The 56,086-nt window shown below is 64.7% G+C and carries 50 protein-coding genes and 3 pseudogenes; 15 read left to right on the top strand and 38 right to left on the bottom strand.

Annotated features, from left to right (window positions below):
- The 4 genes and pseudogenes from MAXJ12_RS39135 to trbE all read right to left on the bottom strand — a co-directional run.
- Positions 1–153: pseudogene (locus MAXJ12_RS39135) on the bottom strand (P-type conjugative transfer protein TrbL); the annotation flags it as partial.
- 4 nt (positions 154–157) lie between these two features.
- A complete protein-coding gene (trbK-alt, locus tag MAXJ12_RS24245; RefSeq protein WP_008838686.1) occupies positions 158–484 on the bottom strand; it encodes a putative entry exclusion protein TrbK-alt in 327 nt (108 codons plus the stop codon).
- A 10-nt stretch (positions 485–494) separates the two neighbouring features.
- Positions 495–1,265, bottom strand: coding sequence for a P-type conjugative transfer protein TrbJ (trbJ, locus tag MAXJ12_RS24250; RefSeq protein ID WP_008838687.1), 771 nt, complete (start codon positions 1,263–1,265; stop codon positions 495–497).
- Complete coding sequence (gene trbE, locus MAXJ12_RS24255; protein ID WP_008838688.1) at positions 1,262–3,700, bottom strand: conjugal transfer protein TrbE; 2,439 nt, start codon at positions 3,698–3,700, stop codon at positions 1,262–1,264. Before trbE ends, trbJ begins: the two co-directional genes overlap by 4 nt.
- A gap of 62 nt (positions 3,701–3,762) precedes the next feature.
- Here trbE and MAXJ12_RS24260 point away from each other — a divergent pair, with 62 nt between their 5' ends.
- Complete coding sequence (locus MAXJ12_RS24260) at positions 3,763–4,077, top strand: NIPSNAP family protein (protein ID WP_008838689.1); 315 nt, start codon at positions 3,763–3,765, stop codon at positions 4,075–4,077.
- A 33-nt stretch (positions 4,078–4,110) separates the two neighbouring features.
- On the opposite strand, the gene MAXJ12_RS24265 is transcribed toward MAXJ12_RS24260, so the two are convergent.
- From MAXJ12_RS24265 to MAXJ12_RS38285, 23 genes and pseudogenes are all read right to left on the bottom strand, one after another.
- Positions 4,111–4,392 carry a VirB3 family type IV secretion system protein gene (locus MAXJ12_RS24265; RefSeq protein ID WP_008838690.1) on the bottom strand — a complete coding sequence of 94 codons (282 nt, stop codon included), beginning with the start codon at positions 4,390–4,392 and terminating at the stop codon, positions 4,111–4,113.
- A complete protein-coding gene (locus tag MAXJ12_RS24270; protein ID WP_008838691.1) occupies positions 4,392–4,724 on the bottom strand; it encodes a TrbC/VirB2 family type IV secretion system protein in 333 nt (110 codons plus the stop codon). Before MAXJ12_RS24270 ends, MAXJ12_RS24265 begins: the two co-directional genes overlap by 1 nt.
- Positions 4,721–5,656 carry a P-type conjugative transfer ATPase TrbB gene (gene trbB, locus MAXJ12_RS24275; RefSeq protein ID WP_008838692.1) on the bottom strand — a complete coding sequence of 312 codons (936 nt, stop codon included), beginning with the start codon at positions 5,654–5,656 and terminating at the stop codon, positions 4,721–4,723. Before trbB ends, MAXJ12_RS24270 begins: the two co-directional genes overlap by 4 nt.
- Before the next feature lie 572 nt (positions 5,657–6,228).
- Complete coding sequence (locus MAXJ12_RS24280) at positions 6,229–7,494, bottom strand: ATP-dependent helicase (RefSeq protein ID WP_085984051.1); 1,266 nt, start codon at positions 7,492–7,494, stop codon at positions 6,229–6,231.
- Entirely contained in the window at positions 7,475–9,304 is a 1,830-nt protein-coding gene (locus MAXJ12_RS24285; RefSeq protein ID WP_008838695.1) for an ATP-dependent nuclease, read from the bottom strand. Before MAXJ12_RS24285 ends, MAXJ12_RS24280 begins: the two co-directional genes overlap by 20 nt.
- Before the next feature lie 332 nt (positions 9,305–9,636).
- Positions 9,637–10,068, bottom strand: a complete 432-nt coding sequence (locus MAXJ12_RS24290; protein ID WP_008838697.1) for a hypothetical protein — start codon at positions 10,066–10,068, stop codon at positions 9,637–9,639.
- A 9-nt stretch (positions 10,069–10,077) separates the two neighbouring features.
- Positions 10,078–12,060, bottom strand: a complete 1,983-nt coding sequence (locus MAXJ12_RS24295) for a conjugal transfer protein TraG (RefSeq protein WP_008838698.1) — start codon at positions 12,058–12,060, stop codon at positions 10,078–10,080.
- Positions 12,061–12,085: 25 nt separating this feature from the next.
- Positions 12,086–13,822, bottom strand: a complete 1,737-nt coding sequence (locus MAXJ12_RS24300; protein WP_008838699.1) for a relaxase/mobilization nuclease domain-containing protein — start codon at positions 13,820–13,822, stop codon at positions 12,086–12,088.
- Between the two features lie 244 nt (positions 13,823–14,066).
- Positions 14,067–14,831 (bottom strand): lytic transglycosylase domain-containing protein, encoded by a 765-nt coding sequence (locus tag MAXJ12_RS24305; RefSeq protein ID WP_008838700.1) that lies wholly within the window; start codon positions 14,829–14,831, stop codon positions 14,067–14,069.
- A 3-nt stretch (positions 14,832–14,834) separates the two neighbouring features.
- Positions 14,835–15,182 (bottom strand): DUF736 domain-containing protein, encoded by a 348-nt coding sequence (locus MAXJ12_RS24310; protein WP_040587730.1) that lies wholly within the window; start codon positions 15,180–15,182, stop codon positions 14,835–14,837.
- A gap of 55 nt (positions 15,183–15,237) precedes the next feature.
- Positions 15,238–15,771: pseudogene (locus tag MAXJ12_RS24315) on the bottom strand (S26 family signal peptidase); the annotation flags it as partial.
- On the bottom strand, positions 15,768–16,286 hold the full coding sequence (locus MAXJ12_RS24320; protein WP_008838703.1) for a DUF2840 domain-containing protein: 519 nt from the start codon (positions 16,284–16,286) through the stop codon (positions 15,768–15,770). The gene MAXJ12_RS24320 and the pseudogene MAXJ12_RS24315, both read right to left, overlap by 4 nt.
- Positions 16,283–16,537, bottom strand: coding sequence for a hypothetical protein (locus MAXJ12_RS24325; protein ID WP_008838704.1), 255 nt, complete (start codon positions 16,535–16,537; stop codon positions 16,283–16,285). Before MAXJ12_RS24325 ends, MAXJ12_RS24320 begins: the two co-directional genes overlap by 4 nt.
- On the bottom strand, positions 16,534–17,172 hold the full coding sequence (parA, locus tag MAXJ12_RS24330) for a ParA family partition ATPase (protein WP_008838705.1): 639 nt from the start codon (positions 17,170–17,172) through the stop codon (positions 16,534–16,536). Before parA ends, MAXJ12_RS24325 begins: the two co-directional genes overlap by 4 nt.
- Before the next feature lie 208 nt (positions 17,173–17,380).
- Entirely contained in the window at positions 17,381–18,268 is an 888-nt protein-coding gene (locus MAXJ12_RS24335) for a replication initiator protein A (RefSeq protein WP_008838706.1), read from the bottom strand.
- Between the two features lie 11 nt (positions 18,269–18,279).
- On the bottom strand, positions 18,280–18,564 hold the full coding sequence (locus MAXJ12_RS24340; protein ID WP_008838707.1) for a helix-turn-helix transcriptional regulator: 285 nt from the start codon (positions 18,562–18,564) through the stop codon (positions 18,280–18,282).
- A 128-nt stretch (positions 18,565–18,692) separates the two neighbouring features.
- The gene (locus tag MAXJ12_RS24345; RefSeq protein ID WP_139044016.1) at positions 18,693–19,103 is read right to left on the bottom strand and encodes a DUF2285 domain-containing protein; all 411 of its coding nucleotides are present in this window, start codon (positions 19,101–19,103) and stop codon (positions 18,693–18,695) included.
- 58 nt (positions 19,104–19,161) lie between these two features.
- Positions 19,162–19,458, bottom strand: a complete 297-nt coding sequence (locus tag MAXJ12_RS35625) for a transcriptional regulator domain-containing protein (RefSeq protein WP_193364373.1) — start codon at positions 19,456–19,458, stop codon at positions 19,162–19,164.
- A gap of 121 nt (positions 19,459–19,579) precedes the next feature.
- Positions 19,580–19,849: a DNA -binding domain-containing protein gene (locus tag MAXJ12_RS24350; RefSeq protein ID WP_008838709.1), complete on the bottom strand. Its 270-nt coding sequence runs from the start codon at positions 19,847–19,849 to the stop codon at positions 19,580–19,582.
- A gap of 115 nt (positions 19,850–19,964) precedes the next feature.
- Positions 19,965–20,207 (bottom strand): helix-turn-helix domain-containing protein, encoded by a 243-nt coding sequence (locus tag MAXJ12_RS24355; RefSeq protein WP_008838710.1) that lies wholly within the window; start codon positions 20,205–20,207, stop codon positions 19,965–19,967.
- 188 nt (positions 20,208–20,395) lie between these two features.
- Positions 20,396–20,722, bottom strand: coding sequence for a DUF736 domain-containing protein (locus tag MAXJ12_RS24360; protein ID WP_008838711.1), 327 nt, complete (start codon positions 20,720–20,722; stop codon positions 20,396–20,398).
- 562 nt (positions 20,723–21,284) lie between these two features.
- Positions 21,285–21,728, bottom strand: a complete 444-nt coding sequence (locus MAXJ12_RS24365; protein WP_008838712.1) for a hypothetical protein — start codon at positions 21,726–21,728, stop codon at positions 21,285–21,287.
- Positions 21,729–21,868: 140 nt separating this feature from the next.
- Complete coding sequence (locus tag MAXJ12_RS38285; RefSeq protein WP_008838713.1) at positions 21,869–22,036, bottom strand: hypothetical protein; 168 nt, start codon at positions 22,034–22,036, stop codon at positions 21,869–21,871.
- Between the two features lie 307 nt (positions 22,037–22,343).
- On the opposite strand from MAXJ12_RS38285, the gene MAXJ12_RS24370 reads away from it, so the two are divergent.
- Positions 22,344–22,925, top strand: coding sequence for a hypothetical protein (locus MAXJ12_RS24370; RefSeq protein WP_202946698.1), 582 nt, complete (start codon positions 22,344–22,346; stop codon positions 22,923–22,925).
- Positions 22,926–22,934: 9 nt separating this feature from the next.
- Here the strand turns inward: MAXJ12_RS24370 and MAXJ12_RS24375 are convergent, their stop codons facing one another.
- The 4 genes from MAXJ12_RS24375 to MAXJ12_RS24390 all read right to left on the bottom strand — a co-directional run bounded on the left by MAXJ12_RS24375 (position 22,935) and on the right by MAXJ12_RS24390 (position 28,503).
- Complete coding sequence (locus MAXJ12_RS24375; protein WP_008838715.1) at positions 22,935–23,858, bottom strand: DUF2493 domain-containing protein; 924 nt, start codon at positions 23,856–23,858, stop codon at positions 22,935–22,937.
- Between the two features lie 305 nt (positions 23,859–24,163).
- Positions 24,164–25,195, bottom strand: a complete 1,032-nt coding sequence (locus MAXJ12_RS24380) for a DUF7146 domain-containing protein (RefSeq protein WP_085984056.1) — start codon at positions 25,193–25,195, stop codon at positions 24,164–24,166.
- Positions 25,196–25,260: 65 nt separating this feature from the next.
- Positions 25,261–27,372: a ParB/RepB/Spo0J family partition protein gene (locus MAXJ12_RS24385; RefSeq protein ID WP_008838717.1), complete on the bottom strand. Its 2,112-nt coding sequence runs from the start codon at positions 27,370–27,372 to the stop codon at positions 25,261–25,263.
- 174 nt (positions 27,373–27,546) lie between these two features.
- Positions 27,547–28,503 carry an ArdC family protein gene (locus MAXJ12_RS24390; protein WP_008838718.1) on the bottom strand — a complete coding sequence of 319 codons (957 nt, stop codon included), beginning with the start codon at positions 28,501–28,503 and terminating at the stop codon, positions 27,547–27,549.
- A gap of 266 nt (positions 28,504–28,769) precedes the next feature.
- Between MAXJ12_RS24390 and MAXJ12_RS24395 the strand changes: the two genes are divergently transcribed.
- The 8 genes from MAXJ12_RS24395 to MAXJ12_RS24430 all read left to right on the top strand — a co-directional run bounded on the left by MAXJ12_RS24395 (position 28,770) and on the right by MAXJ12_RS24430 (position 42,770).
- The gene (locus tag MAXJ12_RS24395) at positions 28,770–29,648 is read left to right on the top strand and encodes a type IV toxin-antitoxin system AbiEi family antitoxin domain-containing protein (protein WP_244421586.1); all 879 of its coding nucleotides are present in this window, start codon (positions 28,770–28,772) and stop codon (positions 29,646–29,648) included.
- Positions 29,649–29,719: 71 nt separating this feature from the next.
- Positions 29,720–30,676 (top strand): nucleotidyl transferase AbiEii/AbiGii toxin family protein, encoded by a 957-nt coding sequence (locus tag MAXJ12_RS24400; RefSeq protein WP_244421581.1) that lies wholly within the window; start codon positions 29,720–29,722, stop codon positions 30,674–30,676.
- 297 nt (positions 30,677–30,973) lie between these two features.
- Complete coding sequence (locus MAXJ12_RS24405) at positions 30,974–32,134, top strand: DNA cytosine methyltransferase (RefSeq protein WP_244421582.1); 1,161 nt, start codon at positions 30,974–30,976, stop codon at positions 32,132–32,134.
- Between the two features lie 10 nt (positions 32,135–32,144).
- On the top strand, positions 32,145–34,673 hold the full coding sequence (locus MAXJ12_RS24410; protein WP_008838722.1) for a hypothetical protein: 2,529 nt from the start codon (positions 32,145–32,147) through the stop codon (positions 34,671–34,673).
- The gene (locus MAXJ12_RS24415; protein ID WP_139044018.1) at positions 34,670–35,536 is read left to right on the top strand and encodes a hypothetical protein; all 867 of its coding nucleotides are present in this window, start codon (positions 34,670–34,672) and stop codon (positions 35,534–35,536) included. Before MAXJ12_RS24410 ends, MAXJ12_RS24415 begins: the two co-directional genes overlap by 4 nt.
- Entirely contained in the window at positions 35,533–41,175 is a 5,643-nt protein-coding gene (locus MAXJ12_RS24420; protein ID WP_008838724.1) for a DEAD/DEAH box helicase, read from the top strand. Before MAXJ12_RS24415 ends, MAXJ12_RS24420 begins: the two co-directional genes overlap by 4 nt.
- Complete coding sequence (locus tag MAXJ12_RS24425) at positions 41,176–42,300, top strand: PD-(D/E)XK nuclease family protein (protein ID WP_008838725.1); 1,125 nt, start codon at positions 41,176–41,178, stop codon at positions 42,298–42,300.
- Positions 42,285–42,770 carry a very short patch repair endonuclease gene (locus MAXJ12_RS24430; RefSeq protein ID WP_085984053.1) on the top strand — a complete coding sequence of 162 codons (486 nt, stop codon included), beginning with the start codon at positions 42,285–42,287 and terminating at the stop codon, positions 42,768–42,770. Before MAXJ12_RS24425 ends, MAXJ12_RS24430 begins: the two co-directional genes overlap by 16 nt.
- Positions 42,771–43,655: 885 nt before the next feature.
- Here the strand turns inward: MAXJ12_RS24430 and MAXJ12_RS24440 are convergent.
- Positions 43,656–44,393, bottom strand: coding sequence for a hypothetical protein (locus MAXJ12_RS24440; RefSeq protein WP_008838729.1), 738 nt, complete (start codon positions 44,391–44,393; stop codon positions 43,656–43,658).
- Positions 44,394–44,429: 36 nt separating this feature from the next.
- On the bottom strand, positions 44,430–44,927 hold the full coding sequence (locus MAXJ12_RS24445) for a hypothetical protein (RefSeq protein WP_040587750.1): 498 nt from the start codon (positions 44,925–44,927) through the stop codon (positions 44,430–44,432).
- A gap of 100 nt (positions 44,928–45,027) precedes the next feature.
- Between MAXJ12_RS24445 and MAXJ12_RS37025 the strand changes: the two genes are divergently transcribed.
- Entirely contained in the window at positions 45,028–45,219 is a 192-nt protein-coding gene (locus MAXJ12_RS37025) for a hypothetical protein (protein WP_008838731.1), read from the top strand.
- Positions 45,220–45,348: 129 nt separating this feature from the next.
- Positions 45,349–45,430: pseudogene (locus MAXJ12_RS40145) on the top strand (Arm DNA-binding domain-containing protein); the annotation flags it as partial.
- A 247-nt stretch (positions 45,431–45,677) separates the two neighbouring features.
- Here MAXJ12_RS40145 and MAXJ12_RS24450 read toward each other — a convergent pair.
- The 3 genes from MAXJ12_RS24450 to MAXJ12_RS24460 all read right to left on the bottom strand — a co-directional run bounded on the left by MAXJ12_RS24450 (position 45,678) and on the right by MAXJ12_RS24460 (position 50,522).
- Positions 45,678–48,797, bottom strand: a complete 3,120-nt coding sequence (locus MAXJ12_RS24450) for an efflux RND transporter permease subunit (protein WP_008838733.1) — start codon at positions 48,795–48,797, stop codon at positions 45,678–45,680.
- 116 nt (positions 48,798–48,913) lie between these two features.
- On the bottom strand, positions 48,914–49,372 hold the full coding sequence (locus tag MAXJ12_RS24455) for a nuclear transport factor 2 family protein (RefSeq protein WP_008838734.1): 459 nt from the start codon (positions 49,370–49,372) through the stop codon (positions 48,914–48,916).
- A gap of 40 nt (positions 49,373–49,412) precedes the next feature.
- Positions 49,413–50,522, bottom strand: coding sequence for an efflux RND transporter periplasmic adaptor subunit (locus tag MAXJ12_RS24460; RefSeq protein ID WP_008838735.1), 1,110 nt, complete (start codon positions 50,520–50,522; stop codon positions 49,413–49,415).
- Between the two features lie 87 nt (positions 50,523–50,609).
- Between MAXJ12_RS24460 and MAXJ12_RS24465 the strand changes: the two genes are divergently transcribed.
- The 3 genes from MAXJ12_RS24465 (at position 50,610) to MAXJ12_RS24475 (ending at position 54,179) form a co-directional block, all read left to right on the top strand.
- Positions 50,610–51,212 (top strand): TetR/AcrR family transcriptional regulator, encoded by a 603-nt coding sequence (locus MAXJ12_RS24465; RefSeq protein ID WP_008838736.1) that lies wholly within the window; start codon positions 50,610–50,612, stop codon positions 51,210–51,212.
- Between the two features lie 93 nt (positions 51,213–51,305).
- Positions 51,306–52,121: an oxidoreductase gene (locus MAXJ12_RS24470; RefSeq protein ID WP_008838737.1), complete on the top strand. Its 816-nt coding sequence runs from the start codon at positions 51,306–51,308 to the stop codon at positions 52,119–52,121.
- Between the two features lie 126 nt (positions 52,122–52,247).
- Positions 52,248–54,179, top strand: a complete 1,932-nt coding sequence (locus MAXJ12_RS24475; RefSeq protein WP_244421584.1) for an adenylate/guanylate cyclase domain-containing protein — start codon at positions 52,248–52,250, stop codon at positions 54,177–54,179.
- A gap of 191 nt (positions 54,180–54,370) precedes the next feature.
- On the opposite strand, the gene MAXJ12_RS24480 is transcribed toward MAXJ12_RS24475, so the two are convergent.
- Both MAXJ12_RS24480 and MAXJ12_RS24485 read right to left on the bottom strand, forming a co-directional pair.
- Complete coding sequence (locus MAXJ12_RS24480) at positions 54,371–55,717, bottom strand: alpha/beta hydrolase (RefSeq protein WP_244421585.1); 1,347 nt, start codon at positions 55,715–55,717, stop codon at positions 54,371–54,373.
- On the bottom strand, positions 55,707–56,027 hold the full coding sequence (locus MAXJ12_RS24485; protein ID WP_008838741.1) for a hypothetical protein: 321 nt from the start codon (positions 56,025–56,027) through the stop codon (positions 55,707–55,709). Before MAXJ12_RS24485 ends, MAXJ12_RS24480 begins: the two co-directional genes overlap by 11 nt.
- Positions 56,028–56,086 lie beyond the last annotated feature (59 nt).

Raw genomic sequence — 56,086 nt, forward strand, 5'->3', positions numbered from 1 at the left:
GCCCCATGACCAGAACAGCGCCGCCAGGGTCACGTCGATCACGATCAGCGTCGTGGCGATGAAGGCCACTTCGCCACTCAGCAGGCCAAAGCCGCTGTCGATATAGCGGGTGAAAACCTCGAGAAAGCGATCGATGACGCCAGTGCCGCCCATATCGTTAGCGCTCCGCCGGTTGAGCGGGGGCTGGCGGCGTCGCAGTCGGCACGTCTGGCACGCGCTCCGCTGGACGCGCTCCGGGTGCGAGGAAGCGATCGCGGTTCTCGGCCCAAGCGCGCAGGCAAGCGGAATCGCGTGGTCCTGCCTCTCCGAGAGACTGGCAGCGGATCAGCTCGTCGCGCAGGGGATCAGTGGATGTCGCAGCGGGCCGGCTCGAGGTCAGGCCCTCGGCCGGCTCCTCCTTCCGGCTCATCTCAATCGCGGTCGCGGTTATCGCGACTGCGACAAAGACGATGGCGCCAATCCGCGCGAGCACCTTGCCATCCATGGCTACGCCCTCAGTTGCCGCTGTTCGGGAACATCCGGGCGTTGCCGGGCTGATAGCCGGAGCCAGGCGTCAGAAACCGCCGGCGCTGCTCGCGGCCCTGTTCCGCGGCCGCGGCGCGCTCCGCCTCGGAGAGGGCGTGTGCCCGGCCGTTGGCCGCGACCACGGCTGTAAGGTCGGCGAGTTGCTGCGCCTGGAGCGCGAGGAGCTGGTTACCGGCCTGGGTCGCCTGAAGCGCCCCGTTCGCGCCTTGGCTCTGTCCGACAAGCGCTGACATCTCTGCGCGGTTGGTATCGATGTTGCCAACCACTCCCGCCTGCACACGCATGGCGTCCTGAAGGCCGCCGACGGTGTTCTGCCAGCGCTCGCGAGCCTGGGCGACGAGCTGCTGATCGGAGGCCGACATTGAGGCGTTGCCGTAGGTGGTCTGGAACGCCTGATCGATGTTCTGGACGTTGTAGGCGATGCGCTGTGCTTCGCCGAGAAGCTGCTGGGTGCGCTGGACCGACTGCTGGAGTTGCTGAAGCGATGAGTGCGGCAGGCTCGTCAGATTGCGAGCCTGATTGATCAGCATCTGTGCTTCGTTCTGGAGCGAGGTGATCTGATTGTTGATCTGCTGAAGCGCTCGCGTCGCCGAGAGGAGGTTCTGGGCATAATTTGTTGGATCGTAGACGATGCGCCCGAACTGGGCGTATGCGGGAGCCGCCAGGAACGGGATCGTGGCGACGGAAACGGAGAGCAGCGCGGCGGCAAGGCGCATGCCGCGCGAAGGGTGCGGGTTCATGTGGACGTCTCCATGTTGTTGAGGTTGGGAATGAGGTCGACGGCCCAATCGAGGCCGCGCTGGCGCAGCCACGCCGCAAGGAAGTCTTCCAGTCCGTGGGCCGTCACGGTCTGCGTGATCGCAGTCTGATCCGTCTTTGACGATGTGGCGCAGAGGGCCAGCGCCACGTCCGACAAGCCGAGCTCGAACAGCCGGTTGCCCCGCCGGGACTGGCAGTAATAGTCGCGTTTGGGCATCGCCCGAGCGAGGATCTCGATCTGCCTGTCATTGAGTCCGAACCGCCGATAAATCGCGGTTATCTGCGGCTCGATGGCGCGCTCGTTCGGCAACAAGATGCGGGTCTGGCAGCTCTCGATGATGGCCGGAGCGATCGCCGAGCCGTCGATGTCGGAGAGCGATTGGGTGGCGAAAATGACGCTGGCGTTCTTCTTGCGAAGCGTCTTCAGCCATTCGCGGAGCTGGCCGGCGAAACCCTCGTCGTCGAGCGCGAGCCAGCCTTCATCGACGATCAGCAGGGTGGATCGACCGTCGAGGCGGTCCTCGATGCGGTGAAAGAGGTAGGCGAGCACGGCCGCCGCGGCGCCGGTCCCGATCAGGCCCTCGGTCTCAAACGCCTGGACAGTGGCTTCGCCCAAATGTTCGGCTTCGGCATCGAGCAGCCGCCCATAGGGGCCGCCGACGCAGAACGGCCGCAGCGCCTGCTTGAGGTCATTCGACTGGAGCAGGACCGACAAGCCCGTCAGGGTGCGCTCGTTGACCGGCGCGGAGGCGAGCGATGAGAGCGCCGACCAGAGATGCTCTTTCACGTCCGGCGTGATGGCGACGCTTTCGCGTCCAAGGATCGCAATCAGCCAGTCGGCCGCCCAGGCGCGCTCCGCGACATCGTCGATCCGGGCGAGCGGTTGAAGCGATACGCTGTCGTCGGCGCCTTCGGTGAGTCCGCCGCCGAGATCGTGCCAGTCGCCGCGCATGGCGAGTGCCGCGGCCCGGATCGAGCCGCCGAAATCGAAGGCGAAGACCTGGGAGCGCTCGTAGCGGCGAAACTGGAGCGCCATCAGCGCCAGCAGCACGGACTTGCCGGCGCCGGTTGGCCCGACGATCAGCGTATGGCCGACATCGCCGACATGGATGGAAAGGCGGAACGGGGTCGAGCCTTCGGTCTTGCCGAAGAGCAGTGGGGGCCCTGCCAGATGCTCGTCCCGTTCCGGTCCCGCCCATACCGCCGACAGCGGGATCATGTGGGCGAGATTCAATGTGCTGATGGGCGGCTGCCGTACATTGGCGTAGACATGCCCAGGCAGGCTGCCGAGCCAGGCATCGACCGCGTTGATGGTCTCGGGCATGGCGGTGAAGTCGCGGCCTTGAATGACCTTCTCGACGAGGCGCAGCTTCTCGGCGGCGATGCGCGGATCCTCGTCCCAGACGGTGATCGTCGCCGTCACATAGGCTTGGCCGGCATAATCGGCGCCGAGCTCCTGCAGCGCCATGTCGGCATCGGCCGCCTTGTTGGCTGCATCGGTATCGACTAGCACCGACGCCTCGTTGGTCATCACCTCCTTTAGGATGGACGCGATCGACTTGCGCTTGGCGAACCATTGGCGCCGGATCTTCGTTAGGAGTTTGGTGGCGTCGGACTTGTCGAGCAGGATGGCCCGGGTCGACCAGCGATACGGAAAAGCCAAGCGGTTCAGCTCGTCGAGGATGCCCGGTGTCGTGGCGCTGGGAAAACCGACGATGGTCAGGATGCGCAGATGCGTATCGCCGAGCCGCGGCTCGAGGCCGCCGGTGAGCGGCTGATCGGCGAGCAGCGCGTCGAGATACATCGGCGTCTCGGGCACGCGGACGCGGTGGCGTTTCGTCGAAACCGTCGAATGCAGGAAAGTTAGCGTCTCGGCGTCATCGAGCCATGCGCATTCCGGCATGAAGGCGTCGATGAGCTGGAGGATGCGGTCGGTGCGATCAACGAAGCCACGCAAGACCTCGTGGGCGTCGACCCCGGCGTGCTCGCGGCCCTCATAAAGCCAAGCCTCGGCGCGGGCGGCATCCTCGGCTGGTGGCAGGTAGAGGAAGGTAAGGAAGTAGCTCGACTCGAAATGCGCGCCGGCTTCCTCGAAGTCCGCCTTGCGTTCGGCGTCGACCAGCGCGGAGGCGCTGTCGGCGAACATGCTGGTGGGATAGGTCGCCGCTTGGTGCCGTTGCGCCTCGACGAAGATCGCCCAGCCGGAGCCAAGACGCCGAAAGGCGTTGTTGAGGCGTCCAGCAACCGCGATCAGCTCGGCCGGCACGGCGCTGTCGAGATCGGGACCGCGGAACCGCGCGGTGCGCTGCAGGCTCCCGTCCTTGTTGAGGACGACGCCTTCACCCACCAGGCCGGCCCAAGGTAGGAAATCAGCGAGCCGGCCATTGCGGTTGCGGTATTCAGCGAGGCTCATCATGACATGAACCACGGGGTACTGGTATGAACTAAATTGGGTGAATCGTCTGGGAGTTTAGAGGAATGATCAGTTGCTACATTCGATATGTCATTGATCCGTACAAGGTCTCCGAATTCGAGGCCTATGCCGCGATGTGGCTTGACTTGTTGCCGCGGTTTGGCGGCACTCTCCATGGATATTTTCTTCCATCCGAAGGTGAGAGCGACATCGCACTCACAATATTTAGCTTTCCAAGCCTTGCCGCCTATGAGCAGTATCGGAAAGACGCCAGCGTCGATCCCGACGTTCAGAAGGCACTCGAGTTCGCAAAAGAAACCCGCTGCTTTGTTCGATACGAACGATCCTTCTTCCGGCCGTTGCTTCCGAAGGGCGCGTAGATTGCTGGGAAGATTGATATTCGCGCACATGGGTTAGACACCGATATGGCCGGGAATGCGCAGGTGGCGGCGCACGACGTCGACGAATTGCGGATCGCGCTTGGCAGCCCAGACAGCCGCGAAGTGGCCGATCGCCCAGAGCCCGAGGCCGACCAGCCAGAGGCGCAGGCCGAGTCCGAGCGCCGCCGCCAGCGTGCCGTTGAGGATCGCAATTGAGCGCGGCGCGCCGCCGAGCAGGATGTGCTCGGTCAGCGCGCGGTGGACCGGGACTGAGAAGCCCGGAACCTCGACTATGGCCTCGGCCGACGTCGCCATCAGACCAGCGCTCCGCCGCCGAACGAAAAGAACGAGAGGAAGAAGCTCGACGCCGCGAAAGCGATCGACAGGCCGAAGACGATCTGGATCAGGCGCCGGAAGCCGCCTGAGGTGTCGCCGAAGGCCAAGGTCAGGCCGGTGACGATGATGATGATCACCGCGATGATCTTGGCGACTGGCCCTTCGATGGATTGGAGGATCGATTGCAACGGCGCCTCCCAGGGCATGGAGGAGCCAGAGGCGTGGGCGGCCGGCGCGAGCGCTAGGGTGAGAAAGGTGACGGAGGCCGCAGTCGCGATATGACGGCGGATGCGCATGGCACGCTGGATCATGACGGATCTCCTGTGGGGTGCTGGCTGGCGGGGATGACGCGGTAGTCGCCATCGGCGCCGAGCCCTTCGACGCGGGCGAGCTCGGCGAGCCGGCGCGAGGCGCCGCGGCCCGAGAGCACGGCCACGAGATCGATCGTCTCAGCGATCAGGGCGCGCGGGACGGTGACCACCGCTTCTTGAATGAGCTGCTCAAGGCGGCGCAGCGCGCCGATGGCAGTGCCGGCGTGGATTGTGCCGATACCGCCGGGATGGCCTGTGCCCCAGGCCTTCAGCAGGTCGAGCGCTTCGGCGCCGCGCACCTCGCCGATGGGGATGCGGTCGGGGCGCAAGCGCAGCGAGGAGCGGACAAGCTCGGAGAGTGAGACGACACCGTCCTTCGTGCGCATCGCTACGAGATTGGGCGCGGCGCATTGCAGCTCGCGGGTGTCCTCGATCAGCACCACACGGTCTGAAGTCGTCGAGACCTCGGCGAGCAGCGCATTCGTGAGGGTGGTCTTGCCGGTGGATGTGCCGCCGGCGACGAGAATGTTGCGGCGCTCGGCAACAGCGACGCGCAGCGCCTCGGCCTGGCCGCCGGCCATGATGCCGGCCGCGACATAGTCATCAAGGGTGAAGACGGCGACGGCGGGCTTGCGGATCGCGAAGGCCGGGGCGGCGACGACGGGCGGCAGCAGCCCCTCGAATCGCTCCCCCGTTTCCGGCAGTTCGGCCGAAACGCGCGGGGCGCCGGGATGGACCTCAGCGCCGACATGGTGGGCGACGAGGCGAACAATGCGCTCGCCGTCGGCCGGCGACAGCCGCTCACCCGTATCGGAAAGGCCCTCGGAAAGCCGGTCGATCCAGAGCCGCCCATCGGGGTTGAGCATCACCTCAACAATCGCGGGGTCTTCCAAAAACCGCGCGATCGCGGGCCCGAGGGCGGTGCGCAGCATGCGTGCGCCGCGAAGGATCGCCTCCGATTGTTGGTGAGTTGCCGCCACGTCGACCCCGTTCTCGTGCGGGCCCGCGATGTGCGGCCCTGGATCGGGGTTGAGTAGAAGAGGCAGAATTCAGGGCATTACAACAACCGAGATTCGGTCGTCGTACTGTGGCGTACAAAAACAGGGAAACGGCGGAAGTGCCGGCGAATGTTCCGGAGGGGATTATTCCGTTTCGCCGGGAAGTCGATCAACGCGCTTATGTCGACTATGGAATTGGCCGCTATCGACCTCATTGCAGTCTAACTGCTCAGCCCGCCGCGACCCGGAACCCGCCATTCGAAAAGCCCTTGGCGTTTCGCTAGACTGGGCGTTTCCAGCAGATCAGGTCTTGGCCAAGGACGGGAGAATGCCGACGTTCCGCGTCCGACTCGATTGCGGCCTTCTGCGAAACTCGCGACTGTCCGATGCACCACGGCTGTTGCCGCGTCTGCCGTGAATGAATTCGGCGGGAGGTATAAAAGTGGCAAGTGCGCGATCACAAGCGTTGCTGGATCGGAGAGCTTCAGGCGTCTCGCATGCAGCATTTAGGCCGCGTTGAACACGAATGGTGCTTGCTGAAGCAGGTTGTCGCCGCGGACAAGCACCTTGCAACTGATGCGCGCGCGCGTGATGCCGTTGTAGAGAAGTCTGGCTTTCAGCTGATCGCTACCTGGTACGCCGTGCGGCCAGAGAATGACGACGTGATCGAACTGGCGGTTCTTTGCCTGGTGAATGCCGAGGAGCGGAATACCGCGACCGCGATCGCTCGTGTAAGCGCGGAAGCTTGCCGCCTTCCGCTCGACGAGGCCTCGAAGTTCTGCCGCGGTCCAAAGCGTTTTCCCCTGCCGGCTCATCGAATGGAGCGCTGCAGAGATGACTTGAGGTGTCCATCGCGGCGGATTTTCCAGTTGTGCAAATCGCTCTGCAATCTGTGCGGGGCTTAGTAGGTCGGCAACTCCTACGACCGCCATCACGGCGGCAATCTCGTCCGAGGCGCGCGGCTCGAGGGCTAATCTTATCGGCGGAATGTTGTAGTTCGGAGACTGCAACCCTTCGCTGAGCCTTTGCGCAATCGCATCCGCCCAGTCGCGACCAGCTGGAGGAAAAAGCACGGCGCGCGTTCCTTGCGCTTGATGGATTGCTGCTCCAATCCGGAACGGAGCAAGATTGGGAAAGAAATAGTCTATCCTCAAACCCGGCCCGTTCACCGGCGCCGCTAGCTGCCGCAAGTTCGCGCCTGCGTTCAGCAAGCCAGCTACCGCCGTTCGATGGATGTGGTTGAGCTGGGTGATCTCCCCGCCCTGGAACCACTCCAGGAACGGACCCGTGTCCACTTCCTCGTCGAGGCATTGAAATTCGTCCGCCGCTACAAAGACGGATGCATGGGGTGCAAGTGCGCTGATGATCCGCAATCGCGGCGGAGCGAGTTCCTGCGCTTCATCTACCAGGATGACGGGGTAGGACCGCACCACCCATAGCGCGACTTGCGGGTGTTCGAGCAACTGTCCGCAAGCATTGCACGTCTCGTTGAAATCTCCCGTTGCAAGATCGAGCGCCGCCGCGAGCGAACGCCAGCGCGTCAGGACTTGCAGGGCAAAACTGTCGATCGTCATGGCGACCGACTTCCCGCGCAATTGCGGATTCGACCGTAGCTCCTCGTCGAGACGACGGCGCGAGCCATGCATGAAAGTGAGTGCGAGAACTTTTTGATGCGGCAGCAGCGGCTGCTGCGCCAGCCGCTCTCCCACCGACTCCATGAGTCTGTGGGTCTTTCCAGAGCCTGCCGGTCCTTCAAATCCCCGGAAAGGCATTGTTAAACGTCCATTGTATTGTGACGCCGTTGGCGTGGGCTAGCGGCGCGGCGGAGTTCGCAGGCGGCGGCTTGCCAGTCGCTATCGCAGCCAGAACGGAAAGAACATGCCGCGCGCGACGGCTGCATCCAGCCTTGCCGACAATTGCATCCGCAAGCGTCCCGTGCAGTATCTCGTCGCGCTTGGCTCCGTCTGATTTCAGGTAAGCGGCGAGGTCGCCGATATTCGCGGGCAAGGCGTAGGGAACAAGGTCCGCATGCGCGACGACGGTTGCATCAGCGGCGCATACCCATGCGACAACATCTTCGATCGTCCAGCCATTGGGCCATTGGATGACACGTGGACAAGGTGATGCGCCTCCGGAGAGAGCAGCCTTATAGTTGTTGCCTGCGCCATCACCGTCGACAAGGCACGTGATTGCCGGATGCACCATGGCGAGGTCGCGGTAGGTTTCATCGATGCGTGCGTCCTTGGTCGGGATAACGCCCACCTCGTGTGTGAAGGTCGCGCCTTGCGGGTCGGCCGGAAGCTCCGTCAGATCCGCGATGCGTCCGAACAAGCGCAACCAAGACGCGTCGAATTTGCCTTCGGGAACGAGAACGGCGGGATGCATGACCGCCGAAACCGTCGCCGCGCGCTCGGTCAGAAAGAGCGAGCGCCGCACCGCTGTCGCGTTCTGGTCGATCGGCGATTTCAGCAGCGGATTGGCGGATAGCGCGCCTGTGCGATTGACCATCAGCACGAGTTGGTGGGGATCGGCCACCGATGAGACGGTCGGCGAATGGCTTGTGATGATCGCCTGTGTCGCCATCTTCTTCAGATAATGGAGCAGCTTTCTCTGCTGGGGCGGCGGAACATGCAGTTCCGGTTCTTCGATCAGCATGATGAAGTTATCGCCGCGCGCTTTGCGCAGGCTGCCAAAGCGCGTGAGCAGGACGAGCGTCTGAAGCGAGATGATGCCGTTGCCGTGCCTTCGGCCAGGCAGCGGCGGCCGCCCTGGTTCCTGAAAGTGCGGCATCACGGCATCGAGTACGCCTTCGCTGTCTGTCGTGGTCAAACGAAGACTGAGATCGATCTCGCGGCCGAAGAGGGTCTTGAGGTCGTCATTTACCTCACCGACGAGCGCGGCAAGTTTCTCGTCTTCCTCGAGAGGCTGGTCGGGATTGCGGAGCCTGTTGCGCTCGGCTAGCACCGCCTCCGCTGGGTTGCCGCCCACATACGCGACCGTCTTGCGGAACAGATCGGAACCGAACGACATCATGCGGTCCCAGGTGCGGTTAGCGGGAACGAGGAAGAGACCGAGTTCCTTAATGAGACCTATCGGGAGGGGCACCACCGGCGAGTCATCCGCAAACGGATCGTCGTCATGTGCAGCGTCATAGAAGTATCGCACGGTCTCCGCTTCGAGCGTGGTGTGATCGAAGCACGCGCCGAATGCGATCTGGCAGGCAAGGTCCGTCGCCTGCGCCGTGGCGGCCGGGTGAAGGTCGCCGCTCGCGGGGTCGAACCATTTCTCGACGCCGCGCCCCTGCCGGAACCAGTCATGGTGGTGGGCGGGGTCGTTGGGCGCGAAACCCGAAATCGTGGCGACGATTTTGATTCTCGTTGCCGCGACGGGATCGGAGCCGAAGAAATCATGCTCCGTGAGATGGCGTACCAGACGTTCGCGCCCGAGGAGTAGCGCAAGCGCCTCGACGACAGTTGTCTTGCCCGAATTGTTAGCGCCGATGAGAATAGCGAAATCGCCGAACAGAACCTTTCCGTTCTGGATGCCGCGAAAGCCGTCTATGTCCAGTCTAACTATCTTCATTGTTCCTGCCCCCGGCGAGAACAATAGCATTTGAGGAAGTACCGGCGAAGCCCGAAGATGGAATTGCGCGCGCGCCCCAAGTGCCAAGGGCGGGTGTTCATAGCCGGCTGCGGAGAAACGATCGGCCTTGAAGCCGTTAGGTGTCGCGGCTGCAATGTCCGCTTTGCGATGAAAGCGATGTTTGCCTGAATGTCCGCGACGGAGGCAATTCGGCCTGAAGGTTGTCGACCAGGTGAAAGGCAGCTATCTTCGTGCGGCCGCCCATAGCCCGCCATTCGGCTTCCACCCCAAGCCGGCCACAAAGCGCAAGGCGGCGATGCATTCTGCGATCTCTAATCGTCGTGCGCGGTCTTAATGTCCTCCGAAATCTCCTGCCTGAGCTTCGGCCCGTGCGCGAGTCGCCGGCCGAGTGCGGCGACGAACTGCTCGTAGCGCTCGCCCGCCTTGGCGCGCGCTGCCTGGGCGGCGGGCTCCGGCAGCGCCGGCGTCGTGGTCAGCCAGAAGCGCACGAAGATCGCCAGGGTCTCGACGGCGATGCCGAGGTCGCGCTCGATGCGAATCATACGCCGGTCGAGCTGGTCGAGCCGCCTAGTGATCGCCGCCTCCTGGCGCTCGGCAGCGTCCGGCGAAAGGAAGGACGCGATGCTAGCCTCGGCGACCAGCGACAACGAATGGCCGCGCCGCGTGGCATGCGCCGTAAGCGCCCTCATGACATCGGGATCGAGATAGACGGAGAGCCGCTGCTTCTTTGGCGATTTCGTCATGACGAACTCCTACAGCTCGATGCCGTCACCGGGGTCGAGCGAGGCCTGGCGTGCGATCTGCCGCATCGCGTCCCTCATGCGACTATTGCCGGCGACGTCGCCGTCGGTGTCATCGGTCGGGTCGATCTCGAACTCGTTCTCGATCGGCATCTTCTCGATGGGCTGCACGCGGTTCAGCTCGGGCTGGCGGCGACGTTCGGATTCGGTCGTGTCCTCGTCATTGGGACCAGCTGCTGTAGCCGGAGGCAGGATCTCCGGCGCCGTGGGCAAGGCCAGATTGCTCCAATCGTCGCTCGACAAGCGGTCGGGTCTGGCGAGCGCCGGCGGCGGCAATATCCGCTCTTGGAATCGCCGGTCTTCATAGTAGCGCGCCTTCTTGCCGCGGATTGGCGGCGTCCCCGCGACCATTACGATCTCGTCGGAGGGTGGGAGCTGCATGATCTCGCCGGGGGTGAGCAACTGCCGAGCCGTCTCGGACCGCGAGACCATCATGTGTCCGAGCCAGGGCGAGAGCCGATGTCCGGCATAGTTCTTCATCGCCCGCATTTCGGTCGCGGTGCCGAGCGCGTCCGACACGCGCTTGGCGGTCCGCTCATCATTGGTCGCGAAGCTGACGCGGACATGGCAATTGTCGAGGATCGAATTGTTCGGCCCGTACGCCTTCTCGATCTGGTTCAGCGATTGGGCGATCAGGAAGCTCTTGAGGCCATAGCCGGCCATGAACGCCAGGGCGGACTCGAAGAAGTCGAGCCGGCCGAGCGCCGGAAACTCATCGAGCATGAGCAGCAACCGGTGGCGGCTGCCCTTCGCCTGCAGGTCCTCGGTGAGGCGGCGGCCGATCTGATTGAGGATCAGGCGGATCAGCGGCTTGGTGCGGTTGATGTCCGAGGGTGGCACGACGAGGTAGAGCGTGGTCGGGTGCTTGCCGCCGACGATATCGGCGATGCGCCAGTCGCAGCGCCGCGTGACCTCTGCGACGACGGGATCACGGTAGAGCCCGAGGAAGGACATGGCGGTCGACAGCACGCCCGACCGCTCATTGTCGGACTTGTTCAGCAGCTCGCGCGCCGCGCTGGCGATGACCGGGTGCGGGCCGGCATCACCAAGGTGCGCGGTCTTCATCATCGCTGCTAGCGTCGACTCGATCGGGCGTTTCGGATCAGAGAGGAAGGCCGCGACGCCGGCGAGCGTCTTGTCGGCCTCTGCGTAGAGGACATGGAGGGTCGCGCCGACCAGCAGCGCGTGGCTGGTCTTCTCCCAGTGATTGCGCTTTTCGAGCGAGCCCTCCGGATCGACCAGGATGTCCGCGATGTTCTGGACGTCACGAACCTCCCATTCCCCTTTCCGCACTTCCAGCAGCGGATTGTAGGCGGCTGACCTCGGATTGGTCGGATCGAACAGCAGCACGCGGCCGTGCCGCGACCGGAAGCCCGCCGTCAGCGTCCAGTTCTCGCCCTTGATGTCATGGACGATCGCGGAGCCGGGCCAGGTCAGGAGGGAGGGCACGACCAGGCCCACGCCCTTGCCGGATCGGGTCGGGGCGAAGCACAGCACATGCTCCGGACCATCGTGGCGCAGATAGTCGCGGTCGAGCTTGCCGAGCACGACGCCATCGGCGCCAAGCAGACCGGCCGCGCGAACCTCGTCCTTCCGCGCCCATCTGGCCGAGCCATAGGTTTCGACGTTCTTCGCCTCGCGTGCCCGCCACACCGACATACCGATTGCGACGGCGATCGAGATGAATCCGCCAGCCGCTGCGATGCACGCACCCTCAACGAAGATCGGCGGCGCGTAGGCATCGTAGAAGTACCACCACCAGAAGAAGGCCGGCGGATAGTAGACCGGCCAGCCAGCGATCTCGAACCATGGTGGGCCGAGCTGCGCTTGGAAGCCGAGACGCCACGCGGTCCACTGCGTGGCGGCCCAAGTGGTCATCACAACGATCATGAAAACGGTGAGAATCTGGCCCCAGAGGATTTTCGTCGCCGACATGCGAGGGTCCTTTCTTGACTAAGGGCTACAGGCCGAGGCCGCGTTTGCGGCCGAAGCTCCAGTCGATGCCGCCATCGCCACGAGCGACGCCGGACACATACTGGCCAACGTGCTTTTCGAGCGAGGGCGTCCAGGGTACGAGCTGGAAGCCGAGACCGTCGTCGATCATGGCGAAGCGGCCCGAGGCGAGCGCAATGCGCTGCCGATAGGCGCCGGCGACATATTCGCCGGTTCCGGCCTTGGAGAATGGACGCCCGGTCTCGGTCGCGAGCTTCTCGCCGATCGCGTCGATCTCTCGCTGGCGCAGCGTGTCGATCAGATTACGGGAGAAGATGACGCTGCTGCCGCGGCGCTCAGCCAGGCGATGCTCGATCAGATGCTCGGCGCGGCGGTTCATCGCGTCACGCACCTCGGCGCCGAAGCCGCCGCCGAGCGCGACGGGATCGCGAGCGATCGCCTGCCGGTCAAGCCAGGTCGCGCCGGTCGCGGTGACCTGGGCGGAGATGTCGAGGTCCGAGCGGACGGCAAGCGCGACACGCCGCTGTCCCCGCGCATCGTCGAACTTGCGCAGCTCGACGATCGAGCCCGGTGTGCTATCGCCGGCGGCCTCAAGGTCGGGCAGCTTGATGTGGTGGGTGCGGCCATCGACGCCGTCCACCACGGCATAGGCCGTGCCCTTCAGCTCGTCGTCGAGCCCTCGGTCTACGAGTCGGCCGACGACGGGATCGTTCAGGCTCTCGCCGGCGAGAACGTAACTCGCGGCGCCGCGCTCGATCCCGCGGTCGGTCAGCGCATGGTGCATGCGCTTGATGATGTCGCCGCGTTCGCCGAGCTCGCGCAGCGTTGCCTCGGCTCTGTCGGCGATGACCCACTGGCCCGGGCCGATCTGATCAGCGAGCCCCAGCGACTCCAGCTTGCGCAGCCGGCCAACCTTCAGGGCGTGGAATTCGTCAGGCTGGCGATCGGTGTGCGGCGCGAGATCGACGACGCCGGTTCTATAGGCGTCGCGCGCGAGCTGCCGATCGAGATTAGTCCAGCGGTCGGCATCGATCTGGCGCTCGAGGGTGCGACGGATGTCCTGATCGGTGCGCGGCCCCAGCTCCTGCGTGATGATGTCCCGCGCCCGGTCGCGCATGCCCTCCTTGATATAGTCGCGCGAGATGACGAGGTTCTCGCCGTCGTCCCGCACGCCGCGCACGATCAGGTGGACATGCGGATGCTCGGTGTTCCAGTGGTCGACGGCGACCCAGTCGAGCCGGGTGCCGAGATCCTTCTCCATCTGACTGACCAGCTCAGCTGTGAAGCCCTTCAGGTCGGCCATCTCCAGCGCGTCGTCGGGCGACACAATGAAACGGAAGTGGTGGCGGTCGTCCTCGCAGCGCTCGGCGAACGCCTTGGGATCGGCGTCATCCCCGCCGGGGCCAAACAGTCGGGCCTTCTCGCCGTCACGGGTGACCCCGTCGCGGCGGAGATAATTGAGATGGGTCGCCAGCGGCGCGTTGCGTCCACTCTGGCGCACGACGCGCGCCTTGATGACAGCACCACGCGAGCGGGCGGTCAGCAGCCGGTTGGCCTGAACCGCCGCGCGCTGGCCGCGACCAAAACGAGAGCGGTTTCCGGGACCGATCTTCCCCTTCCGGGATATCGCGCCGCCGGCCTTCTGCGCAGCAGCAAGCGCCTGGGCGATGAAGGGCCGCGCCTGCTGAGCTCTGGTCGAGCGGATGCGGCCGGGCCGGATGCGGAAATCGTCCTCCGCGCTCATGGCCGCAGCCCCGCACATCGCGCAAAGCCGATGAAATCATTGGGAAAGCGCCGCGCGCGCAGGCTGCGCCGCTCAGGCGCACCTCGCGTAAACGCGCCATAAGCCATTGAAAAACCACAACCGCACCAAACCGCACATCGCGGCCCTTTATCCTGCCATCGTGCGGTTGTGGTGCCTGCTCCTCCCACCCCTGACGCCAATTCCACGCCAGAGCCCGACAATGCCGCATGGAGCGCGAAGCGGGTCATCGTGGCTCCCCACTGTCGGTTCGCACCACGAATAACCCCTCGGATTGCGGCGCTGCTGGCGCCAGACCGCGCCCGGACGCCTCCGCAGACGCTGCAGCCGGATTGCCGTCGTGCTGCTGTTGATCTGCACCCGTGCTGCGCCCGGCGCGTGCGATGAAGAGCGGCGCACGGGTCCAGGCAAGCGGATCAGCGACCACCACAGCGACGGGGGCAGCGAGGTCACCGCCGCCGATGATCGGTGCGAGAACGGCGACATAGGCGCGCGTTTCGGCCGGCAACGGGCGGCCGGTCGCGCGATATTCCTCGTAGCGGCCGGGACCGGCATTATAGGCCGCCAGGAAGCCCGGCGAGCCGTAGCGATCGTGCATCTCGCGCAGATAGGCGGCGCCCGCCATGATGTTGTCGCGCGGGTCGAAGGGATCGTTGCCGAGACCATGTCGAGCGCGCAGCTCGGTCCAGGTCCCGGGCATGATCTGCATCAAGCCCATCGCGCCGGCCGACGAGATCGCGCGCACGTCGCCGCGGCTCTCGACGCGCATAACGGCGCGAATCCACGCCTCCGGGATGCCGAACCGGCGCGCTGCGTCGGCGATGTGACCGGCATGGGGATCGTGGGGAGAAGCCCGCTCCATTGGTGCGTCCTGCGCTAGGGCCGGAACGGCCAGCGGCAGCGCGGAAAGTACGCCGGAAAGGAGAAGGAAGGCTGTACGCCGGACGGTGGGAAACCGTCCGACGACAGTGTGATGGCGGCGGGCCGGCATCGCTCAGTCCCGCTCGCCGCGCTTGGGCGGGCGGTTCCAGTGCAGACCCCAGGCCGACTTGTTGTCTGCCGACTGGAACAAATTGGCGCGGATCGGCTGGGAGAAGGTCGGATCATCGAGCTGCAGCGAGACGTAGTCGCCGGCCTTCTCGCCGGTGCGCTTCCAGCCCGCGCCGATCTCAGCGCCGGGTTCGTTGTTCATGCCGTCGAAGGCGTGCACGCGGAAATCCGGCGCATTCTCGGCGTCGGAGGGATCGGCTGGAACGATGATGATGTCCTGGTGCAGGAAGAGTGTTTGCAAATGGCCGATGAAGCCGGAACCGTCGCGCGTGAATTGGCCGATCAGGGACATGATTTCCTCCGTGGATGTGCGGTGAGGTTGGGCATGGGCGCGTCGTCACCGCGTCGGCGCGCCAGACGAAGCGGCCCTCGCCGTCTTCGTCGGTGTAGAGAGGGATGGCCCGACCGATGACGGCCGAGGCTGGAAGCGGTCCGAAGTAGCGACCGTCGAGGCTGTCGCGGACCTGCCAGTTCATCAGGAACAGCTCGCCCTTGGCGACGACGCGGCAGCCCTGCCAGACGGGCAGGAGATTACCCCGACGATCGTGATCGAGCGCGTCGCCGATCGGCACGGCATCGACGGTGATGGCGAGACCGGTCCTGCACACCCGCTGGCCGGGAAGCGCGGCGACGCGCTTCAGCAGCGGCACGCCGCGCGGCAAGTAGCCGCCGTCGACGAGGAAGCTGGCAAGCGGCTCCGGCGCACGCACCGCGACCAGATCGGTGACTTCCGGGGATCGTTCGGGTTCGATCGAGTAGAGACCGACCGGCGTGCTGGCCGACGCATTCCAGATCAGCTTCGGCGTGAAGGAAACGAGCGACAGGATGCCAAGCAACGACACGGCGGCGGTCGTGGCGATCGCGTAGCCGCGCCGAGTCATGCGCCGATCTCCCGGCGTAGGAGGAAGGCGCGATGGCGCTGCCGCGTATAGGCGCGCGGCGTCTCGCCGGCGGCAAGGCGGTTGTGAACGTGTCGCCAGTGATCGGGCGAGGCCTCGGCCGGATCGATGTCGCTGGCCTCGATCGCGTCAATCAGTTGGAGCATGCGCTCCACCTTCGGCCAGCCGTCGACGCGCAGCAGGATGTCGCCGCCAGGTGTTACGGTCGGGATCGTCTGGCAGGCTTCGCCGCGACCGACTGCGCGCAGGATGTCGAGCCGGGAGAGCACGGTGCCGTGCTCGTTCGCGGCCCAGCGCACCAGCGCGAAGACGGAGCCGGGAGGGAAGAAGAGGATGCGACGGCGCCGGTCGAGGACCTGTTCGCGCGCCGGGCGGCCGAAGCGAATCCAGTGCTCGATCTGCTTCACGATCCAGACGAGTTCGACCCGGGTGAGATCGTCGAGCGGCAGCCCGGGGGCGCGGCCGGCGCGCGCGGATCGCGCGGCAAGACCGATCATTGACCTTCTCCTGACGGGGGTGGGAATTCGCGCTCGAACAGCGCGCGCATCATGTCTGCGACCGTCTGGCCGCGCTGGAAGGCCGCGATCTTGATCCGGCCACGCATGTCGGCGGTGACGTCGATCGTCAGCCTGGCCGAGAAGTCCTCAGCGGGGAGGATGCGCTGCACCTGGCGGTCGGGCGCCTTGATCCAGATCTCCGGATCGGCAGGCCGGGATGCGAAGCTGCGCTTGCGGGACCGTTCGCTCATGCGCCGATCCTCGCAACTTCGGCCGTGAGCGCGGCGATCTCGCGCGCGCCTGGGCAATCCGCGTCCTGTTCGGCGGCAAGCCGGCCGGTCTGCACAACATCGGCGAAGATGATGCGTTGGCCGATAGTGGTCGCCAGCAGCGGCGGGTCATGGTCCGCCAGCGTCTCGGCGGTCTCTCGTGCGAGCACAGTGCGGGCCGCGCAGCGGTTCAGCACGAATCGGGCGGCGAGCTGGGGGCGATAGATGTACGCCTCGCGGAGCAAGGTCAGCATCTCGGCCGAGGCCCAGCCGTCGAGCGGCGACGGTTGCACCGGGATCAGCACGAGATCGGCGGCAAGCAGCGCCGAGCGCATGAGGCCGGCGACGCGCGGCGGTCCGTCGATGACGACGTGGTCGGCATCGCGGGCCAGCTCGGGCGCCTCGCGGTGGAGAGTGTCGCGCGCCAGGCCGACGACACCGAACAGGCGCTCCAGCCCCTCCCGGCTGCGCTGCTGCGACCAGTCGAGCGCCGAACCTTGGGGATCGGCGTCGATCAGCGTGACGCGCTTGCCGCCGCGCGCCCATTCGCCGGCGAGATGCAGCGCCAGCGTCGTCTTGCCGACGCCGCCCTTCTGGTTGAGCAGCGCGACGATCATGGCGCGCTCCCGGCGATCGGGGACGCGTCCACAGTGGGCAAAAAGCTGGATTCCGTTAGAAAGATTCCGAAGGAATCTAGGTTAGATAAGTTACGGGGCGCGCAAGTTGCTGATTCAGCGCGCGGAATCGGCGAATCCGGTCCCCGATAGCACGAGAGTCCGGTCCCCGATGGCACGATAATGCCGGTCCCTGAAAGCACGAGGCGATTCACAGCTTATCCCCAGGGCGAGTTGTTGAGCGGCGGCGGCGGCGCGGAATGCCGAGCGCGTCTGGATCGGTGGGTGCGAAGGACAGGATCGGGGGGCCGCCGAGACACTGCTCGATGGTCAGCCGATAGCCGGGCAGCGGCTGGCGGCGGACGATGTCGCGCAGGTCGTAGGCAAAGTGCTTGAGCGGCGAGAGGCTGCCCGACTTGGCGTGCAGATGCGGGAAGTCGAAGCTCCAGCCGAACTCTTGACGGCCGCCGTGCTTGCGCACCAGGCGGTAAAGCCAGCGCTCCAGCCCGCCGGTCAGATCGAAATAATTCCGGTCGATGGTGAGCACCAGCGCGTCGTCGAGGACGGCGCCGTAAAACCAGTCGGGAACGATCAGTTCGAGGCCGAGCGGGCGGCCGCGGTGATCGGCGCGCTCCTTCCATTCGTTGATCCAGGAGAAACGATGCATCCGCCGTTCGGTCGGTTGGCGGATGGAAGTCGCGACCGTGGTTGACTGCAGCCGGTCCAGCGCCGCCTTCAGGCGGTCGTAGTCACGCAGCGACGCGCCGCGACCGATGAAGTTCAGGATTTCATAGGGCGTGGCTGCCATCAGGCGCGATGGCTGCAGGCCAAGATCGCGCGCCTCGACAATCTGCGAGGCCGCCCAGATGAGGACATCCGCGTCCCAGATCGTGGCCATGCCGTGCTCGGCCACGGCCTCGACGCGGATCTTTACCGAGCCCGCCTTGAAGTCGATCGGCGCAAGGCGCTTCGACTTGGCGAGAGAGAAGAAGGGATAGGCCATGAGGTCCTGCGCGTCGCGCGGCGCGAGATCGCCGGGCAGTGCGCGGAACAGATCGAGCTGCTCGCGCTCGTCGCGATGAAGGTGGCGGGACGACATGGCCGACCATCTCAGCGCGGGAAGCGGCCGCCGGCGGTGGCGGGGGAGGCGGTCTGGCGCTTGGCCGGCAGCACGGTGCCGCCGCGCGGATCGGAGGTCGAGGTGACGAGACCGCGGTCCGCCCAGGTCTGGAGGTCGTCGACGGAATAGACGACGCGGCCGCCGAGCTTGCGATAGGTCGGGCCGGTGCCGTAGGTGCGATGCTTTTCGAGGGTGCGCTCGGACAGGCCGAGGAAGCGGGCCGCTTCCTGTGTTCTCAGGTATCGTGGCGGTAAATTGGCGGCTTTTTCGGCCATGATCGAACCTCCGTGGTCTCGCGGGAGGCCGCTGCGAACGAGCGGCGGGTTGCGAGCACGGTGGCGCGAAGACGGCGCCTCGGACGATGTCGAAGTAACAACTCTAATATCGACACCGGAGCGGGTGTTCAGCGATCCCGACGTGGGCGGCGGAGCAGCATGCGATAGCCGCCACGGACGAGCTTCATACCGTCGCGGGCAAGGCGGATGGTGGTTTCCCGGGTCGAACTGCCGACCCAGGTCGCGGCGTCGTTCTCATGATGGGGGAAGAGATGCGCGGCGACGGCGCGATAGGTGGCGCCGGCCTGTCGCGCGTCCACCGCGCGAAGCATCTGGCGCGCGCGCTGACGTCTTTGCGGTGTCATGCGTGGATCGGGTGGCACACGCTTGCCGAACATCGCGTGCCAGAGACGCTCAATAGCGGTCAGGCGATCAAGCGTCAGTTCGTCAAATATGACGAACGCGCCGAGGGGACGGATGTTATCGACGTCGGCGAGGGCGACATCGTAGGGCTCTCCCCGCAGAGCCAGCCGGATCATGGCAGCATCATGATCGGTGATGGCGTGGGCGCGCAGGTCGTCAACGCGGACGCTGATATCACCCGCCGGCCTCGGTCCGGTGGTGAACGGAAGCGTCGCCGGATCGGTTTGCGGGGTCCAGAAGATCGGCTGGATAAGCGCAGAGTTGCCGGGGTCTGCGACGAAATCGCAACCCCCATTGCTCGGCGAACTCCCGCGCGACATTCTCGGTCAGCCGACCGATGGCCACCAGTTCCTGATATGATTTCTTGTATTCGGGATTACGACGCAAGAACTCCCATGCAAGATCGCCGGGTGTCAACTTGTCGATATAGTCGTAGGCGGCTTCAGACCGCCAACTTTCATCCTCGGACATCCTCCACCACCTCTGCGCAATGCTTTTACGACGCGAATATGCGGTGGATACGATTGCCGGTTGAACGGAGCGCGGGAAGAACGAAGTTGGATCAACGTGATGCGGTATTTGCATCACTGCACTAGTGTAGTCTCGATCCCAGAAGCTGGCCGAAACCGTGTTCAGTCATCCATCGCGCCCGCGCGAGGTGGGCGGCATAGACGCGTGATGCACGCTCAGGCTCATCTTTGGCGTTAAGGCCGAACAGGACTTCGGCGACATCCTGCCAGGCCGCACCCTTCGCTTCCGCATCAAGGAGCCGGAGATAGAGCTTGGCATGAGCCTCATCATAGGCCGTCAACGAAGCGCCGCCGGGTGGCTGATCTAGAAAATCGTCCTTGGTCACCTTCATTCCCCTGATGGAATTCTATCCAGTCTGGAGGGGATTGTTAACGCTTTTTAACGACGCCAACGAAGCCAATGTCGAGTGCAAGAAGGGCAGGGCAGCTTCGTTTGTCGCTGAAGCCTCAGCCTTCCTTCTTCGCATGGACCAGCATCACTCCCATGCCTTGGTCGGAGTTGAGGAAGACAACGCCGCTGCGTTCGAAGGCCCGCCTGACTTCGTCCCGCGTTGACTCGTACACTTCGAGACCGCTGGGGGATTCGAGGCGCTTGAGCGCGGTCAATGATACTCGGGCCTTGTCAGCGAGCGTCTCCTGCGTCCAACCCAGCAGCGCGCGTGCGGCCCGCGATTGTCGGGCGGTGATCATGCATGATCACCTCCCACTCAGACCTACGCGCACGCCAGAACTACGACTATTATAGTCGTTCTTAGTGGCCAGCGCCAGCTAGATGCGCCCGTCCCGTCAACGCGTCGTGCTGAAAATCGACCAACTGATTCGGTCGCCCTCAGCGCCAGAAGGCCCCGACCTTCCGGCCGGGGCCTTGCGCGGGAGCCTTAGTCGCCGCGCCGCCCGTTGGGGCGGGACCAGATCAGCGAGAAGCTCTCGCCGTCCTCGTCGTCGAAGAGGTTGGCGTAGATCGGAGCGTTGAAGCTCGGATCGTCCAGCTTGAGGCCCAGATAGTCGCGGCCCTCGTTGGAGCGCTTGGACCAGGCGGCGCCGATCTCGGCGCGGCCGACCAGAACCCGGTGGCTGGGTGCGTTCTCGCCGGCGGCGCGCGTGTCGGGAACGATGCGCACGTTCTTGGCCTGGACGCTGAGGGTGACGATTTCGCCGGTGAACTCGTTCGAGCTGGTCTTCTTGAAGGTGCCGATGGTGGCCATTGTAAGTCTCCGTTTTCCGTACTCGAGCCCGCACCATTGCGGCCTCGATGGCGATCGGCAGGCCGGAGGCGATCGACGGCGCACCCCGAAGGGGCCCGACAGCCAAGGAGGACTTTCTTGTCTCGCGAGGAATGGCGGCGCAGCCGGCAGGGGAAGAAAGTCCGACGCCGCTGTTGCGTCATAGGCGATCGAGGCGCCAGCCGGCCTTCGGCCAGATCAGGCCATTTGAAGAGGCCCGTTTTGGAGCGGTCTTGGGACGGTCAGAGAACGGAGAAGATGTCCGCCGTCCTCGCACCGGCAGACCCGCGCCGCGCTATGCTCACCGGCTTCATCTCCTCCCGCCGGGCTACGCTGCTGAGTTCCGGTCTTCTACCGCCATCACGGAGATCGCCCGGCCTGGCGTCCGGTGTACCGCCGAGGCATGGCTCTGACCTCCAGCGCTCCAATCACGACCGCTTCGCCGGGCCGAGCGTCGATCCGCGCCACACGCGCCCATCGCAACAGCATGAGACGACGACCACAACCACTGCAGCTCTGACCCTCCTCTCGGAGATGCCGAAAGTCAGGTTCTCGCAAGATCCCGGCCGGCTGGGCCCGGGGTCGCCGCCATTCCTACGACTCGCACGAAGGCGGTGATGCCGACTGCGACCGCGCCGATGACGGAGAATGCGATCTGCCATGCATCGGACGGCATGAGGTTCTTCACGATGCCATGGGTCGCATGGAAGCCGGCGATCGCCGCAGGCGCGACGAATGCCACGGCGACGATGAGCTTCAGCCACATTGAACGTGCGAAGGCGATCAGGAGATGGCCAATGGCAAGCGTCGCGGCGGCCGCCACAATGCCGACCAGGATGGCGCCGGGGATGCCGGCCCCGGTGCCGTGCGCCCAAGCGCCCGCGGTCACGCCGACGAAAGCTGGTAGCGCGAAAACGGCCAGCGTGAAGAGCAGCCAGCAAAGCAGGCTGATCGCTGCAAGGGATGCAAGTATCGCGAGGATGATCATGGCGGTGGTCTCCATGAGGACAAGGTCTGACGGTCGCGCCTTCCACCACCACCGCGGCGCACGGGAAATATAGCGTAAGACTGACCGCGTCGGGAGCGGAAATCTGCGCCGATCTCCGCTCGGGCGGTCGGCTTGCCCGATCAGGGGGCGAAGGGATCGATCTCATGGATGATCGCGGCGGTGTCGCCGTCGTACTCGCTGCCAAGCATGACTGAGAGGGTGCCGTCGCCGGCCTGGAAGATGACGACGGTTGCCATCAGCGAGGTGGCGAGGCTGAGTGCGAAGGCGTGGGTGTCGTTGAGGGACATCGATCCGGCTCCTGTTCCGAGCGGAGGACCATCCCCCCGCTGACAGGCGCCCGAAGTGTCGGGCTGGGCACTGCAATCCCCCCGCAGGCCCAGCCGCAGCGGCGGCATGCTCGCATAGCCGACCCTTTACGGGTTGATGGCGTCAAGCGATCAGTCGGACGAAGGATAAGCGCAGGAAGCGGGTGTGGTGCTCGAAGGGATTAACCGATGAGTGTCGATTCAAGTTGACGGGGTACGATGCTAAAGACTTGCCCAGATTCGGCCGTTGTTACGGCAGGCAAGGACAGGGAGATTTGTCGAGCAGATGTTGTTCAAGGCGGCGGCTCTAAACGGGATCAGGAACGGGCGCATCACCTTGGCCTTTCGGCGCTGGAGAAAGCCAACCGTGCATGCAGGTGGAACACTTCGAACTCCGGCGGGGGTGCTTGCCTTCGACGATGTGCGGGAGATCGCTGAATCCGAGATCACGAATGACGACGCAAAGGCCGCGGGCTTCGAAAATCGCGAGACGTTAATCGCCGACCTGCGATCGCGCACCGACGGCGCTACATACAGGATCGCGTTTCACCTCGCTGGCGGAGATCCGCGAGCGGCCTTGCGGGAGATCGAGGACCTGGCTTCCGAGGATGTTGCCGAGTTGGAGAGCGCCCTCGCAAAGCTCGACCGAAGCCGCGGCCATTCCCCTTGGACCATCATGTGTCTACGCCTAGTCGGCGAAGCGGAAGGTCGACCGGCTGGCGAGTTGGCGGAGCGGCTTGGTTTCGAGAAGCAGGTTTTGAAACGGAAGATCCGGCAACTTAAGGAACTCGGCCTTACCGAGAGCTTGCAAGTCGGATACCGTCTTTCGAAGCGCGGCCGGGCTTTGTTGAAACATCTTAGCAGCAGGTGACGGCGGCGCTCATGCGCCGCCGAACTTCCAGACCGGGACGCCGAGCTTTCTTGCCTTGTCGGCGAGGTTGTCGTGAATGCCCGTGCCGGGGAAGTGCATCACGCCCTTGGGCACGATCTGAAGCATTTCGTCGTTGCGCTTGAACGGTGCTGCGCGGCCGTGCCTGGTCCAGTCGGGGGCGAAGCCGATCTGCGGCACGTTGCGGTTCCTCGCCCAGAGCGAGGCGATCTTCTCGGCGCCCTTCGGCGATTTGCCGTGGACCAGCACCATGTCCGGGTGCTTCGCATGAACCTGGTCGAGCTTAGCCCAGATCAGCCGGTGGTTGTCGAAGTCTAGCCCGCCGGTGACGACGATCTTTGCTCCGGGCGGCAGGAGCACCTCCTGATCGGCGCGCTTCTTCGCCATCAGGAAATCGCGGCTGTCGATCATCGCTGAGGTCAGATTGCGATGGTTGACCTTCGATCCGCTGCGCGGGAGCCAAGGCTTGCCGGCCTGGCGCTCGTAATGTTCGGCGGCCTGGTCGCGCATCAGTTCGAAGGCATTTTGGCGCTCGATCAGCGTCATGCCCTCGGCAATCAGGCGCTCCAGCTCGACCGACTTCACCTCGCTGCCGTCCTGTTCCCGCTGCGAACGCCTCTGCGCCTGCTCGTTGTCGTCCAGCTCGCGCGCGATGCGTTCGGTGGCGCGGTGGAAGACGTTGACGGTCGACCAAAGGAGGTCGTCAAGGTCCGGTTCGAGGCGGGTATCCTCCAAGGTGCCGATCAAGGCGTCGAAGATGTCGGCGACGGCGCCCGCGACTTGATTTCCGTCGGGCAAAAACCGCTGGTCGGGCTCATCGGCGAAGGGGCGGTAGCCGTGGAGCTGGAGTTCATTGAGGACATGAGCGGTTGGCGAGGATTCGTGGTGCGGTTCGTCTTCGTCGTGCTTGCGCATGGGATGCTCCGTCGGTTGGACCGCGACCATCGCGGCCTTCATGGCGACGAAGCCCACGGGCCGGACGGCCGGGCACCCGAGCGGAGCGTAGGGCCGGAACGTCAGTGGAGGACGGCGAAGGCCGGCTATTTTGTGTCGCGATGGAAAGGCGCGGCACGCGCCGCCGGAAAATAGCCGGCCGCCGCCATTGCCCGGCTGGCCGGCTTGTGGGCCGATCGCCCTCTCGAAGGCCGAGGCGCGGTCCTCCCAGACGGAACGGTGCACCCACATGAGCACGGCGGAACCGCTGCCATCCTCCTTGCCGGCTATGCCGGTAGCGCCATGAAGCGTGCGACGTCCTGCGGCCTGATCTGCATCCGCGTTTGGCTGCGCAGAGCGTCGAGGCCGAGGGTGCGCAGATCCTCGTTGAAGTCGCCGAGCTGGGGCGAGATGACGATTGCTTCGATCTCGGCCGCGATCGCCCGTTCGACCAGGCTGTCCCGCGCGCCATCGCCGGGGGGATCGTCGTCGCGCAGGATGTAGAGCCGCCGTAGCGTGTCGGGAAACTGGATGGCCGCAAGGTGCGCTGCCGATAGCGCCGCCAGCATCGGCATGTCGGGCAAGACCTGCCTGACCGACAGCACGGTCTCGATGCCTTCGCCGGCCGCCATGACTTCGCCCCCCGCGCCGAAGCGGACCGCGTTGCCGAGAAGGTCGCCCATCGCCCGACGCGGTGTGTCGAGTGGCGCCTTGTCGCGGCTTCGCGGATCGAGCCAGGTGCGATGCGCCCCAGTGATCCGGCCGTCGAGGTCAGTGACGGCTGCGATCATGGCCGGCCATGTTTCGGTCGGCGAATGCTCGTCCGGCTGATAGTAGCAGCGCGGATGGAAGCGCAGATTTCCAGTTCCGCGTAAATCCGTAATGCCGCGTTCCCGGAGATACGATTGCACGAGCGTACCCGTGATCGGCTGCGACATTGCGAACAGGCGCCGGGCGGCTTCGGGTGAGCCACGCGGTGCCGGGTCATGGCGCACTGCCGTCGGTGCCGGCTCGGGCGGCGGCATGCTGAGGAAGGTTCGGGCCTCGTCGGCGACGTCCTTGAAGTCGGCGAGACCGCAGCTCTCCCGGATGACGTCGAGCAGATCGCCGTGCTCACCGGTGGCAGCGTCGGTCCATTTTCCGGCCGGGCCCTTTGGCGAGTCCTTGAGCCGGACGAACATCGAGCGGCCCACAGTGTTACGCACGTCGCCGACAAGCCAGTAGCTTCCCTGGCGGCGGCCGTTCGAAAGATAGTGGCGGCACACTGCCTCGGCCCGGTCGGCGAGGCGGCGCGCGAGGCTATGCGGCGAGTCTGCCATCATGCGCTCCTCAAAAAAGAAGGCCCGCCGTCGCCGGCGGGCCCAGTCGTGCAAGTCGTTGACGTTCACTCGGCCGCGATCGCGTGGGGTACGTCGTCGGCAGGGTCATTCTCCCCCGTCGGCTCCTCATCGGCCATGGCCGTTTCGCCGCCGTTGGCCGCCGTTTCTTCGTCGGCCGGCTCGGCATCGGCGCGATCAGTGGCGATCGCCTCATTCGATGCGTGCCCGGGTGTACGCAGCGGCTCGGGAAGCCAGCCGCTGCCGGCCAGCAGGCGCTCGGCTTCGGACGCCATGTCACCCTTCTTGAGATGGGCGATCCGATCGGCGGCATCCTGCCCCTTCACTTCCGCCACGGCATGGAGGATGCGCGCCTTGGTGACGCGGCCGAGGAAGGAGTTCACAGTCGGCGTCCAGCCCGCGGCGGCCATGTCAAGCCCTACTGCCCCAGCCAGAAGATCGGCGTGCGCGAGCGCCCGCGGCCGCCTGTTCCACGGCTCATGCAGGGCGTTCACCGACAGCCCGACGACATGGGCGAACAGGTCCGCCTGGCTCTGCCCATCAAGTTGCTGGAGAGCATTCCAGAGGTCACCGGAGTCCTTGGGCAGGCGCTTTCCCCAGCTCTCGTGATGGGCGGTGATCGCCACTGCGGACGCACTGTCGTTCAGCCCCGGCGCCTGCGCGCTGAAGCCCACGCTCTTCAGATCAAGCTCGAGGCAGCTGTCCGAGCCATAGTGGTAGAACACCTTGAGCGTCAGAGCGTGAAGCGCCGCAAGGAACGCGACGTCAGGCCGCTCGCCGAGCGCCCTACGCAGACCGAGGGTGCGATACGCGGTCAGCTCTGTCAGCAGACGATCCGAGATCGGCGTCAGGCCATCGTCTTCCTCCGCCTCGGCCGAGGGATTGGACGGTTCGACCGTCTCGTCGCCGTCCGTATCATCGTTCGCCGCGCCGATCTGCTGATCGGATTCGTCGGTCGAGCCCGTGTCCGGAGCGACCGGCTCCTCGTCCTCCGGACGGACATAGCCACGCTCCACACGCAGCCCACCGTCATGCGCGATGCTGATGAACGCGCCCGCACGCGCAATCTCGGCCGGGTCGAAGCTGAGCGGCCTCGCCTCGACCGCTTCGAGGGCGGTTTCGAGCTCGCCGAAGCGCTCATCGATTTCCTCCGGCAGTTCGTCGGCGTCGGAATACTCCTCGGTCAGCCGGTCAAATTCCGCCTGCAAGGCACTGCGTGCCGCCTCTTCTTCGGCCGAGAGCGGCGTGGGCTCGCCACGGACCTGCCGAAATCCGAAGGTGTGGCCATAGGCGAAGTCGGGAGCGACCTCGATCCACTTCCAGCCGTCGGCGGCGATCGCCTGCGCTTCATCACGCAGCTTCTCGGCGACCATCATGTCGACGAGTGCAACATCCTGCAGCCAGCCGCCATCGTCGCCCTGGAAAAGGTCGCGCAGGATCGTGCCGCCTGCCTCGACATAGGCGTCGATGCCAATGAACTGCGCCCGCTTGTCGGAGGCGCGAACGGCGCCTTCGGTGAGCATGCGCCGGATGACATAGGGCTGCTTGTCGTATGAGTGCTGCAGCCGCTCGAACACCAGCTCCTGCCGCTCATGATCGCCCGAGACGGTGAAAGCCATCAGCTGATCGAGCGTCATGCCATCCTCGGCATAGACATCGAGCAGCTTAGGAGACACGGAGGCGAGCTTCAGCCGCTGCCTGACGACATTGACCGAGACGAAGAAGGCGGCGGCGATCTCCTCCTCGGACTGGCCTTTCTCCTTGAGCGCAAGGAAGGCCCGGAACTGATCCAGCGGATGGAGTGGCGCGCGCTGGACGTTTTCGGCAAGCGAGTCCTCCTCGGCGATGCCGCCCTCGCGCACGACGCAGGGCACGGGCGCGGTCTTCGCCAGCCGCTTCTGCTTCACCAGCAGTTCCAGCGCGCGGTAGCGCCGCCCGCCCGCCGGGATCTCGAACATGCCGGTCTCAACGCCGGCTTCGTCCGCAACGGGCCGGACGCTGAGGCCCTGAAGCAGGCCGCGCCGGGCGATGTCCTCGGCGAGCTCCTCGATCGAGACGCCGGCTTTCACTCGCCGGACGTTCGACTGGCTGAGAACGAGCTTGTTGAAGGGAATGTCGCGCGAGGGCGACAGGGTGATCTTCTTCGCAGCAGTAGCCATGATGATGTACTCCGCGACGGGCGGCCGAAAGCCTCTCTCTCGACCTCCAACCCGTCACGAAGCGCAGCGCCGCCCTCTCACTCTGGAGGACGACGCCGCACAAACGCCAATCAGGAGAGCCGTGAAGACGGCGAGCCGGAGAGGCGTCAATCCGGTTCTCCGGCTTTCCGGAAGTCAGGCCGCCGCCCATTCAACAGGTGCTTCGATGTCTTCTCCGGCATCGCGCTCCGGCAAGAAGGCGAGCAGAAAGTCGGCGGCCTTGCTGGCCTGTGACGCCGCGCGGACGATCGCGCGGTTGTCATCGCGCAGGAGCTGGAGCCAGGAGGCGATATAGTCGGCGTGCCGCACCGTCGGCACGATGCCGAGCGAAGCGCAGCAGAAGGCGGCGTTCATCTCAGCGACCAGCTCCTCGAAGGCGTATTTCTTGGAGCCGAAGGATCCGGTGAGATCGCGCGCAAGGCGCGAGCCATGCCCTGTGGCGTGCCCGAGCTCGTGCAGCGCCGTGCGATGCCAGTTGATCGGCTCGAAAAAGGCCTGGGGCGGCGGGACCTGCACATAGTCATGCGCTGGCGAATAGAAGGCGTGATTGCCGCCGATGCGGAAGTCGATGCCGGTCGCCTCGATCAGCGCTTCGACTCTGGGCTCGATCGGGTCCAGCGGCGGTGGCGCCGCCGCCGCGACGCCCTCCGGCAGGTTTTCGCATTGCGCCGTATTGAAGACCGTGAAGCGCTTGAGGAACGGGACCGCCTGAGCTTCTTCACCGGTCTCCCGCGCCCGCTTCTTCTCCTCGTCAGGAATGAACCGGTCGGCGTAAACGACGGTCGTTCCCCGCTCGCCTTTGCGAACGTTGCCGCCGAGCGAAAGGGCCTGGCGGAAGGTGAGCCAGCTCTGGCCGGGAAAGCCGTGCTCGATGACGGCACCCCAGAGGATGAGGACGTTGATCCCGGAATATGGGCGTCGGGTCGCTGCATTGCCGGGCATCGCCAGCGGCGCCTTGGCCGCGGCGGTCCCCCAGGGCTGGACCCAGGGGACGCAGCCCTTCTCGAGCTCGGAGATTATCCTGTTCGTGATTTCGTCATAGAGGCTGGCTTTCTCGGAGCCATGCCGGACGCGTGCGGCTTTCGTGGCCATCGCGGTTCTCCGCGACGGGCGCCGGAGGCCTCTCCTCCAGCTCTCAACCCGTCACGGCAAACCGGGTCCGCACTCTCACTCTTCCCAGGGGCGTTGCGGGGTTTCCCCGCAGAAGGGGTCGGCCGAGACATATGGCTCGGCCGCAGGGGAAGGCCTTCCCTCAAACAGCGGTCTGGTGAAGAGTGGTTTTGGAAAGTGCGGTGGATGGGGCAATATATAGCCCATACGGCGCTTTTTTTCCACTGAGGGGGAACGTGTCCTTGGTCGTGTTGACAAATATGCATCAAAATGGCTATTTCTTGCCCACTTTAACGCAGAATCGTCGACCCGCTATGCAACCTCGCCAGCACAAAACGGCCAGCTTTCTGTCGGCTCATCCGGTGTTCACTCGGGCAGAGTTCGCGGCGGCCCTCGGCCACCCGGCGGGCGGGGCCAATGTTACGAGTCTGCTCCGGCATCACCTGCGGGCCGGCAATATCAAGCGTGTCAGTCGTGAGGTGTTTGCCGCGGTGCCGGCCCACTTGCCGGTCGAGCGGATGGTGATCGACCGCTTCGCTGCAGCGAGCAAGCTGCGACCCGATGGCGTCTTGGGGTTTCACTCAGCCCTTGAGTTGCACGGCATAGCCTATTCCGAGTTCAACGAGGTCCAGGTCATCAGTGCGGGGCGAACCGAACGCGTGGATCTGCCATTTGGCGCCTGCCGCTTCGTCGCGCCGCCGAAGGCATTGGCTGCGGCTGGCAAGGCCGACTACCTGACTACGACCATGGATCGGCAGGGCGTGGCGGTCCGCGTGACGGCGGTTGAACGCACGGTTGTCGATGCCTTGCACCGGCCGGAACTTACTGGCGGCGTTGAGGAGGTTCTGCAATCGCTGGATCTGGTGCGCTATCTCGATCCGACGAAAGTCGCCGACTATGTCGAACTGCTGGACAACCGGTCGCTCGCTTCCGTTTCCGGCTGGTGGCTCGAGAGGCGACGTTCGGCGCTCGGCGTCACGGACGACGTCCTGACGCGCCTTCAGGCCCGGCTTCCGCGGTCGAAGCACTACGCGCTGGGCGCCGAGCCCGGTCATGCTGTGCTCGTCGAGCCGTGGCGCGTGCTTCTGCCGCGGCAGGCTGTAGACGCTGCTTTTGAGGGCGTGTGATGGTCGCATCGCGGGAAACGCTTCAGGACATCGCGGCCGAGCGCCAGCTTCAGCCCGCGACGCTAGAGCGGGTGATCCGGCTGATCGACATTCTCGATGCTTTCGGCGCTGACACGCTGATCGGCCCGCGGGTCGCCTTGAAGGGCGGCACGGCGCTCAACGTCTTCCATTCTGATCTGGATCGCCTCTCGGTCGATATCGACGTCAACTATGTCGGTGCGATCGACAAGGAGCAGATGGACGCGGACCGGCCGGGATTGGAAGACCGGATCGAGCGGCTGATGGAATCGAAAGGCTACACCGCACGACGCGAGCCTTCGGAACATGCGGGTGGCAAATGGATCTACCGCTACGCTTCCGCGCTCGGCGGGGCGGGGACCATCGAAATCGATATCAACTATCTCTACCGCGGTCCCCTTTACGGGGTGGATCGCATGCCGTCGGTGGCAATCGGCTCTTACCAGGCCACGAATGTGCCAGTTCTCGATATCCATGAAATCATCGCCGGTAAGATGGTCGCACTGGTCACGCGGCGCACCGCACGAGATCTGTTCGATGCGCATCGGATCATCGCCATGCCGGGTCTCGACTGGGCGAAGATCAAGGTGGCGACATTGATGATTGGCGCCAGCGCCAAGAGCTTCGACTGGCGCACCGCCTCGCCGGACGGAATCGGATGCGAGGTCGGCGACATCACCGGCAAGCTGACCATGTGCCTGCATAGTCAGTATTTCGAAGCCTTCGGTGGCCCCGCAGCCTGGATCGAGAGCGTCACGGCCGAGTGCCGGGATAACCTCGCGCTGCTGTTTCAGTTCACGGCCGGCGAGAGAGCGTTTCTGGACGGCGTCCTTGATCGGGGTGAGATCGACGCGTCCGCTCTCGATGTGCCTGAGAACGTGTGCGCCGCGATAGAAACCAGTCCGGCCCTGCGGTGGAAAGCACAGAACGTCAAAGCTTGGAAATCCGGGGACGAGTCGCTGGCGCCACGCACGAAACGGGCACGGCGGCGCGAGAGGCAGGCACCATGACTGGTATTCAATGAATCTCCTTCGGAAAACTGATCGCATCGGATCGGAATCACCTTGCTTCGTTGGTGGTGTAAATCAGGCTCGAGCAAACGGGGAACAAGGTGCGGCCCCGGCCCTCGCGCTATTCCTGGCCAAAGTGCGGGCCAGCTTTCTGCGGACGGTAGCTAAGCTGGGCGAGCTTGTTTGTAGTCTTGCCGCTACAATGCACTCAGAACACGAATGGGGAGGGAACGGTATGTATGCGCGGGTCCGTGCAGTGGCGCGAAGTCCTGGCCGCACCCAAAGGAGCGCGGTCTTGTGACAATTAGAGCGATCTCGCTTTTTTGCGGCGCCGGCGGATTTTGCGAGGGTGCGCGGCTGGCCGGCTGGCGAGTGGTGTCGGCGGTGGAGTCAGATCCGCATGCCTGCAGGACACACGCGGCAAACTTCCCAGAGGTGCAGCTGCACGAGGGGGATATTGGCGGCTTCCTGAAGGGGCGAGGCCGCGCGCTTCCGGAGCAGCCGATCGACATTGTTTATGGCGGACCGCCCTGCCAGGGCTTCAGCCAGATCGGCCCCCGCGACCTCTCGGACCCGCGCAATGCTCTCTATAAGGAATTCGTCCGCATATGCCGGACGGTAAAGGCGCGCGCCTTCGTGATGGAGAACGTGCCGAACATGGTCGCGATGAAGAACGGCCATTTCAAATCGAAGATTCTGTCGGCGTTTGCCGCCGCAGGCTATCGCCGGACAGCAATCCTTCCCGTGCTCGCATCCGACTTCGGTGTGCCGCAGGACCGCCGCCGCGTCTTTATATTTGGACTGAGAGATGACCAGAAATTCGAGGGGGACATCGCCGAAGCGGCAGCGGCGCTGCTAAACGGCCAGAAGGCGAGTGCGGTTGTGACGGTGCGCGAGGCCCTCTCGGACCTCCCGCAAAAAGTCTCCGCAGATGACGGCCCGCTCCCATACCCGCGCAAGCCGCGGAACGGCTATTCCGCCTATCAGAAGCTGATGAGGCTGGATTGCGATCAGCCGCTGCTCTCCGCGCAGCAGAAGCGGCGCCGGCTGGAGACGGATGAGCTGTTCAACCATCACACGAAGGGAATCCAGGAGCGGCGCAAGGCCATTCTTGCTGCGCTCAAGCCCGGCGCGAGAGGCGATTCCCTGCCCAAGGAACTCTGGAACGGCACGAGAGGCCATAAATGGCGCCGGCTCGATCCTGACAAGCCGTCCTACACCATTCTCGCGCAAATGCACCGCGACCTGTCCGAGTGGATTCACCCGAGCTACGACCGCTGGATCACCGTCCGCGAGGCCGCCCGGCTCCAGTCTTTTCATGACGGCTTCATATTTCATGGAAGCGAGTGGCAGCAGCTCAAGCAGGTGGGGAACGCTGTCCCTCCGCTGCTGGGCCTGGCTGTCGCGAGAGTAGCGGAAGGCCTGCTGGCGACGAGCCGCGCGCCCGCGAGCGGGTAACCGTCAGCCGATGGCGGAGGGGCTCATTTTTCTGATCATCGGGGCGGTAGCGGCTGTAGGCGGTCCAGCACTCGCGATCTGGCTGTGGGTGCGGCGCAGCCGCCCGGCGGCGCCGGCGCGAGATCATCATGGCTCGAACGATCCCGCAGACGCGCGCTTCGACGCGCCGGCCGGGAGTCCTGGCGATGCTGCCGTGCTCGCCCCGGGAGACGCGACTCTGCCTCCTGACGGCCCGTCGGCGGATCACGAGGAAAAATCTATCCCCGCTGGGCATTCGGATGTCGCGAGATCAGCTCCCAATGCGGTCCGCGCACTGGGAGCCGTCGTGCCGGATGTGCTCGCCGACGTCGTCGTGGAGATGGATAGCGAAGCGGGCGGTGAGCAAGATCCGGAGATTCTCGCGGCGGCGGTGAGTTCAGGGCCGGCGTCCGTTGCGGACGATGGAGCTATCGCGGCGCCTCTTGCGGCGGCAGCGCTCGCTCTCCCGTCGGCGGACGTGACGGCCGAGGAGCTGTTCGCCGGTCCAAGCCCCACCTTGCGTAACGCTGTGGCGCGCGCGCCCGGTCTGCAAGACAGTGCGGCGCCGGCTGAGCTCGCCAGTATCGTCGCGGTGACAGATAGAGATTCGGGTGGTGAACACGAGCCCGAAGATCCGGGTGCAATGGCGAACGCCGAGCCGGCGTCCGTTGCCGAAGACAGAGGTCACGCGGCGCCGCGGCGCGAGGCGGCGGGGCTTGCGGTCCAGCCAGCGGAAGTGACGGCCATGGAGGTGCCCGCCGATCCCAGCCCTGCCGTGGCGGACGCCCTGCCCCCGCCGGCCGCCGGCCCGCAGGACAGTGCGCTGGGTGAAGCGGAGCATGAGGCCCCGGCTGCGTGCTCGGCCGAGGAAGCCCGGCCGCAGGAACCCGCTCCTGAAGGCGAACCTCCGGAACCGGAGGCGTGCAGCGGGTTCGAGCGCGAAGACTGCGACACGATCGAAGAGGATGAAAGGATCGAGGGCGCGGGGTGCGCGGCTGCGGACAGCGACCTGAATGCTGACGCGTCCGCGGTTCGGGCTGATCCGCCGGAGGACGATCAGGGGCTGGGGCCGCAGGCGGAGCCGGAACCGGAGCCGCCGGTCGCCGATCTTCTCACGGATTCGACTTCCGAAGAGGCATTTGGCGACGCCGCGAGCGCGGACGCGCCTATCCGGAGGCGGCAGCGCCGTTCGAACTCCGCTCAGCATCGGGATCGCCGCGGGCAGCGAAGAGCGCTTGCGCCGCAAGCGGCGCCGGCCTCGGAGCGAGCAGCGGCAGCCGAAGCCGCCCTTCGCACCCCGGCGGAAGCGAAGCTGCGGCTGATGCTTCATCCGATACGCCGCACGGCGACGCTTTCCGCGGTTCTCGCCCGTCCTGCCGGCTACCCTGGCCGCATTAGGCTTCTGCTCGGCGAAGGCGCAGAGGTCGGCGCCTACAGCGAGGACCGGTACGACGACGTCGACATCGAGTGGACGGCGGACCTGCTCTCGGCGGAACTCCGGCTCGATTGCGAAGAGGGCTATCAATGGCTTCGCAGCGGCCGGCGGATTCACATCTTCGGCGAGGTGGCCGACGAGCCGGGGATTATGTCGGTTGGGTCTGCGGGCGTGCTATCGCCAAGCACGATCGTCTGCCGGTCCGAAGACGCCGCCGCGGTCCACGCAGCGGCGCAAGCGTGTGGTTCGCCGACGCTGGTGTCGCACGATCACTGGAGCGGGATTCCGGATGGCTGGATGGTGCTCTCGGGCTACCGGCCTGCCCATGCAGCGGCGTCCGGGCTTGCGGCAGGTCTGACGGTCCTGGATCCTGGTGTCGGCTCGGAGATCCGGTTTTCGGAAGGCCTGCGCATCCGCTCGGTATCGTTTGCCGAGGGAGGTCCGCCGAGGATCGAAATCGCGCCGTTTCCAGCGGGGGCGACCGTTACGATCGACGGGCGGCCGGCCGAGCTGGGTGGGGATGGCGCCTGGACTGCCGACGGATGGGACGGGCCGGGTGATCATCTCGTCGACGTCGTGCCCGGACCCTCGGCGGCCTACCGGATCATCGAGGACCCTTGGATCAGGGACGGCTGGGAGGCCTGGGACGCGCATCCGGAGCGCTTCGGCACTTCGCCGCATGCGCCATGGGCCGTCGCGCAAGTCTGTGGCGCCGCGGTGTCAGGCCCCGGCGGAGAATATGTGGTGGCCGCCGATGCGATGCTGTCGGTTGTCTGCCTTGGGCTGCGGCGCGGCGCCGCCGCGCTCCGGGGCCGGCCGGATGCGCCAGTCGCGGTGGGTCTGCTCGCAGAGCCTCCAGCATTCCTCATCTCCGCATCGGGACAGCGCCGGAAGCAGGGGCGGATTGCATGGCTCAGTCCATTACCGGCTGCTTCAGGCACGCGCACGATCGATCCGCAATGGGTCGCCGAGGTGCGAAGCGCCTCCGCGCGGAGGCTTCCGCTCGACGGCGGCGGTGCGCCAGCTGAGGACGCATGGCGGAAGGCGCGAGAGCGGGCCCGCCGCCACAAGAGGCCGCGCTCATGACCGACCGGGCCTTGGAATGGATGTCGTACCGCCGGTCGGGAAAAATAGGCGATCTGCCTGGCGAGCTGATTGGCGCGGGGGGAGAGCGCCGTTTCGTCGACGACGCGGTCACGCTTGGGCATGCCGAATGGACCGTGCCCAATGCCTGGCAGATCGCGCCGCCGGTGCTTGCCGGCCTTCCAAGGGATGGCGAGATTGCGGCGGTCCTTTGCGGCGCCCGGACGCCGAAGCTTCTCGACAGCCTCGCGGCAGCGTGCAGCGCTGCAGGAACGCACCTTAGCTCAGAACGCCACGACGGCCGGCCCGCAACGGTGATGGTCGTGGCCGCGTCTCAGGAGCTTCTGGCCGATGCTGCCGTCCGAGCGGGGATTCCGCTCCAGAACGACGCCGCCCTGCGGATCCTGGCCTGCACGCCGTCAGTCCGCCTGTGGCCGCGCACGCCGTGCCCCATGGTGCAGGGGCGTGTCGAAACCGTCCGCCGCTTCTCCAGATCCAAGATGCACTGGGTGTCGTCGACGTTGGAGGAAGCGGCTGCCGCAAGCGCGGGCTTCTTCCGTATCCAGCGTGACTGGGACTGGGTAAGCCTGATCAAGAGCAGCCCGCAGGATGCCGCGCTGATCGACGACCGTGCCGGACGCATGGCCGCTGCGGCGAAGTGCAAGGTCGTGCGATGGATACCCGATAGCGGGACGCTGTCGCTTCCGGCGCAGCTCTATCCGCCGGGGATCATGGCGCGCGGCATGGCTCTGTGCAGCGGCGGGCTTCCGCGCTTCGACCGCGAAACCAGGCAGATTGCATTTGCTGGCGTCCGGCCAGAACACCTGAGGCTGTTTCTCGCGCTCACGGGGCTGAGACTGATATGACCAATCCGATCCACACATTCGACAGCCTCAAGAGCGCTTATCTCAGGTATTTCGACAGTCCGTTCGATCTGCGCTTCGAGGACCTGGTCCAGGCGCGCCGCCGACTCCTCGACCGCGACGGCGTCCTGTATCGCGAGCCGCTGATCGAACCTCAGCCCGGCTACGTGCTGAGCGGACATGATGTGCGTGCCGCGACCGCCAGTGGCCTTGGCGGAGCCGCGGGCTGGTCCCAGCAGAATATCGACGATCTCGCGGGCGTTGCCGAGGAGGGGCTCTTTCTTCCACGAGGCAGCGCGCCGATCGAGCTTTACCTGCATCAGGAGGCGATGCTCCGCTCGAGTGTCGCCAATCAGTCGGATACGGTGATCCTGACGGGCACCGGCTCAGGCAAGACCGAGTCGATCTACCTTCCTGTCCTCGCCGCCATTGTCCGCGAGTCTGCAGGCTGGCCTGCCATTGCGCCCGCTCCGCGCAATGACTGGTGGTCGATGCCGCCACCGGCCGGCTCTCCTGGAAATCGCGTGTATCACCCGCGAATCTCGCAACGGGCGCACGAGATAGGGAGCCGGCCGCCGGCGATCCGCGCGCTTGTTCTCTATCCGCTCAACGCGCTCGCCGAAGATCAGATGTCACGGCTTCGCCAGGCGCTTGATAGCGACCGGGTGCGCGCGTGGCTGGGCGCCAACCGCCCGGGGCACCGGTTCTGGTTTGGGCGCTATACGGGCTGGACGCCGATCTCCGGAAGTCCGCAGCGGGACAACGCAGAAGCCGAACTGAGAACGGAGCTGCGCCGGCAGAGCTCGCTCGCCCAGCGGGTTGCCGGCACCGACGCACAGCGCTTCTTTCCCCGCTTTGACGGCGGCGAGATGTGGAGCCGGTGGGACATGCAGGATGCTCCGCCCGACATCCTGATCACCAACTACAGCATGCTGAACATCATGCTGATGCGCGATATCGAGGACCAGATATTCGCCGCTACGCGGCGCTGGCTGGAAGATCCAGCCAATGTGTTTCACCTCGTCGTCGACGAGCTTCATACCTACCGCGGAACACCCGGAACGGAGGTGGGATACATCCTCCGGGTTCTGTACGAGCGGCTTGGGCTGAACCCCGACCATCCGCAGCTCCGGATCCTCGCATCGAGCGCCTCGCTCGGCGATGACGATGCGCGCGCTCAGGATTATCTGCGCCAGTTCTTCGGCCGCTCGCGGCCCTTCACGCTCATTCGCGGTGGCGCTGAAGCCCTTGCCCCGGGTTCTGCGCACCGCCTCTCGGCGCTGGCCGGGCCCATCGAGCAGCTTGGGAGCAGCATAGTATCGGCGTCCGAGCCTGACCTGGCGAATGCGGTTGCGGCCTTTGCGGCCACCGCATCGCTGAGCCCGCCAGATGCGGCTCTTTCCGGCGGCCAGCAGCTCGGCGCGGCGCTGATCGAGGCGGGCGCTCCAGAGGCTATTCGGGCGGCTTGCAATGACGGGACCGATGCGAGCCCGACGGTCGTTCCGCAAACGATCGAGGCCCTGGCCGGATCGCTGTTTCCCGGAGAGCCGGGAGACCGCGCTGCGAGCGCTGCAGCCGCCCTGATCATGTCCCTGTCCGCGGCCGAGTCGGCTGCAGGCACGCCCCTTCTGCCGACGCGTGTCCATCTGTTCTTCCGGAATGTTCAGGGCGTGTGGGCCTGCACCAACCCCGCGTGCAGCGGCGCGCATTGGAATGAGGCCAACATACCGGTGGGCCGCTTGTTTGACCGCCCGACGACGACATGCGGATGCGGTTCGCGCGTGTTGGAGATGCTCTATTGCGAGCCGTGCGGCGACATATTCCTTGGCGGCTACCGACGCTCTCTCGGTCAGAACAGCTGGTCCCTGGTGCCCGACGATCCCAACATCGAAAAGGCGCCTGACCACTCGGCGAACGACAGAACCTACGACAACTATGCCGTCTACTGGCCCGCGCAGCTCGCCGACGGCACGCTTCGCCAGCCGCAGCGGGACACATGGACCCAGGAAGGGGTCCAGCGAAAATGGAGAATGGCGCGGTACGACCATCGCACAGGCGAACTTGAGATTGCCCGCCGCAGCGCTGATGCCACGGGATGGATCTATCACGTCGCTGCCTTGCATCAGAACCCGGTGCCTCCTCGCGCGCTCGTTCCGAGCGCGCGTAACGAACGGCCGTCGGTTTGTCCGCATTGCGAGGCCGACTGGAGCCGAATGACCAGTTCTGCGCCGATCCGCACCCAGCGCACAGGCTTTCAAAAGGTCGCGCAGGTGCTTTCGGATTCTCTCCTGCGGGAGATCGCGCCTCCGGAGGTGCAGGCGGGACGTCCGGTCGAAGACCCGCGCCGCAAGCTGGTGCTCTTTTCTGACAGCCGGCAAGACGCCGCGAAACTCGCGGTCGGCGTTGCGAAGTCGCATTGGCTCGACGCCATTCGCCAGGCGCTCGTCGGCGGCATGGAGGACAGCACCAGGGCGGCGATCGCGTTCGAGCTCCAGGTGCAGGGAAGCATCTTGAGTCCGGACGATGCCGCGCTTGCCAGCGTATTTGCAATCGGCCGGCAGCGGGAGGCAAACGCCATCCTCGCGTCGCGCATTCCTGCCATGGCCGCGATGCCGTCGGCGCTAGGCTCGCTGACGATGCAGCAGCTTGCAGACCGGACGCTCGCACATGCGCGGGCCGGGCTCTCGAAGGCAACTGATCTTGAGGAAGATGCGGCCCGGCGCCTGCTGATGACCGGCATGAATCCAGGCGGCGTCGATCGCAGTGTCATGTGGACGAACCTGGACGATCAGCGCGGGGAGTGGCAGCGGCTCTTTGACTGGGCCGTAGTGCCGCCGGTTTACCGTGCGGGCCTGAGCGGCGAGGAGAGCGACCATCGCACGCGCATTCAGACCGCCGCGCGCGAGGCGGTTGCCGAATCCCTTTTCTCCGGCGGCCGGCGAGATCTTGAATCGCTGAAGCTGGGCTGTGTCACCACCGACCGTCTGAGCTATCCGCCAGCAACCCCTGTGTATCAGGAGGCTGCCGATAGCTGCATCAGGATGCTTGGCAAGCGGCGGCGGATCGATACCCATCGTGCAACGGGGGACGACAATCAGCTCCCGAAATATGCTCGGGACTATCTCGAAGCGGTGGCGAACGCCAACGGCATCACGCCGGCCGACTTCGTACAGGATGTCACAGCGCTACTGACCCGCGCCGGAGTGTTCAATCTGGGCATTCTGCTGTTCGGCGGGCTGTTTGTCGCCGATTCCACGACAGCGTATTTTCAGTGCACACGGTGCTCGCGCGTACATCTCCACCGCAGTGGCGGCATCTGCAGCGGCTGCCTCACGCCGCTCGGTCCATCGCGCGTCGCGGGCGTCGACGATGCGGGGCAGGAGATCGATTACTACCGCTGGCTCGCGGTCGATGCCGGCCCAATCTTCCGCCTGAACTGCGCCGAGATGACGGGTCAGACGGACAAGGTGCTCGCGCGCGACCGCCAGCGCCTGTTCCAGAACATTCCGGTCGGCGATGAGGTCGCTCTCACCGACAACATCGATCTGCTGAGCGTCACCACCACGATGGAAGCGGGCGTCGACATCGGGTCCCTGCTGGCTGTGATGATGGCCAACATGCCGCCGATGCGCTTCAACTATCAGCAGCGGGTCGGCCGCGCTGGCCGCCGCGGCGCGGCGCTGTCTCTCGCGCTCACGCTTTGCCGCGGCCGCAGCCACGACGACTATTATTTCCAGCGGCCCGAGCGCATCACTGCCGATCCGCCGCCGCCGCCCTATGTCGACACCAACCGGCTGCAGATTCTCCGCCGCGTCCTTGCCAAGGAGGTGCTCCGCCGGGCGTTTTCCGAACTCGGCCTATTCGCTGGCACCGCCGGCGACAGCGTGCATGGCGAATTCGGAACGGCCACCGCCTGGAATCTGCCGCCGGACAATCTGCCGGCGGGCTATGCGGCTGGAGATGTGGCCAGCGTGGTTTCGCAGTGGATTGGCCGCAATCAGCCGCTCGTCGAAGACATCTGCGATGCTCTGCTCGTGCAGACGCGGCTCGCCGCGACGGCAACCAGCCGGACTGATGCTGTCGCCTGGATTACGAACAGCCTCGTCGGAGAAGTTACGGGCGCCGCGCGGGATCAGGCCCTGGTGCAGGACGGCCTGAGCGAGCGGCTCGCCAACAAGGGCATCCTGCCGATGTTCGGCTTCCCGACGCGCGCGCGGCTGCTTTACCACAAGCAGCCGCAGAACTGGCCGCCCCGCCAAACCGTGGACCGGGATCTCGAGCTGGCGGTCAGCATGTTTGCGCCCGGCGCGGAGACTGTGAAGGAGCGGACGATCCACACGGCGATCGGTATCGGCCACTATATTCGGCAGGGCCCGCTTGCTGTCCAAGACCCGAATCCCTTGGGCCCGCCGGTCGTCGTCGGGCTGTGCGGCAACTGCCAGCACGTCGAGACTGCAAATCCGAACAGTCCTGCCTGTCCCGTCTGTGGAGTGCCGGCAGGGACTGGCGATCGGGACTATCAGGTAATGGATCTTCGGCAGCCAAAGGGCTTCGTGAGCTACTACACCAAGGCCAGGGACTATGACGGCGTTTTCGACTTCGTGCCGCGCGCCGCGCGGCCAAAGGTCGGCCGCCCGCCCTTCGGAATCGGGGTTCACCGCAACTTCGACATTGGCGCCGGCCAGGGCCGGCTTCACGTCATCAACGACAATGCCGGCCGTCTCTTCCACCTGTCGCAGGAGTCCTGGGCTCGCGGAGCCATGGTCGACGTAGGCGCAGCCAACGCCGCGGAAGAAAAGCATGCAGCATCGGTCGGCCGGCGGCCCGGTACACCGATGGTCGCGGCGGGCGCCGTGGTGACGTGCGCGCTCGCGGCGATCAGCGAGACAGACATGATGCTGCTCGGAGTGCGTGACTACGGGCCCGGACGGGCCGCAGATCCTCGCGCTGCGGCAGGACGATCGGCGCTGTATTCGCTGGCCTTCATGCTGAGGCGCGCCGCCGCAGTCTACCTCGACATTCAGGACTATGAACTCAAGGCGGGCATCAGGAGCCAGGAGGATCCCGCCTTGGGATCGGTCGTCGGCCAGATATTCCTGTGCGACACGCTCGAGAACGGCGCCGGCTATGCGACCCACCTAGGCGAGCCGGCGATTAGCGAGCAGCTCCTTCAGATGATCGTTCAGAACTCGCACTGGCAGTTCCACGACCGCCTTGTTGACCAGGCGCATGCGGGGGCCTGCGACACGTCCTGTCCGGACTGCCTGCGCAGCTACAGCAATCTCGCCTATCACAACCTTCTCGACTGGCGGCTTGCGATCGACATGGCCAATCTCGCGCTCGATGCTAACAGCGCGATTTCGCTCTCATCGCCGATGTGGGCGAGGGTCGCCGGCCTCGCGGCGGCAACCCTCGAGGCGGCCCGGCCGGGGTTTACGCGCACGACCTTCGGCGGCCTTCCCGGGCTGACGAACGGACGGGAAGCGATCATCGTGACCCATCCGCTTTGGCTGACGGATCGTGCCGGGGCCGGTCCCGAGGTTGCGGCGGCCTGGGATGATGCCGAACGCGCCCGCGGCCTGCGGGTCGATCCCGCGTGGAGCTTCATCTCGGTATTCGAAGCTTTGCGTCGGCCCGCGTAGATGGACGCGCGGCGTCCCATTGTGCTGACGCCGACGGCGCGAACCAGCCCGACGCTCTGGTCGCATGTGCGCCTCTGTTCTCTCAGGGCGGCTCTAAGCATCAATCCCGATGCGGACAGCTGGGTTCTTCACAGTCCGCGCGCATGGCTGGGCACGGCCTTTCACTGGCTCATGGCAGGGGCGCCCGGGGATTCCAGCGAAGCAGCGAGTCTGTGGGATGGCGCCATCGCGAAGATTCTCGCTGACGCATCGCGTCACCGTCTGGATGCGCGCTTCGCCAATCCCGAGCGGTGGCCAGGCTACTATCTTGTCCGTCAGCGTGCGATTGCGTCGGCGGTCGAGAAGGGTGGACGCCGTTCTGTGGCGCGGCCGCGCGGTCCGCCGGGCGGTTCGCCGCCGACTGGCGGAAGAGAACGCCTGCTCACAGCCCGCTCGGGGCGGCTCGCCGGCCGGCCGGATCAGTTCGACAGCACCGCCGTCACCGAATACAAGTCGTCGCTGCCGGACCCGGTTCGGGCGGACGCCGCCAGCATTGTCGACGGGTACTGGCGGCAGCTTCGGCTCTATTCCGTTCTGATTGGCGAGATGGGCACCTGGCCCGCGACCGCGCGGATCGTGGCAGCTTCGGGCCAGGTGCTTGAGGAGCCCGTCCACAGGCCGGCCTGCGAGGCGGAGGCCGACGCGGCTATTGCCGGGTTAGATGCGATGAACCAAGCGCTCTCGACCGGCTGCGATAGCGCTGCTCTGGCGATTCCTGGCCAAGTCGCGTGCGGGCAGTGCCCTTACGTGGCGATCTGCCCGGCCTTCTGGTCATGGTGCGAAGCGAAGCCATTGCCGGAGCTTCTCGAGCCAGCGGCGCGCGGAACACTTCGATCGGTTGATCCTGGGACGGATGGCGATCTGTACGCGGTGAACGTGATCCTGAGAGACCGCTACGGCGCAGGCGGCGGCCAGTCGTTGGCGCTGAGAAAGTCCGTGCATGGCGACCTCACGGGCCTCCCAAGTGGAAGCACGCTCAGGATCGTGTATGCGAACCTGCGGCCTGACGGGCGGCTGCGAGCGGATGCCTCGACATGCGTCTTCAGCGAGGCGGAAATCCCCGAGCTCCGATGCGGGAGCGTGTAGTGTCGGTCGGGCCTCGAAAACTTGGAAGGATTGCCCCGCGACGCTTGCGGGCGCCGCTAACGCGGTCGGAGATGATGGGGCGTGTCCGGTCGAAGGATACGAAGCCGGAGGTAAGAACCAGGTCTGCGGCACACGCACTCGGCCATCGCTTCCGCATCCATGTTGCGGACCTGCCAGGCAAACCCGATCTCGCCAACAAGGCGCGGCGCTGGGCAATCTTCGTTCATGGCTGCTTCTGGCACTCTCACGAGAACTGCCGTCTGGCATCCAAGCCACGGTCGAACACCGGCTACTGGTCTGACAAGCTGATGCGAAACCAGGAGCGTGACGCGATTCACGTCCAGGCTCTGCGCGATCTTGGCTACCAGGTACTGGTAGTCTGGGAGTGTGAAACTCGCGACGACGCCAAGCTTCGCGAAGTATTGACTGCGTTCCTCGGCGGGTTGTCGCGTCCGAGCGAGAACCGCTGATTTATGCAGTCGGCGGCTTCGTATGCCGCGCGTGAGTTGGACTCGCGCCGATCGGAGCAAGCGCTCGGGAGAAACCCCCCGGCTAAGGCCGCCTGAAGCTTTACCAGCGTGGCCTCGATCGCACTGACATCCAGGACATGGCTGCCCGGGTGGCCATGCTAGTGCTCCCATTGAACTTCGGTGGCTAGGTATTCCGAGAGGACTGACCGCACTCGCAGACCGCCAGCCTGCTGCACCGAATAGCGGTAGATGCGTTCCTGAACGACCACCCACTGGCCTGCCATATCTTCGCCCGTAGCGAGGCGCGTCATCATGCGGCTGCCAACCTCGGGCCATGGAGCGAGGCTTCCCACATCGCTCAGCCCCTCGAAGTCCATCACGCTCGGTCGCGGTCATGCTTTCCAGCGGAAGGAGCCGCACATGGGCGGGGGCTTCGAGCATCGGCTCGCCATACTCGAAATATGCGTGTCCCCGCGCGTTCTTCAGAACGACCCGCTCCATGCGGTCCATATCCGGTTCCCAGAGGATGCGCGTGTCCCCGCCCTGGGTCGCATACTCGGTCCGTGAAGACTCGATCCGCGCTCGCAGCGCGGCGCTGTCGGCGAGAGCACGTGCGGCACTCGCGCTGGGCTGATTCTCCGGATCCGTGGAGCCGGCGAGGACGCAGCTCAGGAATGTCACCACGTACTGTTCGTCCAACGAGAAGCCGGTGTTGCACTCTCTGCAAATAATCACGATCGGCAGGTGATGCGGACGTGGCTTTGCCAGAAGGCTCTTGGACGGAACATGATCCTCGTTCGTTTCGAGGCCCGCGAGCGGCCGCGTGCAGTGGATGCACCATGTCATCTGCCGTTCATCGACAAATTCCTCGATCTTTTGCATCGTTTACCTCACGCGGGATGGATAGAAGGTTGTGATCCAGCGCTGCTTGAGCGTGGCGAAAGCGAGCCGGCTCGGACGGCCCTGCGGCCAGTCGGCTGGAAGGAAGAGGTTGAGCTGTTCGGCAACCTGGATGGCGAGGCGGCCCATTTCGGAGACGACGGCCTCCAAGGTCGTCGCCTCCATGAACGGGCCGATGACCGCGTCGCCGTCGCGTTGCGGGCGCATCATGAAGGCGGACTTCATCGTGGGATGTCCGGCGAGCTCGGAGAACATCTCGTACATCGCGAAGCGCTTCTTGTCGGTGAAGCCGTCGCGGGCGTCGAGGGCCTCGCGGACCTTCACCGGCCCGAAGTCCTTTAGGCGCGCCTTCTTGTCGGCGAAGCGCCAGCGCTCGATCAGGGTCCGGTCGCCGACGAAATAGTCGATCAGAAAGACCGTCTCCAGCACGTCACGCAGGATGAGCGCGCTGTTTTGGCTGTAGCCCGATAGAGCAAGCTTCACGCTCGCGCCGAAGGCATTGAAGGTGCGCATGCCGAGGAGCTGGACGACCTTGAGGTCCTCGTCGGCGGTATCAAACTGGCGCAGGACATCTGCGAGATCCATGGCCGCTTCGGTGATGGCTAGGTGCAGCCGCAGGCGCTCGTCGCCGGCGATGAGGCCGATCGCCTTGCCGCGCAGGAATTCTTCGCCGGCATGAAGGCTGGCGAGGTTTGGCGGGATGGCGTTGTTGGTGTCGGGCATGGAAAGCTCCGGCTGTCGTGGCGTGCGTCGGCGCTCCTATCCGTCGGCGAGCGCGCCGTGCCGTTCCAGCACCTTCATGAGCACATCGTTCGCGGCGCTGAAATTGCCGAGCTGGCCTTGCAGCTTGTACTGCCACTTCACCCCGTGGAAGAGGTTGTTGCGGTAGCGGAAGACGATGATGAGGACGGCCGCGACGCGGCTGCACGCGTCGTTGTCGCTGCGGTCGATCACGGCGCGCACCAGGGCCTCGCGGTCGGGATTCCTGAAATGCAGATGGTCGAAGTGATAGGTGAAGGCGCCATTGGCGTAATAGCGCTGCCGGAAATAGGCGAGTTCGGCGTCGAAGGCGTCAGCGTCAAGCATCCCCGCGTTCTGCCAAGCCTCGACCGCGTCGCAGATCGCCTTGACGTTGCCCTGGGTGTTGAGGACGCGGGACTCGAACAGGCTCCAGAGTAGCGCGAAGTCAGTAATCGCGGCCTGCTCGTCTTTGGCGAGATGATTGAATCCGGGCGCGTTCGCCTGCAGCCATGCCATGCTCTTGGTCATGGCCGGTCTTATCGTAATATTGCAGGGTCGTGTAGAGACTGCGCGCGGAGCAGGTGACCGCAGCCACCATGAGTCGCATGGAGCGCGCATGGCGACCCGCAATGGCATTGACCCACGATGCATGATATGCCGCCCCGCGACGGTACTTTTTTGTGGCGAGTTGGAGATACCGCCGGACGCCACGGACGTTGGCATCGAGCAATTGACGTCGATAGCTGGCGACATCGCAAAAATATTTTCCGGCGATTTTTCCTTTGAAAACAAAAGCGTAGCTTTTTGACGGCCTACGGGTCGGCTTTTGCCCGTCATTCGACAGGATTTTCTCATGCTGTTCAATGACTTATGGCGGAGTTAAACAATCGAGTGGGAATGATTCAAGTCTATCCGAGCGTATCCGAAATTACGCCGTGAGGACCGGTCACCCGCGATAGAGAAGCAGCGCGAGAAGCGCCGCTTGAAAGAAGCGAAGAGCTTTGGCGAGTTCGGAGGCGATGTCGGCCACCGACGTCTTGTAGCCGATGAGGCGAAAGCACTCCGCCACTTCCAGGATGCGCACCTCGTCGGGATCAGTTCGCGTTCGAACCGGACGATTCATAGGTGTCTCCAGACTGATGAATCGGATCTGCCGGGCTCGCCCCGAACGATCATCGGCTAACAGTAAAATCCTGCTGCTGGCCCTGCGTATGTTCAGGCAAGCCAGAGGGCGAAAATTTTGCCCCGTCTTCTCCGACAGCAGGCCTATTCGGCAGCAATTGCTGTGGTCATTTCCAGTTCATCTGTCGAGTCGGATGGCTCCTCATGGATCTCATCCGCAGTAGGCTTGATGCGGAACCACGCGGCATACAGCGCGGGAAGGAAGAGCAGGATCAGCGCCGTGCCGACCGCCGTGCCGCCGATCAGCGTATAGGCCATAGAACCCCAGAAGACGGAGTGCGTGAGGGGGATGAAGGCCAGTACGGCGGCAAGTGCGGTGAGGACCACCGGCCTCGTGCGTTGCACCGTGGCCTCGATGACGGCGTGATAATCGTCCAGGCCGGCAGCACGGTTCTCCTTGATTTGTTCGGTCAGGATCAGCGTGTTGCGCATCAGGATGCCGGCCAGTCCTATCATGCCCAGAATGGCGTTGAATCCGAAGGGCTGGTTGAAGGTGAGCAGCATCGGCACGACTCCGACAAGGCCAAGCGGCGCCGTCAGCATAACCATGGACATCGTCGAGAAGGATCGCACCTGCAGCATAATGACGATCAGCATGGCGGCTATCATGGCCGGGAAGATTTTGGTCAGCGCGGTGTTGGCCTTTTCGGCCTCCTCGATCGATCCGCCCAGTTCGATGCGATAGCCGGCCGGAAGGGATGCGATCAGCGGCTGAAGAGCCTTCATGATCTCCTTGGAAACCTCTGGAGGCTGGGTCGCCTCGTTGATGTCCGAGCGGATGGTGATGAGGGGCGTGCGATCGCGGCGCTTCAGAATCGGCTCTTCCAGACGGATTTCGGAATGGCCGATCTGGTCGAGCGGAATCGAGCGGCCATTCCGGCTCATCAGTGAGAAATCCGCCAGACGCGCAGGATCCAGCCGCTCGCCGCCGGCGCTGCGTGCCACGATGGGGACATCGCGGATATCCTCGCGAACCTGAGTGACGGGAATGCCGGTAAGGAGGAATTGCAGTTGCTGGCCCACCTCCGCCGACGACAGGCCGATGAGGTTCAGACGATCCTGATCCGGGACAAAGCGAAGCACAGGCGTGCGATTGCCCCAGTCGCGGTTGGCCTGCCGCACGTCGGGCACGTCCCGCATGATGTCGAGGGCCTTCTCGGAAATGCTGTAGAGTTGCGCGGGATCAGGTCCCATGACCCGGAACTCGACCGGGAAAGGCGTGTAAGGCCCGAACACGAGCTGCGTGACGCGCACATAGGCCTCGGGCGCAAGCCCCTGGGACACCGCCTCCCGGAGCCGGTGCTTCAACACTTCACGCGCCTCGGCGTCCGGAGTCAGCACGACGATCTTGGCGAAGGCAGGATCAGGCAGCTCCGGCGCCATCGCGAAGAAGAAGCGGGGAGCGCCCTGACCGACATAGCTGGTGACGATCTTGGCCTCGGGCTGCTCGTCCAGCCAGTGTTCGAGCTTCTCGACCGTGGCAGTCGTCGTCTCGATGCTGGTCCCTTCCGGCAGCCGCACCTCCACCAGCACTTCGGGGCGGTCGGATGTCGGGAAGAACTGCTGCTTGAGGGAGCCCATGCCGACAACGGAGAGCGCGAAGGCAATGCCGACGATACCGCTGGTTACGAACTTGTGGCGCACGGCGAAGGTGATGAGCCGCCGCAGGCGCCGATAGTTCGGCGTGTCGTAAATGGCGTGGGTGCCGCCTTCGACCGGTTTGATCTCGGGCAGCATCTTGACGCCGAGATAGGGCGTGAAGATCACCGCGACGATCCAGGATACGATGAGGGCGAACCCCACGACCCAGAAGATGTTGCCGGCGTATTCGCCGGCCGTCGAGCGTGCGAAGCCTACCGGCAGGAAGCCGGCAATCGTCACGAGCGTTCCTGACAGCATCGGCGCCGCGGTGTGGCTCCACGCATAGGCCGCCGCCTTGATGCGGTCCATGCCCTCTTCCATCTTCACCACCATCACCTCGATGGCGATGATGGCGTCGTCCACGAGAAGACCAAGAGCCAGGATGAGAGCGCCGAGCGTGATGCGGTCGAAGAACCGGCCGGTTTCCAGCATGATGAGGAATACGACGGCGAGCGTCAGGGGTACGGCAGGCGCCACGACGATGCCGACTCGCCAGCCCAGGCTGGCGAGGCTGACCAGCAGCACGACGCCGAGCGCCATCGCGAACTTCATCATGAACTCGTCGACCGCCGAGGTGATGTTGACGGCCTGATCCGTGACCTTGTCGAGCGTCATCCCGAGCGGCAGCGTCTGTGCGATCGCCGCAGTCCGGTTCTCCAGCGCCTTGCCGAGCGCAAGACCATCCCAGCCCCCCTGCATCACAGCCGCGAGCATGATGGTGGGTTCGCCCTGGCGTCGGATGAGATATCTGGGAGGATCTTCATAGCCGCGGCGGACCTCGGCAATGTCGGAGAGCTTCAGCGTCCGCCCGGAAGCGACGATCGGTGTGTCGGCGATCGCCTGGACGCTATCATAAGCGCCGTCGACCCGGATGAAGACCCGCGGCCCCTTTGTATCGATCGAGCCCGCCGGTGTTACGGTGTTCTGCCGCTGCAAGGCGGCGACGATATCAAGTGCCGACACGCCGAGCGTACTCAGCTTGGCAAAGGAAAACTCGACGAATATCTGTTCGGGACGTTCCCCGAGAATATTGATCTTCTTGACGCCGGGCACGTGCAGGAGGTCCTGGCGGATCACCTCAGCCTGCCTCGCCAGCTCACGCATCGGCAGGCCCTTGGCCTTGAGCGCATAAAGGGCGAAGCTCACATCCGAATATTCGTCGTTGACGAAAGGGCCGAAGACGCCGGACGGCAGATTGCGGGCTTCATCCCCGAGCTTCTTGCGGGCCTGATAGAACTCCTCCTGCACGACAGATGGCGGTGTGCTGTCCTTCAGCGTGACCGTCATATACGCGTAACCCGGCCGTGTGGTCGTCTCCACCCGGTCATACCAGGTCAGTTCCTGGAGCCGCTTCTCCAACGGTTCGGCGACGAGATCCTGCATTTCGCGGGCCGTCGCACCCGGCCATGCCGTCGTGACCGTCAGGGTCTTGATGGTGAAGTTGGGGTCCTCCGCCCGTCCAAGCATGAGGAAGGCGTAGGCGCCGGCGGCCACCAGCAGGAGGATGAAGAACAGGGTGACGGCCCGTTCGCGAACGGCGATCGCGGAAAGATTGAAGCTCATCGGTTGGCCACTCCTATTTCCTCTACGTTCGTCCTGCCGCTCGCGCTGTCCCGCAGTAGGTGAGCGCCAAGAGGACTGCGCTTGCCTAGGAAACGGGGCCTCTGACTGCGCTTCTGCTAGCTTGCAATTTGTTCAGCGACAGCTTCTTCGAGGCCAGCTTCCGCTTGGGCGGCAAGGCCGCGGGCCGCTGCTTGTGAATCGTAAAATTCCTCAAGTGCATAGACTCTGCCCCACCGCAGGGTGAACACGTGGAGACCACGGTTGACGTACGACGCGTCGCCGTTGAGCAGCGTTGCGGTGCCATCCCACTGCGCAAAAACCGTGGTATGCCAGGGCCAGCCCGTCACCCAGATGTTGTTGACCGTGATATGGAGAGTGGGCAGGACGCGGCCGAGGCGCTCAAACCAGCGGCGCAGGGCTTCTTTGTCGTGGCGCTTACCACCAAGCGTGTGGACGCCGGAGACGCGGTGATAGACATTCGACGCGACGGCTTTCACCGCCTCATCCCATCGATGGTTGTTGACGTGGTCGAAGGTCTTTCGGATCTCTTTCTTGACAATGTAACTGTATATCATTGGACGTCTCCGACGGTGATCACGGAAAGATTGAAGCTCATCAGTTGGCCCTGCTTTGAGACGCAGTCCTGACGCGAGCGCCCTCCTGCAGGAGATGAGCCCCGAGCGAAACAATCGGATCGCCAGAGTTCATTCCGGAGACCACGGCGGTTTCGCTGGTCACACGAACAAGCCGGACAGACTGAAACCGTACGGTCGAGGTGGCGCTGTCGAAGACCCAAACGCCGGTCTTCTCGCCGTCATCGAGCACGGCTCCCAGCGGCACCTGGACTTCCGGCTGCCGCGCCTTGCTTGCAAGCCGAATGGTTACCGTCGCGCCAAGCGGCGCCCCCGTGGCCTCGCCGTCGAGCACATAGCGGGCCTCATAGGTACGGGTCTGGGCATCGGCGGAGTTCGACAATTGCCGCAGATGTGCCGTATAACGACGCCCGTCGCCCCCATACACACTGGCCTCGGCAGCCGACCCGATTGCCGGCCGGATCGTTTCGGGAAGCGCGACCACCGCTTCGCGGGAGCCGGCCTGGGCGGTCCGGACCACCGGCTGGCCGGCGGAGACGACCTGCCCCGGCTCGCCAAGGGTTTCGACCACCGTTCCATCCGCGTCCGCCAGCAGGACCGCGTAAGTAGCTTCGTTCTCGGCGACCCGGGCTTCGGCTTCGGCGGCGGCAAGTTGCGCCTCGGCCGTATCCAACGCAGCCTTCGCCTGCTCGTAGCGCTGTCGGGGGACCCATCCATCCTTGAGCAAACTGGCGTATCGCCGTTCATCCGGTTCGGTCTGAACGACTATTGCACGCGCTGCGGCGACGGCGTTGCGCTTCGCCGTGAGTGCGAGGCGAAGGTCGGTGTCGTCGATCCGCATCAACGGCTGACCGGCTTTGACATCCTGACCGACGTCCACGAGCCGCTCCACGATCTTGCCGGGGACGCGAAAACCGAGATCGCTCTGCACCCTCGCCCCGATGATGCCGGTGAAGCTCCGTTCTGATGCGGTCACAGGTGCTGCCGTCACCAACTTGACGATCGGCGGTTCCTGCCTCGCGTCGTTCACGGCAGAGGCTTCCCGCGCGGGAATGGCAAGTGTGGCGAATGCGGCCGCCCCTGACGCTGCGGCCAAGACGCTGGCTAACACCACAAGATTCCTCTTTTTCATGCGCGTCGCCTCGTATCAAAAATAGATTGCATTTGCACTCTATATCCGATATAGATTTCATGTGCAATCTAAAAAAGGAGACTGGTTATGCGGGTAAGTCGCATACAGGCCGCGGAGAATCGGGAGACCGTGATCAATGTGGCAAGCCGCTTGTTTCGGGAGCACGGCTTCGACGGCATCGGGCTTAAGGACCTGATGAAAGGCGCCGGGCTGACCCAGGGCGCCTTTTACAAGCAATTCGCGTCAAAGGAGGACTTGGCTGCGCAAGCCGCCAAGCGGGCGATGGAGAGCGCCTCCCGCCGATGGTCGGCCGCTTCCGAGGCCAATCCGCAGGACCCGCTTGCCGCGGTGATCGCGTTCTATCTCAGCATGGATCATCGTGGAGAAAGGATGGACGGCTGCCCCGTCGTGGCGCTCGGCTCAGATGCCGCCAGACAGGGCATCGACGTGAAGGCGTCGTTCGAAGCCGGGATCAAGGCATATCTTGAGGTCCTCGGCAGAATGATTGCCGAGACCGGCGGTGAGGACACCAAGGGAAAGGCTATGGCCATTCTTTCGACGATGGTCGGTGCGCTGACGGTATCGCGCGCCGTCAACGACCCCGATCTCGCTCAAGCCTTTCTGGACGCGGCAGCCCAACAGGTTCGCGCAGCCGTCGCCAATTGCAAAGACGACCAGACATCGGCGTAGGCAGCCAGCGCGCTATTCCGACGCTGGACGAACTGACCGGCGCGAGCACCGGATGGGCCGGTGATTGAAGCCACAAAGAAGGAACCGATTTCCATGAACAAGACCAATCCTGGTGTCGCCCTGGTGACTGGGGCATCCACCGGCATAGGACACGCAACGGCCAAGACCTTGCAGAACGCGGGCTTTCGCGTGTTCGGAACCAGCCGTCGCGCCGTCGCCCAAAGGACCGACGGCGTCACCATGCTGACCTGCGACGTGACCGATGACCGGTCCGTGGCAAAACTGGTCTATGACGTGCTGGCCGAGGCCGGGCGCATCGACCTGCTCGTCAACAATGCCGGCGTCGGGCTGATCGGCGGCGCGGAGGAGTCATCGACCGTCCAGGCTCAGGCGCTGTTTGACGTGAACGTCTTTGGCGTTCTCCGCGTCACCAACGCGGTCCTGCCGGCAATGCGCCGTCAAGGGAAAGGCAGAATCGTCAATTTGAGTTCTGTGCTGGGGTTGATCCCAGCTCCCTACTCCGCGCTCTATGCATCGACCAAACATGCCATCGAGGGTTATTCCGAATCGCTCGACCACGAACTACGCCCTTTCGGAATTCGCGTCGTCTTGGTCGAGCCCGCCTATACCCGCACGTCCTTTGAAGAAAATCTCGCCAGGCCGGATAATTTGCTTGATGTCTATGACGCTGCGCGGGCAGGCATGGATGTGATCATGCGCAAAGCGATAGAAACAGGTGATGCTCCCGAAGTCGTAGCCGAGACCGTCTTGAAAGCAGCGACCGCACCCGTTCCGAGGGGACGCTATGCGGCGGGAAAGATGGCGCGTCAGGTCAGCTTGCTGCGCCGTTTCGTCCCCGCATCCGCATTCGACAAAAGCCTGCGGAAGCAGAACGGGCTGCCGGCCTGACGTCCACATCAGCGACATCGGGGCTGGAAGCATCGGCGCCACATTGATGCGAATACTTCGGGCGCGTGCTCTCCTTAAAGCCGTCACCGGGGTTGCAATGCGGTGGCGTATCGCGACATTGGCTGCATGAGCACGTCCGCACAACCAGTGCGTCTGGTCCGTCCCGAAAAGAAGCGGCGTCGAATACCCATTGCCGTCATCATGGCGTTGAGTTTCGGCACGCTCGTTTTCCTGTCGGTCGGCGGTGTGCTCGCATTGTCGGTCGGCGCCAATTTTCGCAACACGTTCGACCTGCTCGGCGCGCAATCAACGCTGCTTATCGACGCGATGGAGGACTCGCTGCGCGCCGAGATGGGAGACGCCGAGAACGCGGTGGACGGCATCGCGCAGCTCTATGCCCAGGGCGAGTTCCAGATCGACGACGAGGCGATGTCCGCAGCCGTTGCAGGTGCTCTGGCTGCCGCTTGGGGGGTCGAGGCGATGCTGATCTGCACCCCCGACCTGGTCTGCCGCGGCGCCGCGCGCTCCATCGAAAACAACGTTGCAACGGGCGCGATCGAGCATTTTCCGGCCGAGCCCGAGAAGTCGCCCCAAGTCCGCGCCGCCCTCGAGCAACGCCGACGGGTCGGCGGCCAGCAGTGGGGAGCGTTCGTGGCGAACGAGTTCGGCTTATACGCGCATGTCTCCGTGCCGCTGGCACGTGATGGGGTGACGCAGGCCTGGGTGATCGCGGCGGTCAAACTGCAGAAATTATCCGGCATCACGCGGGAGCTGTCATCACGATTTGGCACGCATGCCTTCATTCTCGATGGCGAAGATCGCGTGCTCGCCGACCAAAGGCTGGCCGATCCCGACGCTCTGAAGAACGACGTCCTGCCGCTGACGCCGCTGGCCACGTATGCCGATCCGGTATTGGCTGCATACAACTCGCGCAAGGTAGAGCGGGAGTTCGACACGCGCCACGCCCGCGACATAGAAATCGCCGAGATCCGGATCGACAATCAAGAGGATTCTACCTCATGGGACGGAGAGAACATTTACATAACCATTACCCGCGAGATCACCGGCTACGGCGATAAGCCCTGGACCATCGGCGCGTATTTCGAAAGCAGGCAGATCAGTGACGAGATCGAGCGCGTCATGGGCTCGGCCATGCTTGGACTTGGCGCGATGGCGGTGGCGGTCATCGTCGCAATCCTGCTTGGCAGGCGCCTGTCGCGCCCGATCCAGGCGATCGCCGGCCAGGCCACGCGCGTTGCCGATTTCGATCTCGACGGCGTGACCCCGCTGCCGCGCAGCAGGGTGCTGGAACTGGACAATCAGGCTTCGGCCTTCAATGCAATGCTGATCGGTCTGCGTGCATTCTCGACCTATATTCCGCGCTCGCTGGTGGCCAAGCTTGTGCGCACCGGAGAGGTCGGCATCGCCGAACCGCGCGAAGCCATCGTCACTGTCATGTTCACCGATATCGCCGGTTTCACCACGCTGTCGGAGCGGATGGACGCTGCCGCCACGACCAGGCTCCTCAACCATCATTTTGCAATCCTGTGCCGTGCGGTCGACGCGCATGGCGGCACGGTCGACAAGTTCCTGGGCGACGGCATGCTGGCGTTCTTCGGCGCGCCAGACCGTTTGAAGGGCCATGCCGCCGCGGCCGTCCGCGCCGCCGCGGTGATCCGCGAGGAGCTGGACAAGGACAATCTGGAAGCGACCGCCAAGGGTCTGCCATCTCTTCTTATCCGCATCGGCATCCACACGGGCTCCGTCGTCGTCGGCAATATCGGCGCATCCGACCGCGTCAACTATACGATCGTCGGTGACACTGTGAACGTCAGCCAGCGGCTGCAGGACCTCGGCAAGCAGCTCGAACCGGGCACCACCGCCGCAATCGCCATTTCCGGCAAGACCGCGGCGCGGCTCGATGAAGATTTCGAAACGATCCCGGCGGGCAAGCACAGGCTGCGCGGGCGCGGCGAGGCGACGGAGGTCTTCCGGCTTGGCAACGTCGCGACGTCAGCATCGCCCCGCATGGACGTTCACAGCGCCCAAGCGGGCTGAGGAACATGCCACTTCCATACCGCTGATCGACGACGACAGCTTCGACATGACCGGATCGCAGTTCGGCGTGATGCTGTTTCCCGACATGCCGAAGGGCGTCAGCGAGACGGTACGCGTGGTGCTCCGGGAGCGGCTGCTAATTTCATAATTCCCTCCAGAAGTTGCTTTTTGTTTTCCCCCGGGTCCGCACGCTAACGGTCACATATCTTAGTCGAGGTGGTTTTCGCGGAAGCGCAATCAACGCTGACCGGGCTGCCCTGTGCTGACCCGCCGGGCACGGTTGCGCCCAGCGCACCCACGTGGCTGGCAAAGTTGTCCCGCGTGTCCTGGTCGATCACCGCGACAGGGGCGGCAATGGCTAGCCCGGCCGCGGTGCCGGCTGCGTGCGCCACTCCCGCGGTCGCGGTGACGATGTGGTCGCCAAGGCCCAGCCGATTGTCGCTCAACGCCTGTCCGCTCGAGAGGCGGGTACCGATGAGCTGGACGATCTCGGGCGACTCGGCGAACTTGCTGTGATGAAGATCATCGCCAGCCTTGATCTTGGTAAGGTCGATGACAGATATGTTGTTGGCCGCGAGCTCGGTCTTGTAGGGCTCCTGCTCCGGATCGATCGAGCCCAGCCGGGCCACATCGCCCCAGACGCGCCGCGATACCGCTAACGCCCGATCGTCACGCGAGACAAAGAGTGTGAATTGTGGGCGCGGAGCTCCCATGTCGGCGATCTGCGAGCGGAAGACGTCGACGTCGACGTCGGGCGCGGCAAGCATGACGTTCTTGAATTTGGGCGGGAGCCTGCCGTTGCGGATTGCCATTTGCCGAAGAGACTCCAGCGCCAGCCAGTTCCCCATCGAATGCGCCAGTACGGAGACCTCTTTGACATTGGGGTCGCGCCCCAAATACTGAAACAGATTTTCCAGGGCATTACGCGTGTAGTTGGTGCTTTCGCGGTCGTACCCATAGGCAAGAAGACTGCCCCGCGAGGGCCAGGTGACCAGCACGGGAACGCTGTGCGTTCCCGAATCGTGGACAATCTGCGCGAAACGGTAGACCGAGTCCTCGAACCGGTTGTTGAAGCCGTGGATGAAGACAAGGACGCTGCGGTCCTGGCTCTTCGCGACAGAGGTGTTGAACCAGCTTTCGGCTGTACCTTGGGAAACTTGCTCCGCCCGCAGAACCGCAAAATCGGTCGCGGGATCCGAAGGCAGTTTTTTTGGCCAGGCGACCTCGCCGACTTTGCGGACATTGTCAGGCGGGATCGACACGGTGATCTCCGCAAAGGCTGGCGTCATGCCGCGCTCCCCGCCGAACATCTCGCCGGGTTTCGAGGCCCGGCCGCGCGTTGTGGCGACCAGCATTTCGACCCTGCTGGTGGACGGGGAGGTGTCGGCTACTGGCGACAGGACACCGGTCGGGCGGCTTGCGCATCCCTCCAGAAAAGCGAGCAGGGCAGCGGCCGCCAAAATTCCTTGGCCGCGTCCCGCAATGGAAGCCGAACCAACGCGATCGAGAGAGCTTCGGGAGCGGCCGCTAGTCGACATAGACGACGACGTATCTTGACCCGGAGGACTGATAGTAGGTCCCGCCGCATCGCCAAACCAATGTGCCGTAGACAGTTACCCGTGCGCAGCCCGCAGGCAGCGCGCTGATGTAGATTGCCGACCGCCGAACAGTCCGACGGGTCGTGCGGCGGGCCACGCCGGCCACGCTCCCCGGAGTGGCGGGGTGACCTATCCGAGCATCGGCTTCCGGTAGCAGCGAATGGTTGGTCACGACCGCCGCCGGGTCGACCTGGAGGAAAGTCACCAGGAACAGGGCAAGGACCATGCCTTTGCGAAGCGCAAGTCTCATCGCCGTCACTCCTTGGCCAGGTCGATTTCGCCGGTTGCGTCGGCGGTAAGGGCGCCGAG

Source organism: Mesorhizobium alhagi CCNWXJ12-2 (assembly GCF_000236565.1).
GTDB lineage: Bacteria > Pseudomonadota > Alphaproteobacteria > Rhizobiales > Rhizobiaceae > Allomesorhizobium > Allomesorhizobium alhagi.

What these genes read in the sequence shown, in the direction of transcription:
- trbK-alt (WP_008838686.1), bottom strand. Translation starts at nt 484, where the DNA reads ATGGATGGCAAGGTGCTCGCGCGGATTGGCGCCATCGTCTTTGTCGCA.
- trbJ (WP_008838687.1), bottom strand. Translation starts at nt 1,265, where the DNA reads ATGAACCCGCACCCTTCGCGCGGCATGCGCCTTGCCGCCGCGCTGCTC.
- trbE (WP_008838688.1), bottom strand. Translation starts at nt 3,700, where the DNA reads ATGATGAGCCTCGCTGAATACCGCAACCGCAATGGCCGGCTCGCTGAT.
- MAXJ12_RS24260 (WP_008838689.1), top strand. Translation starts at nt 3,763, where the DNA reads ATGATCAGTTGCTACATTCGATATGTCATTGATCCGTACAAGGTCTCC.
- MAXJ12_RS24265 (WP_008838690.1), bottom strand. Translation starts at nt 4,392, where the DNA reads ATGGCGACGTCGGCCGAGGCCATAGTCGAGGTTCCGGGCTTCTCAGTC.
- MAXJ12_RS24270 (WP_008838691.1), bottom strand. Translation starts at nt 4,724, where the DNA reads ATGATCCAGCGTGCCATGCGCATCCGCCGTCATATCGCGACTGCGGCC.
- trbB (WP_008838692.1), bottom strand. Translation starts at nt 5,656, where the DNA reads ATGCTGCGCACCGCCCTCGGGCCCGCGATCGCGCGGTTTTTGGAAGAC.
- MAXJ12_RS24280 (WP_085984051.1), bottom strand. Translation starts at nt 7,494, where the DNA reads ATGCCTTTCCGGGGATTTGAAGGACCGGCAGGCTCTGGAAAGACCCAC.
- MAXJ12_RS24285 (WP_008838695.1), bottom strand. Translation starts at nt 9,304, where the DNA reads ATGAAGATAGTTAGACTGGACATAGACGGCTTTCGCGGCATCCAGAAC.
- MAXJ12_RS24290 (WP_008838697.1), bottom strand. Translation starts at nt 10,068, where the DNA reads ATGACGAAATCGCCAAAGAAGCAGCGGCTCTCCGTCTATCTCGATCCC.
- MAXJ12_RS24295 (WP_008838698.1), bottom strand. Translation starts at nt 12,060, where the DNA reads ATGTCGGCGACGAAAATCCTCTGGGGCCAGATTCTCACCGTTTTCATG.
- MAXJ12_RS24300 (WP_008838699.1), bottom strand. Translation starts at nt 13,822, where the DNA reads ATGAGCGCGGAGGACGATTTCCGCATCCGGCCCGGCCGCATCCGCTCG.
- MAXJ12_RS24305 (WP_008838700.1), bottom strand. Translation starts at nt 14,831, where the DNA reads ATGCCGGCCCGCCGCCATCACACTGTCGTCGGACGGTTTCCCACCGTC.
- MAXJ12_RS24310 (WP_040587730.1), bottom strand. Translation starts at nt 15,182, where the DNA reads ATGTCCCTGATCGGCCAATTCACGCGCGACGGTTCCGGCTTCATCGGC.
- MAXJ12_RS24320 (WP_008838703.1), bottom strand. Translation starts at nt 16,286, where the DNA reads ATGATCGGTCTTGCCGCGCGATCCGCGCGCGCCGGCCGCGCCCCCGGG.
- MAXJ12_RS24325 (WP_008838704.1), bottom strand. Translation starts at nt 16,537, where the DNA reads ATGAGCGAACGGTCCCGCAAGCGCAGCTTCGCATCCCGGCCTGCCGAT.
- parA (WP_008838705.1), bottom strand. Translation starts at nt 17,172, where the DNA reads ATGATCGTCGCGCTGCTCAACCAGAAGGGCGGCGTCGGCAAGACGACG.
- MAXJ12_RS24335 (WP_008838706.1), bottom strand. Translation starts at nt 18,268, where the DNA reads ATGTCGTCCCGCCACCTTCATCGCGACGAGCGCGAGCAGCTCGATCTG.
- MAXJ12_RS24340 (WP_008838707.1), bottom strand. Translation starts at nt 18,564, where the DNA reads ATGGCCGAAAAAGCCGCCAATTTACCGCCACGATACCTGAGAACACAG.
- MAXJ12_RS24345 (WP_139044016.1), bottom strand. Translation starts at nt 19,103, where the DNA reads ATGATCCGGCTGGCTCTGCGGGGAGAGCCCTACGATGTCGCCCTCGCC.
- MAXJ12_RS35625 (WP_193364373.1), bottom strand. Translation starts at nt 19,458, where the DNA reads ATGTCCGAGGATGAAAGTTGGCGGTCTGAAGCCGCCTACGACTATATC.
- MAXJ12_RS24350 (WP_008838709.1), bottom strand. Translation starts at nt 19,849, where the DNA reads ATGAAGGTGACCAAGGACGATTTTCTAGATCAGCCACCCGGCGGCGCT.
- MAXJ12_RS24355 (WP_008838710.1), bottom strand. Translation starts at nt 20,207, where the DNA reads ATGATCACCGCCCGACAATCGCGGGCCGCACGCGCGCTGCTGGGTTGG.
- MAXJ12_RS24360 (WP_008838711.1), bottom strand. Translation starts at nt 20,722, where the DNA reads ATGGCCACCATCGGCACCTTCAAGAAGACCAGCTCGAACGAGTTCACC.
- MAXJ12_RS24365 (WP_008838712.1), bottom strand. Translation starts at nt 21,728, where the DNA reads ATGATCATCCTCGCGATACTTGCATCCCTTGCAGCGATCAGCCTGCTT.
- MAXJ12_RS38285 (WP_008838713.1), bottom strand. Translation starts at nt 22,036, where the DNA reads ATGTCCCTCAACGACACCCACGCCTTCGCACTCAGCCTCGCCACCTCG.
- MAXJ12_RS24375 (WP_008838715.1), bottom strand. Translation starts at nt 23,858, where the DNA reads ATGCGCAAGCACGACGAAGACGAACCGCACCACGAATCCTCGCCAACC.
- MAXJ12_RS24380 (WP_085984056.1), bottom strand. Translation starts at nt 25,195, where the DNA reads ATGGCAGACTCGCCGCATAGCCTCGCGCGCCGCCTCGCCGACCGGGCC.
- MAXJ12_RS24385 (WP_008838717.1), bottom strand. Translation starts at nt 27,372, where the DNA reads ATGGCTACTGCTGCGAAGAAGATCACCCTGTCGCCCTCGCGCGACATT.
- MAXJ12_RS24390 (WP_008838718.1), bottom strand. Translation starts at nt 28,503, where the DNA reads ATGGCCACGAAAGCCGCACGCGTCCGGCATGGCTCCGAGAAAGCCAGC.
- MAXJ12_RS24410 (WP_008838722.1), top strand. Translation starts at nt 32,145, where the DNA reads ATGGCGGAGGGGCTCATTTTTCTGATCATCGGGGCGGTAGCGGCTGTA.
- MAXJ12_RS24415 (WP_139044018.1), top strand. Translation starts at nt 34,670, where the DNA reads ATGACCGACCGGGCCTTGGAATGGATGTCGTACCGCCGGTCGGGAAAA.
- MAXJ12_RS24420 (WP_008838724.1), top strand. Translation starts at nt 35,533, where the DNA reads ATGACCAATCCGATCCACACATTCGACAGCCTCAAGAGCGCTTATCTC.
- MAXJ12_RS24425 (WP_008838725.1), top strand. Translation starts at nt 41,176, where the DNA reads ATGGACGCGCGGCGTCCCATTGTGCTGACGCCGACGGCGCGAACCAGC.
- MAXJ12_RS24430 (WP_085984053.1), top strand. Translation starts at nt 42,285, where the DNA reads ATGCGGGAGCGTGTAGTGTCGGTCGGGCCTCGAAAACTTGGAAGGATT.
- MAXJ12_RS24440 (WP_008838729.1), bottom strand. Translation starts at nt 44,393, where the DNA reads ATGCCCGACACCAACAACGCCATCCCGCCAAACCTCGCCAGCCTTCAT.
- MAXJ12_RS24445 (WP_040587750.1), bottom strand. Translation starts at nt 44,927, where the DNA reads ATGGCATGGCTGCAGGCGAACGCGCCCGGATTCAATCATCTCGCCAAA.
- MAXJ12_RS37025 (WP_008838731.1), top strand. Translation starts at nt 45,028, where the DNA reads ATGGCGACCCGCAATGGCATTGACCCACGATGCATGATATGCCGCCCC.
- MAXJ12_RS24450 (WP_008838733.1), bottom strand. Translation starts at nt 48,797, where the DNA reads ATGAGCTTCAATCTTTCCGCGATCGCCGTTCGCGAACGGGCCGTCACC.
- MAXJ12_RS24455 (WP_008838734.1), bottom strand. Translation starts at nt 49,372, where the DNA reads ATGATATACAGTTACATTGTCAAGAAAGAGATCCGAAAGACCTTCGAC.
- MAXJ12_RS24460 (WP_008838735.1), bottom strand. Translation starts at nt 50,522, where the DNA reads ATGAAAAAGAGGAATCTTGTGGTGTTAGCCAGCGTCTTGGCCGCAGCG.
- MAXJ12_RS24465 (WP_008838736.1), top strand. Translation starts at nt 50,610, where the DNA reads ATGCGGGTAAGTCGCATACAGGCCGCGGAGAATCGGGAGACCGTGATC.
- MAXJ12_RS24470 (WP_008838737.1), top strand. Translation starts at nt 51,306, where the DNA reads ATGAACAAGACCAATCCTGGTGTCGCCCTGGTGACTGGGGCATCCACC.
- MAXJ12_RS24475 (WP_244421584.1), top strand. Translation starts at nt 52,248, where the DNA reads ATGAGCACGTCCGCACAACCAGTGCGTCTGGTCCGTCCCGAAAAGAAG.
- MAXJ12_RS24480 (WP_244421585.1), bottom strand. Translation starts at nt 55,717, where the DNA reads ATGTCGACTAGCGGCCGCTCCCGAAGCTCTCTCGATCGCGTTGGTTCG.
- MAXJ12_RS24485 (WP_008838741.1), bottom strand. Translation starts at nt 56,027, where the DNA reads ATGAGACTTGCGCTTCGCAAAGGCATGGTCCTTGCCCTGTTCCTGGTG.